The 55,140-nt window shown below is 73.4% G+C and carries 52 protein-coding genes and 2 pseudogenes (1 of these 54 only partly in view); 27 read left to right on the top strand and 27 right to left on the bottom strand.

Features of this window, described 5'->3' with window-relative positions; all coding sequences use genetic code 11:
• The 4 genes from AC3EQ1_RS13225 to AC3EQ1_RS13210 form a co-directional block, all read left to right on the top strand.
• On the top strand, window positions 1–1,386 hold the 3' portion of the coding sequence (locus tag AC3EQ1_RS13225; protein ID WP_432094509.1) for an ABC transporter permease. Its footprint begins 1,185 nt before the window's first position; 1,386 of the gene's 2,571 nt are visible here — the last part of the coding sequence; its start codon lies beyond the left edge, outside the window; it ends in the stop codon at window positions 1,384–1,386.
• A 143-nt stretch (window positions 1,387–1,529) separates the two neighbouring features.
• Window positions 1,530–1,955 (top strand): GNAT family N-acetyltransferase, encoded by a 426-nt coding sequence (locus AC3EQ1_RS13220; protein ID WP_432094508.1) that lies wholly within the window; start codon window positions 1,530–1,532, stop codon window positions 1,953–1,955.
• 202 nt (window positions 1,956–2,157) lie between these two features.
• Window positions 2,158–3,501 carry a hemolysin family protein gene (locus AC3EQ1_RS13215; protein ID WP_432094507.1) on the top strand — a complete coding sequence of 448 codons (1,344 nt, stop codon included), beginning with the start codon at window positions 2,158–2,160 and terminating at the stop codon, window positions 3,499–3,501.
• Window positions 3,498–4,517: a hemolysin family protein gene (locus tag AC3EQ1_RS13210; RefSeq protein WP_432094506.1), complete on the top strand. Its 1,020-nt coding sequence runs from the start codon at window positions 3,498–3,500 to the stop codon at window positions 4,515–4,517. Before AC3EQ1_RS13215 ends, AC3EQ1_RS13210 begins: the two co-directional genes overlap by 4 nt.
• 153 nt (window positions 4,518–4,670) lie before the next feature.
• Here AC3EQ1_RS13210 and AC3EQ1_RS13205 read toward each other — a convergent pair whose 3' ends face one another.
• Window positions 4,671–5,129 (bottom strand): ATP-binding protein, encoded by a 459-nt coding sequence (locus tag AC3EQ1_RS13205; RefSeq protein ID WP_432094505.1) that lies wholly within the window; start codon window positions 5,127–5,129, stop codon window positions 4,671–4,673.
• 159 nt (window positions 5,130–5,288) lie between these two features.
• On the opposite strand from AC3EQ1_RS13205, the gene AC3EQ1_RS13200 reads away from it, so the two are divergent.
• From AC3EQ1_RS13200 to mug, 4 genes are all read left to right on the top strand, one after another.
• Window positions 5,289–5,921, top strand: coding sequence for a TetR/AcrR family transcriptional regulator (locus AC3EQ1_RS13200; protein WP_432094504.1), 633 nt, complete (start codon window positions 5,289–5,291; stop codon window positions 5,919–5,921).
• Between the two features lie 253 nt (window positions 5,922–6,174).
• Window positions 6,175–6,945, top strand: a complete 771-nt coding sequence (locus AC3EQ1_RS13195) for an SGNH/GDSL hydrolase family protein (RefSeq protein WP_432094503.1) — start codon at window positions 6,175–6,177, stop codon at window positions 6,943–6,945.
• A 238-nt stretch (window positions 6,946–7,183) separates the two neighbouring features.
• Entirely contained in the window at window positions 7,184–8,617 is a 1,434-nt protein-coding gene (gene purB, locus AC3EQ1_RS13190; protein ID WP_432094502.1) for an adenylosuccinate lyase, read from the top strand.
• 7 nt (window positions 8,618–8,624) lie between these two features.
• Window positions 8,625–9,224, top strand: a complete 600-nt coding sequence (gene mug, locus AC3EQ1_RS13185) for a G/U mismatch-specific DNA glycosylase (RefSeq protein WP_432094501.1) — start codon at window positions 8,625–8,627, stop codon at window positions 9,222–9,224.
• Window positions 9,225–9,378: 154 nt separating this feature from the next.
• Here the strand turns inward: mug and AC3EQ1_RS13180 are convergent, their stop codons facing one another.
• The gene (locus AC3EQ1_RS13180) at window positions 9,379–9,852 is read right to left on the bottom strand and encodes a hypothetical protein (protein ID WP_432094500.1); all 474 of its coding nucleotides are present in this window, start codon (window positions 9,850–9,852) and stop codon (window positions 9,379–9,381) included.
• Window positions 9,853–10,396: 544 nt separating this feature from the next.
• Here AC3EQ1_RS13180 and AC3EQ1_RS13175 point away from each other — a divergent pair.
• From AC3EQ1_RS13175 to AC3EQ1_RS13165, 3 genes are all read left to right on the top strand, one after another.
• Window positions 10,397–11,650 (top strand): sensor histidine kinase, encoded by a 1,254-nt coding sequence (locus AC3EQ1_RS13175; RefSeq protein WP_432094499.1) that lies wholly within the window; start codon window positions 10,397–10,399, stop codon window positions 11,648–11,650.
• A gap of 4 nt (window positions 11,651–11,654) precedes the next feature.
• Window positions 11,655–12,305, top strand: a complete 651-nt coding sequence (locus tag AC3EQ1_RS13170; RefSeq protein WP_432094498.1) for a response regulator — start codon at window positions 11,655–11,657, stop codon at window positions 12,303–12,305.
• A gap of 194 nt (window positions 12,306–12,499) precedes the next feature.
• The gene (locus tag AC3EQ1_RS13165) at window positions 12,500–13,657 is read left to right on the top strand and encodes an ROK family transcriptional regulator (protein ID WP_432094497.1); all 1,158 of its coding nucleotides are present in this window, start codon (window positions 12,500–12,502) and stop codon (window positions 13,655–13,657) included.
• A gap of 35 nt (window positions 13,658–13,692) precedes the next feature.
• Here AC3EQ1_RS13165 and AC3EQ1_RS13160 read toward each other — a convergent pair whose 3' ends face one another.
• Together AC3EQ1_RS13160 and AC3EQ1_RS13155 are read right to left on the bottom strand one after the other, a co-directional pair.
• Window positions 13,693–14,460 carry a GntR family transcriptional regulator gene (locus tag AC3EQ1_RS13160; protein ID WP_432094496.1) on the bottom strand — a complete coding sequence of 256 codons (768 nt, stop codon included), beginning with the start codon at window positions 14,458–14,460 and terminating at the stop codon, window positions 13,693–13,695.
• Between the two features lie 226 nt (window positions 14,461–14,686).
• A complete protein-coding gene (locus AC3EQ1_RS13155; RefSeq protein WP_432094495.1) occupies window positions 14,687–15,571 on the bottom strand; it encodes an RNA polymerase sigma-70 factor in 885 nt (294 codons plus the stop codon).
• Between the two features lie 109 nt (window positions 15,572–15,680).
• Between AC3EQ1_RS13155 and AC3EQ1_RS13150 the strand changes: the two genes are divergently transcribed.
• Together AC3EQ1_RS13150 and AC3EQ1_RS13145 are read left to right on the top strand one after the other, a co-directional pair.
• Entirely contained in the window at window positions 15,681–16,340 is a 660-nt protein-coding gene (locus tag AC3EQ1_RS13150) for an NADPH-dependent F420 reductase (protein ID WP_432094494.1), read from the top strand.
• A gap of 77 nt (window positions 16,341–16,417) precedes the next feature.
• Entirely contained in the window at window positions 16,418–17,320 is a 903-nt protein-coding gene (locus tag AC3EQ1_RS13145) for an alpha/beta fold hydrolase (RefSeq protein WP_432094493.1), read from the top strand.
• A 135-nt stretch (window positions 17,321–17,455) separates the two neighbouring features.
• Here the strand turns inward: AC3EQ1_RS13145 and AC3EQ1_RS13140 are convergent, their stop codons facing one another.
• Window positions 17,456–17,866: a VOC family protein gene (locus AC3EQ1_RS13140; RefSeq protein ID WP_432094492.1), complete on the bottom strand. Its 411-nt coding sequence runs from the start codon at window positions 17,864–17,866 to the stop codon at window positions 17,456–17,458.
• Window positions 17,867–18,284: 418 nt separating this feature from the next.
• On the opposite strand from AC3EQ1_RS13140, the gene AC3EQ1_RS13135 reads away from it, so the two are divergent.
• Window positions 18,285–19,883: an alkaline phosphatase D family protein gene (locus AC3EQ1_RS13135; RefSeq protein ID WP_432094491.1), complete on the top strand. Its 1,599-nt coding sequence runs from the start codon at window positions 18,285–18,287 to the stop codon at window positions 19,881–19,883.
• 59 nt (window positions 19,884–19,942) lie between these two features.
• Here AC3EQ1_RS13135 and AC3EQ1_RS13130 read toward each other — a convergent pair.
• A pseudogene (locus AC3EQ1_RS13130) lies at window positions 19,943–21,159 on the bottom strand (RNA-guided endonuclease InsQ/TnpB family protein).
• Window positions 21,160–21,572: 413 nt separating this feature from the next.
• Here AC3EQ1_RS13130 and AC3EQ1_RS13125 point away from each other — a divergent pair.
• The gene (locus AC3EQ1_RS13125; RefSeq protein ID WP_432094490.1) at window positions 21,573–22,964 is read left to right on the top strand and encodes a GNAT family N-acetyltransferase; all 1,392 of its coding nucleotides are present in this window, start codon (window positions 21,573–21,575) and stop codon (window positions 22,962–22,964) included.
• On the opposite strand, the gene AC3EQ1_RS13120 is transcribed toward AC3EQ1_RS13125, so the two are convergent.
• Entirely contained in the window at window positions 22,900–24,105 is a 1,206-nt protein-coding gene (locus AC3EQ1_RS13120; protein ID WP_432094489.1) for a trans-sulfuration enzyme family protein, read from the bottom strand. The genes AC3EQ1_RS13125 and AC3EQ1_RS13120 overlap by 65 nt on opposite strands.
• Window positions 24,106–24,164: 59 nt before the next feature.
• On the opposite strand from AC3EQ1_RS13120, the gene AC3EQ1_RS13115 reads away from it, so the two are divergent.
• Both AC3EQ1_RS13115 and AC3EQ1_RS13110 read left to right on the top strand, forming a co-directional pair.
• Entirely contained in the window at window positions 24,165–24,647 is a 483-nt protein-coding gene (locus AC3EQ1_RS13115) for an Lrp/AsnC family transcriptional regulator (RefSeq protein ID WP_432094488.1), read from the top strand.
• 188 nt (window positions 24,648–24,835) lie between these two features.
• On the top strand, window positions 24,836–26,521 hold the full coding sequence (locus tag AC3EQ1_RS13110) for a DUF885 domain-containing protein (RefSeq protein WP_432094487.1): 1,686 nt from the start codon (window positions 24,836–24,838) through the stop codon (window positions 26,519–26,521).
• A 200-nt stretch (window positions 26,522–26,721) separates the two neighbouring features.
• On the opposite strand, the gene AC3EQ1_RS13105 is transcribed toward AC3EQ1_RS13110, so the two are convergent.
• The gene (locus AC3EQ1_RS13105) at window positions 26,722–27,897 is read right to left on the bottom strand and encodes a serine hydrolase domain-containing protein (RefSeq protein ID WP_432094486.1); all 1,176 of its coding nucleotides are present in this window, start codon (window positions 27,895–27,897) and stop codon (window positions 26,722–26,724) included.
• A 436-nt stretch (window positions 27,898–28,333) separates the two neighbouring features.
• Here AC3EQ1_RS13105 and AC3EQ1_RS13100 point away from each other — a divergent pair, with 436 nt between their 5' ends.
• Window positions 28,334–28,582 (top strand): hypothetical protein, encoded by a 249-nt coding sequence (locus AC3EQ1_RS13100; protein ID WP_351510841.1) that lies wholly within the window; start codon window positions 28,334–28,336, stop codon window positions 28,580–28,582.
• Window positions 28,583–28,585: 3 nt separating this feature from the next.
• Window positions 28,586–28,957 (top strand): toxin Doc, encoded by a 372-nt coding sequence (locus AC3EQ1_RS13095; protein ID WP_388852150.1) that lies wholly within the window; start codon window positions 28,586–28,588, stop codon window positions 28,955–28,957.
• A gap of 216 nt (window positions 28,958–29,173) precedes the next feature.
• Here the strand turns inward: AC3EQ1_RS13095 and AC3EQ1_RS13090 are convergent, their stop codons facing one another.
• The 3 genes from AC3EQ1_RS13090 to AC3EQ1_RS13080 form a co-directional block, all read right to left on the bottom strand.
• The gene (locus AC3EQ1_RS13090; RefSeq protein ID WP_432094485.1) at window positions 29,174–32,257 is read right to left on the bottom strand and encodes an AAA family ATPase; all 3,084 of its coding nucleotides are present in this window, start codon (window positions 32,255–32,257) and stop codon (window positions 29,174–29,176) included.
• Window positions 32,254–33,432, bottom strand: coding sequence for an exonuclease SbcCD subunit D (locus tag AC3EQ1_RS13085; protein WP_432094484.1), 1,179 nt, complete (start codon window positions 33,430–33,432; stop codon window positions 32,254–32,256). Before AC3EQ1_RS13085 ends, AC3EQ1_RS13090 begins: the two co-directional genes overlap by 4 nt.
• 62 nt (window positions 33,433–33,494) lie before the next feature.
• Window positions 33,495–34,121 (bottom strand): YigZ family protein, encoded by a 627-nt coding sequence (locus tag AC3EQ1_RS13080; RefSeq protein ID WP_432094483.1) that lies wholly within the window; start codon window positions 34,119–34,121, stop codon window positions 33,495–33,497.
• A 59-nt stretch (window positions 34,122–34,180) separates the two neighbouring features.
• Between AC3EQ1_RS13080 and AC3EQ1_RS13075 the strand changes: the two genes are divergently transcribed.
• Window positions 34,181–34,588, top strand: a complete 408-nt coding sequence (locus AC3EQ1_RS13075; RefSeq protein ID WP_432094482.1) for a CoA-binding protein — start codon at window positions 34,181–34,183, stop codon at window positions 34,586–34,588.
• 67 nt (window positions 34,589–34,655) lie between these two features.
• Here the strand turns inward: AC3EQ1_RS13075 and AC3EQ1_RS13070 are convergent, their stop codons facing one another.
• Window positions 34,656–35,210: a YbaK/EbsC family protein gene (locus AC3EQ1_RS13070; RefSeq protein WP_432094481.1), complete on the bottom strand. Its 555-nt coding sequence runs from the start codon at window positions 35,208–35,210 to the stop codon at window positions 34,656–34,658.
• A gap of 53 nt (window positions 35,211–35,263) precedes the next feature.
• Window positions 35,264–35,836, bottom strand: coding sequence for a helix-turn-helix domain-containing protein (locus AC3EQ1_RS13065; RefSeq protein ID WP_432094480.1), 573 nt, complete (start codon window positions 35,834–35,836; stop codon window positions 35,264–35,266).
• Window positions 35,837–35,928: 92 nt separating this feature from the next.
• Between AC3EQ1_RS13065 and AC3EQ1_RS13060 the strand changes: the two genes are divergently transcribed.
• The gene (locus AC3EQ1_RS13060; protein ID WP_432094479.1) at window positions 35,929–36,387 is read left to right on the top strand and encodes an EamA family transporter; all 459 of its coding nucleotides are present in this window, start codon (window positions 35,929–35,931) and stop codon (window positions 36,385–36,387) included.
• Window positions 36,388–36,737: 350 nt separating this feature from the next.
• On the opposite strand, the gene AC3EQ1_RS13055 is transcribed toward AC3EQ1_RS13060, so the two are convergent.
• The 6 genes from AC3EQ1_RS13055 to AC3EQ1_RS13030 all read right to left on the bottom strand — a co-directional run bounded on the left by AC3EQ1_RS13055 (window position 36,738) and on the right by AC3EQ1_RS13030 (window position 41,879).
• Window positions 36,738–37,508 (bottom strand): acyltransferase, encoded by a 771-nt coding sequence (locus tag AC3EQ1_RS13055; protein WP_432094478.1) that lies wholly within the window; start codon window positions 37,506–37,508, stop codon window positions 36,738–36,740.
• A 105-nt stretch (window positions 37,509–37,613) separates the two neighbouring features.
• The gene (locus AC3EQ1_RS13050; RefSeq protein ID WP_432094477.1) at window positions 37,614–38,504 is read right to left on the bottom strand and encodes a hypothetical protein; all 891 of its coding nucleotides are present in this window, start codon (window positions 38,502–38,504) and stop codon (window positions 37,614–37,616) included.
• A gap of 185 nt (window positions 38,505–38,689) precedes the next feature.
• Window positions 38,690–39,775 (bottom strand): RNA polymerase subunit sigma-70, encoded by a 1,086-nt coding sequence (locus AC3EQ1_RS13045; protein ID WP_432094476.1) that lies wholly within the window; start codon window positions 39,773–39,775, stop codon window positions 38,690–38,692.
• A gap of 259 nt (window positions 39,776–40,034) precedes the next feature.
• A complete protein-coding gene (locus AC3EQ1_RS13040; RefSeq protein WP_432094475.1) occupies window positions 40,035–40,589 on the bottom strand; it encodes a gamma carbonic anhydrase family protein in 555 nt (184 codons plus the stop codon).
• A gap of 91 nt (window positions 40,590–40,680) precedes the next feature.
• The gene (locus AC3EQ1_RS13035) at window positions 40,681–41,337 is read right to left on the bottom strand and encodes a DedA family protein (protein WP_432094474.1); all 657 of its coding nucleotides are present in this window, start codon (window positions 41,335–41,337) and stop codon (window positions 40,681–40,683) included.
• Window positions 41,338–41,426: 89 nt separating this feature from the next.
• The gene (locus tag AC3EQ1_RS13030; protein WP_388852114.1) at window positions 41,427–41,879 is read right to left on the bottom strand and encodes a DUF4442 domain-containing protein; all 453 of its coding nucleotides are present in this window, start codon (window positions 41,877–41,879) and stop codon (window positions 41,427–41,429) included.
• A gap of 81 nt (window positions 41,880–41,960) precedes the next feature.
• On the opposite strand from AC3EQ1_RS13030, the gene AC3EQ1_RS13025 reads away from it, so the two are divergent.
• On the top strand, window positions 41,961–42,986 hold the full coding sequence (locus AC3EQ1_RS13025; protein ID WP_432094473.1) for a DUF8017 domain-containing protein: 1,026 nt from the start codon (window positions 41,961–41,963) through the stop codon (window positions 42,984–42,986).
• Between the two features lie 96 nt (window positions 42,987–43,082).
• Here the strand turns inward: AC3EQ1_RS13025 and AC3EQ1_RS13020 are convergent, their stop codons facing one another.
• The 3 genes from AC3EQ1_RS13020 to AC3EQ1_RS13010 all read right to left on the bottom strand — a co-directional run bounded on the left by AC3EQ1_RS13020 (window position 43,083) and on the right by AC3EQ1_RS13010 (window position 45,827).
• Entirely contained in the window at window positions 43,083–43,874 is a 792-nt protein-coding gene (locus AC3EQ1_RS13020; protein WP_432094586.1) for a spermidine synthase, read from the bottom strand.
• Window positions 43,875–44,278: 404 nt separating this feature from the next.
• The gene (locus AC3EQ1_RS13015; RefSeq protein ID WP_432094472.1) at window positions 44,279–45,541 is read right to left on the bottom strand and encodes an elongation factor Tu; all 1,263 of its coding nucleotides are present in this window, start codon (window positions 45,539–45,541) and stop codon (window positions 44,279–44,281) included.
• A 112-nt stretch (window positions 45,542–45,653) separates the two neighbouring features.
• The gene (locus AC3EQ1_RS13010) at window positions 45,654–45,827 is read right to left on the bottom strand and encodes a hypothetical protein (RefSeq protein ID WP_432094471.1); all 174 of its coding nucleotides are present in this window, start codon (window positions 45,825–45,827) and stop codon (window positions 45,654–45,656) included.
• A gap of 230 nt (window positions 45,828–46,057) precedes the next feature.
• Here AC3EQ1_RS13010 and AC3EQ1_RS13005 point away from each other — a divergent pair, with 230 nt between their 5' ends.
• Complete coding sequence (locus AC3EQ1_RS13005) at window positions 46,058–46,771, top strand: TVP38/TMEM64 family protein (RefSeq protein ID WP_432094470.1); 714 nt, start codon at window positions 46,058–46,060, stop codon at window positions 46,769–46,771.
• Between the two features lie 127 nt (window positions 46,772–46,898).
• On the top strand, window positions 46,899–47,774 hold the full coding sequence (locus AC3EQ1_RS13000) for an undecaprenyl-diphosphate phosphatase (protein ID WP_432094469.1): 876 nt from the start codon (window positions 46,899–46,901) through the stop codon (window positions 47,772–47,774).
• A gap of 80 nt (window positions 47,775–47,854) precedes the next feature.
• Here AC3EQ1_RS13000 and AC3EQ1_RS12995 read toward each other — a convergent pair whose 3' ends face one another.
• Window positions 47,855–49,000, bottom strand: coding sequence for a CapA family protein (locus tag AC3EQ1_RS12995; RefSeq protein ID WP_432094468.1), 1,146 nt, complete (start codon window positions 48,998–49,000; stop codon window positions 47,855–47,857).
• A 92-nt stretch (window positions 49,001–49,092) separates the two neighbouring features.
• Window positions 49,093–49,728 carry a flavin reductase family protein gene (locus AC3EQ1_RS12990; protein ID WP_432094467.1) on the bottom strand — a complete coding sequence of 212 codons (636 nt, stop codon included), beginning with the start codon at window positions 49,726–49,728 and terminating at the stop codon, window positions 49,093–49,095.
• Window positions 49,729–50,049: 321 nt separating this feature from the next.
• Here AC3EQ1_RS12990 and AC3EQ1_RS12985 point away from each other — a divergent pair, with 321 nt between their 5' ends.
• Window positions 50,050–50,298: a hypothetical protein gene (locus AC3EQ1_RS12985; protein ID WP_432094466.1), complete on the top strand. Its 249-nt coding sequence runs from the start codon at window positions 50,050–50,052 to the stop codon at window positions 50,296–50,298.
• 79 nt (window positions 50,299–50,377) lie between these two features.
• On the opposite strand, the pseudogene AC3EQ1_RS12980 reads toward AC3EQ1_RS12985, so the two are convergent.
• A pseudogene (locus tag AC3EQ1_RS12980) lies at window positions 50,378–50,476 on the bottom strand (IS5/IS1182 family transposase); the annotation flags it as partial.
• Between the two features lie 81 nt (window positions 50,477–50,557).
• Here AC3EQ1_RS12980 and AC3EQ1_RS12975 point away from each other — a divergent pair.
• Window positions 50,558–50,929, top strand: a complete 372-nt coding sequence (locus tag AC3EQ1_RS12975) for a 3'-5' exonuclease family protein (RefSeq protein WP_432094591.1) — start codon at window positions 50,558–50,560, stop codon at window positions 50,927–50,929.
• Between the two features lie 661 nt (window positions 50,930–51,590).
• Here the strand turns inward: AC3EQ1_RS12975 and add are convergent.
• The gene (gene add / locus AC3EQ1_RS12970; RefSeq protein WP_432094465.1) at window positions 51,591–52,550 is read right to left on the bottom strand and encodes an adenosine deaminase; all 960 of its coding nucleotides are present in this window, start codon (window positions 52,548–52,550) and stop codon (window positions 51,591–51,593) included.
• Window positions 52,547–53,551: a nucleoside hydrolase gene (locus AC3EQ1_RS12965; protein ID WP_432094464.1), complete on the bottom strand. Its 1,005-nt coding sequence runs from the start codon at window positions 53,549–53,551 to the stop codon at window positions 52,547–52,549. The genes add and AC3EQ1_RS12965 overlap by 4 nt, the downstream gene beginning before the upstream one ends.
• A 203-nt stretch (window positions 53,552–53,754) precedes the next feature.
• Between AC3EQ1_RS12965 and AC3EQ1_RS12960 the strand changes: the two genes are divergently transcribed.
• Window positions 53,755–54,759: a LacI family DNA-binding transcriptional regulator gene (locus tag AC3EQ1_RS12960; protein WP_432094463.1), complete on the top strand. Its 1,005-nt coding sequence runs from the start codon at window positions 53,755–53,757 to the stop codon at window positions 54,757–54,759.
• The last annotated feature ends 381 nt before the right edge of the window (window positions 54,760–55,140 follow it).

Genomic DNA, 55,140 nt, shown 5'->3' with positions numbered 1-55,140 from the left:
GCCGATGCCGAAGTGGCGGGCGTGGGGCGGCCGTTGCGGATCCGGGCGGTCGCGGGGGCGCTGCTCGGCGCGGCCGGCGCGGCGGCACTGGCGGGCTGCGCGACGGTGACGGAGACGTCGGGGGCGGCGTTCCTGCTGCTGCTCGGGGTCGGGCTGACGCTGGTGGCGATGGTCGTGGCGGGCCCGCTGCTGGTCCGTCCGGTCATCCGGGTGCTGGGGGCGGCGTTCCCCCGGTTCTTCGGGCCGGTGGGGCTGCTGAGCCGGCGCAACGCGCTGCGCAATCCGCGCCGCACCGGGGCGACCGCGGCGGCACTGATGGTGGGGCTCGCCCTGGTCACCGGGCTGTCGGTGGCCGGTGCGTCGATGACCCGGTCCTTCGACCAGCAGATCGACAAGACCCTCGGCTCCGACTTCGTGGTGCAGAACCGCACCTTCCAGCCGTTCCCGGAGGAGATCGCCGAACGGACGCGGGCCGTGCGGGGCGTGGGGCTCGTGGTGCGCCAGCGGTTCGCGCCGATGCGGGTCGAGCTGCCCGGCGGCGGCCGGATCCGGACCTCGGCGGGAGCGTTCGATCCCGGGCTCGACCGGGTCGCGAACGTGGAGTACGCGAGCGGGAACACCGCCGCCGCGCTGGCGCCGGACCGGATCGCGGTCGAGCGCCGGTTCGCCGAGCGGCACGGCATCCACCGGGGCGACGTGCTGGACGTCTCCTTCCGGACGCACCGCACCGCCCGGCTGACGGTGGCCGCGCTCACCGAGCAGGAGACGGCCGAAGGGCTGGGCACCCGGGGCGGCTTCTTCCTGGGCATGGGCACCCTGGAGAAGTACCTGCCCGGCGGCCAGGACTCCGCGCTGTACGTCAATGCCGCGCCGGGCACCGATCCGCCCGTCCTGCGGGAGCGGCTGGCGCGGGCGCTGGAGCCGTTCCCTCAGGTGCAGGCGCGGGACCGGGCCGACTACAAGGACCTGGTCCGCGACCAGATCGCCGTCCTGCTGTACCTGGTGTACGCGCTGCTGGGGCTGGCCATCGTGATCGCGGTGCTCGGGGTGGTGAACACGCTGGCGCTGTCGGTCGTCGAACGCACCCGGGAGATCGGTCTGCTGCGGGCCATCGGACTGTCCCGGCGGCAGCTGCGCCGGATGATCCGCCTGGAGTCGGTGGTGATCGCGGTGTTCGGTGCGGTGCTGGGCCTGGGGCTGGGGCTGGTGTGGGGGCTGGCGATCCAGCAGGTGCTGGCGCTCCAGGGAATGAAGGCGCTCGCCATTCCCTGGACGACGGTCGTGGCGGTGGTGGTCGGTTCCGTGGTGGTCGGGCTCGCCGCGGCACTGCTGCCCGCGCTGCGGGCGTCGAGGATGAACGTCCTGGCGGCCATTGCCCACGAGTGATCGTGCCCACGAGTGATCCGGGCCGGGTTCTGCGCCCGCGGTGCCGACGGTGGCTCCCGGCGGTTGCCGACGGTTGCCGGAAGCCCCGGCGGATCACCGGAATCCGCTTGCCGCCCCGGTCCGCGGGCTGTTGGGATGAAGCGGTGAGTGATCTTCGCATCCGGCCCGCGGCCCTCCCCGACCTCGGCCCCGTCCTGGCCTTCTGGAAGGAGGCCGCGGAGGGCACCAGCATCAGCGACGACCCCGGCGGCCTCGCCCGGCTCATCGACCGCGACCCCGCGTCCCTGCTGCTCGCCGAGCGTGCGGGGGAACTCGTCGGAACGGTGATCGCGGGCTTCGACGGATGGCGCTGCCACCTCTACCGGCTCGCCGTGCACCCGGACCACCGGCGGCGAGGCGTGGCGACGGCGCTGCTCCGGGCGGCCGAGGAGCGCTTCGTCTCCCTGGGCGGCCGACGGGGGGACGCGATGGTGCTCGACGACAATGCGGCCGCCCACCCTGCGTGGCGGGCGGCCGGCTACGGGCCGGAGCCGCAGTGGAGCCGCTGGGTCAAACACCTGGAGAAGTGACCGCAGGCCGGTGCCCGGTGAACGCCCCCACGGACTTTGCCGATCCTTTACCATGGGTGTTCCGCCGCAGCTTCCGGAAAGGTCGTGAGCGTCCGCCCATGGGCGAGCCTCCCTGTCATCACCGTCGCGCATACCGTCATCACCGTCGCGTACATCGCGCCGTCCGCACCTCCCTGCCGGATCATGGGACGGAGGTGACCCGATGACCGAAGTGCTGCTGCTCGCACTGGCTCTGCTCCTGACGCTCGCCTGCGGCGTCTTCGTCGCGGCCGAGTTCTCCCTGACCACCATCGAGCGCAGTGTGCTGGAGCGGGCCGTCGCCGACGGGGAACGCGGGGCGGACAGCGCGCTGCAGGCGGTGCGGACGCTGACGTTCCAGCTCTCCGGCGCCCAGCTCGGGATCACGGTCACCGGTCTGGTCATCGGCATGCTCGCCGAACCGTCCCTCGGCCGGCTGCTCACCGGCCCGCTGGAGGCCATGGGGCTGCCCGCCTCCGCCTCCGCCTCGACCGCGCTGGTCCTGGGCACCGCGATCTCCACCGTGCTGCTGATGGTCGTCGGTGAGCTGGTTCCCAAGAACTGGGCCATCTCCCGCCCGCTGCCCGTCGCCAAGCGGGTCGCCGGCCCGCAGCGCGCCTTCAGCACACTCTTCCGCCCGCTGATCGGCCATCTCAACAACAGTGCGAACCGCCTGGTGCACCGGATGGGGCTGGAGCCCACCGAGGAACTGGTCTCCGCCCGCGGCCCCCAGGAGCTCGTCGCCCTCGCCCGGCACTCCGCGGAGGAGGGGGCGCTGGAGGCGGACACCGCGGAACTCTTCGTCCGGACGCTCACGCTCGCCGATCTGACGGCGGAGAACGTCATGACCCCGCGAGTCCAGGTCGTCGCCCTGGAGGTGCAGGCGACGGCGGAGGACGTCGCGAACGCCACCCGGGCGACCGGCCTGTCCCGCTTCCCGGTCTACCGGGGCAGCCTGGACACGGTCGTCGGCATCGCGCACCTCAAGGACGTGCTGGCCGTTCCCGCCGGCCGGCGCCCGCGGCACCCGGTCTCCGAGGTCCTGCGCGAGCCCCTGCTCGTACCGGAGTCGCTGCCGGTGGACCGGCTGCTGGACCAGCTCTCCGGCAAGCAGGGCATGGCCGTCGTCATCGACGAGTACGGCGGCACGGCCGGCGTGGTCACCCTGGAGGACATCGTCGAGGAGGTCGTCGGCGAGGTCCGCGACGAGCACGACCCGCTGGAGACCCCGGATCTGGCGCCGGCCGGCACCGACGAGGAGGGCCGCGCGGTGTACGACGCCGACGGCGCGGCCCGCGTCGACCAGGTGCGGGCCATCGGACTGCGCGCCCCGGAGGGGCCGTACGAGACGCTGGCCGGGCTGGTGGCGACCGAGCTGGGCCGGATCCCGGTGGCCGGTGACGCCGTGGAGGTCGTCGGGTGGCGGATCGGCGTGGTGGACGCCACCGGCCGCCGGGCGGCCCGGGTCCGGCTGCACGCCCCCCTCCCCGACAGCGACGGCGACAGCCCCGAGGAGGCCGGCCGATGACCGCGCTCCAGATCTTCATCGGCCTGCTGACGCTGGTCGCCAACGCCTTCTTCGTGGGGGCCGAGTTCGCGATGATCTCGGTCCGGCGCAGCCAGGTGGAGCCGCTCGCCGACGAGGGCGACCGGCGGGCGCGCAGTGTGCTGTGGGGCCTGCAGCACGTCTCGGCGCTGCTGGCGGCGGCCCAGCTCGGCATCACGCTGTGCACCCTGGTGCTGGGTGTGGTCGCCGAGCCCGCGATCGCCCATCTGCTGGCCCCGCTGTTCGACGCCGTCGGCGTGGCGCACGGGCTGGTCCACCCCGTCTCGTTCGTCATCGCGCTCACCGCCGCGACGTATCTGCACATGCTCTTCGGCGAGATGGTCCCGAAGAACGTGGCGCTGGCCGAGCCGGTCCGCTCGGCGCTGCTGCTCGGCCCGCCCATGGTGGCGCTGGCCCGGGCCCTGCGGCCGGTGATCTTCACGATCAACAGCTTCGCCAACACCTTGCTGAAGCTGCTGCGGGTGCAGCCGAAGGACGAGGTGCCCGCCTCGTTCTCGGACGACGAGCTGGCGCGGATGGTGGCCGACTCCAGCGCGGCGGGCCTGCTGGACGACCGCTCCACCGAGCGCCTCCGGGACGTTCTGGAACTGGGGCGCCGCCCGGTGGGCGAGGTCGTGCTGCCGGTGGAGCGGGTGGTCTCGGCGTCACTGGGTGTCACGCCCGAGGAGCTGGAGCGGCTCTGCTCCGAGTCCGGCTTCTCCCGCTTCCCCGTCACCGACGAGGACGGCCGGATTCTCGGCTACCTGCACGTCAAGGACGCGCTGGACGCGCGGCAGCGGGATGTGCCGTTCGCACCGCCGGCCATGCGCCCGATCGCCCGGGTGAAGGCGTCGACCCCGCTGGACGACGTGCTGGCCGCGATGCGGGGCAGCGGGACCCATCTGGCGGCGGTGATCGGTGAGCACGGGCGCCCCGTCGGCCTGGTCACCATGGAGGACGTGCTGCGGGAACTGGTGGGCCGGGCGCCGTCCGCCTGAGCGGCGGGCGTCATCGGGAGCGTGGAGCGACGGCCTGGACCGGCGGAACACCGACGCTGCATCGAGGTGGGCCGGCGGGGCTGTTGCCGGGGTGGGGCGAGCCCTGCGGCCTGGCCGGTGGGGACGGGGGTGGCCGTCCGGGAGCGGGCGGGGTCAGCCCAGCTCGAACCAGACGGACTTGCCGCGCGCGGTCTGCTCCACGCCCCAGTTGTGGGAGAGCAGATGGACGAGCTCCAGCCCGCGGCCGTTCTCGTCCTCCGGTGCGGCGGAGCGCAGCAGCGGCGGACGGGTGCTGCCGTCCGTCACATGGCAGCGCAGGATGTTCCGGTGTTCGACGCGGAGGTGCAGCGGCCCGCCGGCGTGCAGCAGTGCGTTGCCCACCAATTCGCTGACCAGGAGCTCCGCGGTGTGGGTGTGGTGTTCGAGGTCCCAGTCGGCGAGGATCTCGCGGACCGCGACGCGGGCCCGGCGGCAGGCGGCCGGGCTGGAGGGAAGCTGCCAGGGGCCCGCGGTGCGGCTGTCCGGGCTCGGATTGCCGACCAGCCAGGGCGGACCCTCGGGTATGTGCGGGAGGGCATCCTCCGGGTGCCCGGGGTGTTGCGCGTGGTGCATGAGCTCTCTCCACTACGGCAAGGGGCGGCCGGCTCCCTGAGGGGCCGGCCCGGCGGTGACCGCCTGGGCAATCCTCCGTCTCCGGGGAAAACGATCATTTGGCGCTCGACTGCCGCGCAAAACCCTAATTCGGCTTTACCGCGAAGTAAAGTGGCATTCATGATCGTTCGCCCGACCGACGAGAGCATGCTCGCCGCGGCCTCCGCGGTATTCGCCGACATCGGTTTCCACACGGCCACGATGGAGGACATCGCCACCCGCGCGGGGACGACCAAGCCCACCCTGTATTCCCATTTCGGCAGCAAGGACGATCTCTACCGGCACTGCGGCGAGCGCGCCGCCGAAACACTCGGCCGGCGGCTCTCCCAGGCCTATGCGTCGGCCGAGCCGACGCTGGAGCAGCAGGTCCGCGCGGGCACCCTGACCCTCTTCGGGTACGCCACCGAGCACGCGGCCGACTTCCGGCTGCTCTTCGGCGCCGACCCGGTGGGGACGATCACGGTGTCCCGGAAGCGCCTGATGGACACGGCCGCACAGGAGATCGCCGGGCGCATCCGGGATTTCACCGACCGTCACGGCAGCCGGAGATGGGGACCAAGCGCGGAATTGTGCGCGACTCTGATCGTCGGTCTGACGGTCGAGGGCGCCCGGTACGCATTGCTGACCGATTCCCTGGATGTGGCGTCCGGCGCGGAATTCGCGAGCGCTTTCACCGTGGCAGCCCTCCGGAACATCGATTCCGGCCCGGCCGAGAAAATCGACGATCAGCAGCCGGGACCGGAATCCTCATGAGGCCGCGCCGCCGGACACGGGCCGTCGGCCGCGTCATTCTCCGGCGCGTTTCCGCGAGTTGACACGATTGCGCCCCGCGCGGGTTGGGGTCCTCCCTCGCCGGGTGTTGCCCTGCGCGGCGCGTCCTCGGCCCTGCACAGGACCCGCCGACCCCGCGCAGGGCCCCTCGGTCTCACGCAGGGCCCGCGGCCTCCGGCCGGGAGCCGGTCCCGGTGCCATACGGCGTACATGACGGGAGTAGGATCCTTCCGCCATGCAGATCAATGCCCCATACACCAGTCTTGTCGCCCTGGGCGACTCCTTCACCGAAGGCATGTCGGACGCGCTGCCGGACGGCACGTACCGCGGCTGGGCCGACCTCCTCGCCGCGCGGCTGGCCGCGCGTACGCCCGGCTTCCGGTACGCCAACCTCGCGGTCCGCGGCAAGCTCATCGGGCAGATCGCCGACGAGCAGGTGGAGCCGGCGGCACTGATGGGAGCCGACGTGATCACCCTCGTGGGCGGACTCAACGACACGCTGCGCCCGAAGTGCGACATCGGCCTGGTCTGCGCCCGGCTGGAGGAGGCCGTGACCCGGCTCGCGCCGAGCTGCCGTCAGCTCGTCCTGATGCGCAGCCCCGCCCGGCGCGGCCCGGTGGCCACCCGGTTCCGGCCGCGGATGGAGCAGCTGTTCGCGTTCATCGACGACGTGGCGACGCGCCACGGCGCACGGGTGGTGGACCTGTACGGCTCGGCCGCACTGGGCGACCCACGGCTGTGGGCCGACGACCGGCTGCATCTGAACGCCGAGGGACACCGGCGGGTGGCCGAGGCCGTCTGGCAGACCCTGGGGCACCCGGCGGAGGAGGACTGGACGGTGCCGCCGCCGGCCGCTCCCCCGGCCGGCTGGTTCGTCCGGCGGGCGGGCGACGCCCGGTTCGCCCGCGAGCACCTCGTGCCCTGGATCGGACGGCGCCTGACCGGCCGGTCGTCCGGGGACGGGCTGCCGCCCAAGCGCGCGGAGCTGCTGCCCTACGAGGCATGACCCGGGACGGCAGCCCGCGGGCCGGACGCCGAAGAGGAGCGGCGGACGGCGGACGGCGGACGGCGGACGGCGGACGGCGGACGGCGGACGGCGGACGGCGGGACCGTGTCACCCGGCGTGACCTGGGGGAACCCGGTCAGCTTCGTAGGTACGCACAAGACCCGGGACGGCGACGGGTCGGAGCTGTCGCCCAGGCCGGGGCTCTGGCCTGGGCCGACGCCCAGTAGACTCAGGCCACGTGACCTCCAAGCCCCGCATTCCGAACGTCCTGGCCGGCCGCTACGCCTCGGCGGAGCTGGCCCTCCTGTGGTCCCCCGAGTACAAGGTGACGCTGGAGCGGCGGCTCTGGCTCGCCGTCCTCCGCGCGCAGCGGGACCTCGGCATCGAGGTGCCGGAGCAGGCCCTCGCCGACTACGAGCGGGTGCTCGACCAGGTGGACCTGGCCTCGATCGCCGAGCGCGAGAAGGTCACCCGGCACGATGTGAAGGCGCGCATCGAGGAGTTCAACGCGCTCGCCGGACATGAGCACGTCCACAAGGGCATGACCTCCCGCGACCTCACCGAGAACGTGGAGCAGCTGCAGATCCGGCTCTCCCTGGAGCTGGTGCGGGACCGTACGGTGGCGACGCTGGCCCGGCTGGGGAAGCTGGCCGCGGACCACGCCGAGCTGGTGATGGCGGGCCGTTCGCACAACGTCGCCGCCCAGGCCACCACGCTGGGCAAGCGCTTCGCGACCGCCGCGGACGAGCTGCTGGTGGCGTACAGCCGGCTGGAGGACCTGCTCGGCCGGTACCCGCTGCGGGGCGTCAAGGGCCCGGTCGGCACGGCGCAGGACATGCTGGACCTGCTCGGCGGCGACGAGGCGAAGCTGGCGGAGCTGGAGCAGCGGGTCGCCTCCCACCTGGGCTTCGCGCAGGCCTTCACCTCGGTCGGCCAGGTCTACCCGCGGTCCCTGGACTACGACGTGGTGAGCGCGCTGGTGCAGCTCGCCGCCGCGCCCTCCTCGCTGGCGAAGACGGTGCGGCTGATGGCCGGGCACGAGCTGGTGACCGAGGGCTTCAAGCCGGGCCAGGTCGGCTCGTCCGCGATGCCGCACAAGATGAACACCCGGTCCTGCGAGCGCGTCAACGGCCTCGCGGTGATCCTGCGCGGCTACGCCTCGATGACCGGTGAGCTGGCCGGTGACCAGTGGAACGAGGGCGACGTGTCCTGCTCCGTGGTCCGCCGCGTCGCCCTGCCGGACGCCTTCTTCGCCCTCGACGGGCTGCTGGAGACCTTCCTGACGGTGCTCGACGAGTTCGGCGCCTTCCCCGCCGTCGTCGCCCGGGAGCTGGACCGGTACCTGCCGTTCCTGGCGACCACCAAGGTGCTGATGGGGGCCGTGCGGGCGGGCGTCGGCCGGGAGGCCGCGCACGAGGTCATCAAGGAGCACGCGGTCGCCTCCGCGCTCGCCATGCGGGAGAAGGGCGCGGAGCGCAACGAGCTGCTGGACCGGCTCGCCGAGGACGAGCGGATGCCGCTCGACCGGGCACAGCTGGACGCGCTGATGGCCGACCGGCTGTCGTTCACCGGTGCCGCTTCGGCGCAGGTCGCTGCGGTGGTCCGGCGGATCGAGGAGATCGTGAGCACGCACCCGGAGGCCGCGGCGTACGCGCCCGGGGCGATCCTCTGACCCGTCGATGACACCCGAAGAGCTGGAGGCCGCCCGGGACCGCACCATCGAGGATGTGGTCGCGGGCGGTCTGCGGGTGCTGTTCTGCGGGATCAATCCGGGGCTGATGTCGGGGGCGACCGGTCACCACTTCGCCCGCCCGGGCAACCGCTTCTGGCCGGTGCTGCACGCCTCCGGGTTCACGCCGCGGCAGCTGAAGCCCTCCGAGCAGCGGGAACTCCTCACCTACGGGCTGGGGATCACCAATGTCGCGGCGCGGACCACGGCCCGGGCCGACGAGTTGTCGCAGGAGGAGCTGCGCGAGGGCGGCCGGATCCTTCGGGAGAAGGTCCGGCACCACGCGCCGCGCTGGCTCGCCGTGGTCGGCGTGACCGCCTACCGGGTCGCCTTCGACGACCGCACGGCGAAGGTCGGCCCGCAGGAGCGGACGATCGGCGCCACCCGGATCTGGGTGCTGCCCAACCCCAGTGGCCTGAACGCCCATTGGTCGGCGGCGGCGATGGCCGAGGAGTTCGGCAGGCTGCGGGCCGCCGCCTCCCGGGACGATGACGTCACCCCGGATCCCGGCACCGGCACCGGCACCGGCACCGGCACCGGCAGCAGCTGACAGGCCGGTACAGCCGCCCTGACGGCGGGTCGGATCCGGACGAAGCGCTCCGCCGGCCCGGCAGGTATGGACGCCCGAGTTCGGCCTCGGCATGGACCTCCGAGGCCGAACTCGGTAGTGCCTCTGAGGTCGGCCTCGGAACCGGTCGGGCGTCTCAGCCGCCCGGCTCACCACTCGGGGGCACGACCCCGATGTTCCCCTCCCCTATGGCGACGACCAGTTGGAACGGCAGCTCACGGGACTGCTGTCCCACCCCGATGCCGATCCACCGGCCCCCGGTCCGCCAGGCGTGCACCGACGTGACGCACCCGCAGAGCGTCAGCAGCGGCTCCGTCACCGGCTCGCCCGCCACGGAACGCTCCAGGTACACGCCGAGGTCGACATACTCGGGGCTCCCCCAGCGCCGCGAGAGCAGCAGGACCAGGGCCTCGCGCTCCGCCGCGAATTGCTCCCGCGTCTCGATCCACCCCGTGCCGTCGTCCTCCCAGAAGTCGTGACTGCGGCGGAGTTCGGCCAGGTGGAAGCCGGGGCCGCCGACGGTTCCACCGTGCCGGCCGGGCGTCCGATGCCCGGGGAAGGGCTCTCGTCGCAGGCGGTCGATCGTGGCGAGCTGCTCCGCGGTGGTCATACCGTCAGTGAACCCCGGGGGTCTGACAATTGGGGCGGCGTCGGGCGCCGCGGGGCCGGCATCCGCTGTCCCGCCCGGGCCGCGACCGGGGGCGGGTGCGCGACCGGGGGCGGGTGCGCGACCGGGGGCGGGTGCGAGTGGGCGTCCTGGGTCGGGTCACTGGGTGCGGGGACCGGTACGTCCGGGGCCGGGGCCTCCGGGGTGGGGGTTCCGGGAACGTATATTTACGGGCCCTGGGGGCCCACAAATACACGGCAGCTTCCCGGAACCCCCACCCCTGCGGCCCCGTCCCCTCCCGCCGGTGGCCATCCTCAGAGGCATCGGCCGCTGGGGGCGGGGTCCTGCGGCCCGGCGGGTCAGTGGGCCGGTGCGTCAGTGGCAAGGTGGCCCGGTGGGTTGCCGAGAGGCTGCGGACGACCGGCGGGATGCAGGAGAGGGCCGGGGGGCGCTCGCTGCCGTCCGGACGCCGGTTCCCCTGCCGGAGCGTTCCGGCTCCCCCTGGCGGGGGAAGTGCGGGCGGCCCGCGCTTGGCACGATGTGGCGCATGCCCGCCTTTCTGCTGCCCCTCACCCGCACGGTCACCTACACCCGTTGGCTGCACCTGCTGGTGGGCGCGCTGTTCGCAGTGGTGGTCGGCTTCGTCTACCCGGGGCTGAACGGCGCCCATCCGCACCAGTGGCTGCTGCTCCCGCTGGTGCCGGTGCCGCTGCTGGCCCTGGCGGCCCTGGTGCCGGCGACCCGGCTGGCCGAGGGGGTGCAGGCACAGGTGATGCTGCTGCCGGGGCGGCACGCGCGGCACCGGGAGGCCGATGCGGGGCCGGCCGTCGCCGCCGCGCCCTCCGCGTCCTGGGGCGACCGGGGGCGGACCGCTCTCTGGCTGGTGCTGCGGCTCGAAGTGGGCCTTCTGCTGGCCTTCGGCTCCGTGCAGTTGCCGGGGCTGACGATCGCTCTGCTCACCTCGGCCGCAGGCGGGGACGGGGGCGGCAGTGGTCCCGTCCCGGCAGTGGACGGGCACCACTGGTGGTACGCACTGCTGGCGCCGCTGCCGCTCGCCGTCCTCGCGGTGTGCGTCGTGGCGCTGGGCGGACTGATGACCGCTGCCGCCCGGCGGCTGCTCGGCCCCTCGCCCGCCGAACGGCTGGCCGCGCTGGAGGAACGCACGGAACGGCTGCTGGAGCACAACCGTCTCGCCCGCGAACTGCACGACTCCATCGGGCACGCGCTGACCGTGGCCGTGGTGCAGGCAGGTGCCGCCCGGGCCGCGGGCTCCCCGGAGTTCACCGACCGCGCGCTGGCCGCCGTCGAGGAGACCGGGCGGCACGCGCTGGAGGACCTGGAGCGGGTACTGCGGCTGCTGCGGGAGGACTCCGGGCGGCGTGCGGCGGACCGGCCCACGCTGGGCGACGCGGGACGGCTCCTGGAGTCGGCGCGGGCCTCGGGTGCCGCGGTGACCTGCGAGGTGACGGGTGCGGCGGCGGACGTTCCGGGCCCGGTCTCCCGGGAGGGCTACCGGATCGTGCAGGAGGCGCTGACCAACGCGCTGCGGCACGGCGGTCCTACGGTGCGGATAACGGTGCGGATCGCCGTGTCCGAGCGGCAGGTGGAACTGGAGGTGCGCAATCCGGTGGACTCGGGAGCGTCCGGCCGGGAAGCGGCCACAGGGCAGGGTGGTACCGCGGGGCGGGGCCTGCGCGGAATCCGCGAACGGGCCGCGCTGCTGGGCGGTTCGGCTCGGACCGGGCCCTGCGCGGACGGCTGGCGGGTGCGCGCCCGGCTGCCCTTTGACCACATAGGGTGACCCCATGCCCATCACTGTCCTGCTCGTCGACGACGAGCCGCTCGTACGGGCCGGGTTGCGCGCGATCCTCGATGCCCAGCCCGACATCGCGGTGGTGGGCGAGGCCGCGGACGGAGCGGCGGTGCTGCCGCTGGTGCGCAGCCTGCGGCCCGATGTGGTCGCGATGGACGTGCGGATGCCGCTGCTCGACGGGATCGAGGCGACCCGCTCCGTGCTGCGCGGCGTGCCCGCGCCCCCGAAGATCCTGGTCGTCACGACCTTCGAGAACGACGAGTACGTCTACGACGCCCTGCGCGCCGGCGCCGACGGCTTCCTGCTCAAGCGGGCGCACCCGTCGGAAATCGTGCACGCGGTACGGCTGGTGGCGCAGGGCGAGTCGCTGCTCTTCCCGACCGCGCTGCGCGCCATGGCGGCGTCCCGCGGCAACCCGCGGGCCCGGGAGGCGATGGAGCGGGCCGCGCTGACCGGGCGGGAGGGCGAGGTGCTGCGGCTGATGGCCCGGGGGCTGTCGAACGCCGAGATCGCGGCGGAGTTGGTGCTGGGCACCGAGACGGTCAAGTCCCATGTCAGCGCCGTTCTGGCCAAGTTGGGGGCCCGGGACCGCACCCAGGCGGTGATCGCCGCGTACGAATCGGGCTTCGTGCACCCCGGATGACCTCCGGCCTCGCTCCCGGCCGCGGCGACGCCGGGGGCGGAACGCGCGCAGGAGCTCCCGTCGGTCCCGTGCGTGTCAGGGCGCTCGCCGCGCCGACTCGGCAGCGGCTACGATCCCGGCACATCTCAAAGGTCCGGTACACAGGCCCTGCGCCTCGTACAGGCTTGGCACAACCCACAGGAGGGAGGCCCGCGTTGGGGCGTCTCACCGGCGGTGATCCTTCCCTGCTGCGCCGTATCAACTCCGCGGTGGTGCTGCACGCGCTGCGGGACGGCGAGCCGGCCACCCTGGCCGACCTGGCCCGGCTCACGGGTCTGTCCCGGCCGACCGTCGAAGGGGTGGTCGACGGGCTCACCGGCACCGGCCTGGTGACGGAGGCGGCTCCCCCGGAGCAGCCGGTGCGCCGTCAGGGGCGGCCCGCCCGGCGCTTCCGCTTCCACGCGGAGGCCGGCCACCTGCTGGGCATCGAGATCGGCCCGCGCCGGGTCGCGGCGCTGCTGGCGGATCTGAGCGGCCGGGTGACCGGCTCGGCGGTGCGCGAGGTTCCGGTCTCCGCACCGGCCGAGGAGCGCCTCGCGCAGGTCCGGGCGACCGTGTCCGGTCTGCTGCGCCGCGCCGGAGTGCCCCGGGGCTCGCTGCGGGCGGTGGGCGTGGGCTCGCCCGGAATCGTGGAGTCCGGCGGCGGCGTGCGGCTGTGCACCGCGCTCCCCGGCTGGACGGGGCTGCCGCTCGGGCGGCGGCTGCGGCGGTCCTTCCGCTGCCCGGTGCTGGTGGAGAACGACGCCAACGCGGCCGCGGTCGCCGAGCACTGGCAGGGTGCCGGTACCGGCACCGACGATCTGGTGTTCGTGCTCGCCGGGCTCAGCCCGGGCGCGGGGTCGCTCATCGGCGGTCGGCTGCACCGCGGCCACGGAGGTGCGGCGGGAGAGATCGGGGCGCTGCACCTGCTCGGCCGGGAGGCCGCTCCGGAAGAGGTGCTGTCGACCACCGGGAGGCCGCTCCCCCCGCTCGACGAGAGCGCGGTGGCGCGGGTGTTCGAGCGTGCGGCGGCGGGGGACGCGCGCGCCCGGGAGGCCGTGGAACGGTTCCTCCGGCGGCTGGTCCACGATGTGGCGGCGCTGGTCCTGGCGCTCGACCCGGAACGGGTGGTGGTCGGCGGCTGGGCGGCCGGCCTCGACGGTGTGCTGGAGCCGCTCCGCCGCGAACTGGGCCGCTACTGCCTTCGGCCCCCGCAGGTCGCACTGTCGCGACTGGGAGAGGCGGCGGTGGCGACAGGCGCGCTGCGGCTGGCCCTGGACCATGTCGAGGAAGAGCTCTTCGCGGTGCAGGCACCGGTGGCCGCGGAGTCCTGACCCTGCGGGGGCGCCCGCCCCGTCGAGGACGGCCGTCAGGACGCGCAGCGGTCCTCGTCCGTGTCGGCGATCTCCACCGATCCGGTCCGGCCGAAGGTGAGCCGGCAGGTGTCGGCCCGGTACGTCGCCACGGCCACCGCCACGGTCCGGCCGGCCGCGAAGCAGCGGGTGGTGAGGACGAGCACGGGCGCGCCCGGCAGCCGGTCCAGCACCTTCGCCTCCTCGGCCCCGGCCGAGCCCAGCTCCACCGCCCGTTCCTGGCCCTCCAGGGCGTGGCTGCGCAGGTCCCGCAGAACCGCGCGGGCCCGTGCCGCTCCGGTGAGGCCGCCGGTGGCGGTGTGCTGCTGCACCGGCCCGGGCGGGACGTAGAGGAGTTCGGCCGCGACCGGCTGCCCCTGCGTCACCCGGTTGCGCCGCACGATGTGCACCTGCTCCCCGGGACCGGTGCCGAGCATCCGGGCCACGGCGGACGGCGGTGCGGCGTCCGTGCAGTCGACGGGCTGCCAGGCGTCATCGGTGTCCGCACCCGGCCAGGTGTGCTCCTCGGGGCCGACCGCCACCCCCACCCGGGGCGGCGCCACAGTGGTGCCGACACCGCGCCGCCGCTGCAGCCGGCCGTCGAGTTCGAGCTGTTCCAGGGCCTGGCGCAGGGTGGCCCGGGCGACTCCGAACCGGGCCGCCAGCTCCCGCTCGTTGGGCAGCACCTCGCCCACCGCGAACTCCGAGTCCAGCGCCTCGCTGAGCACCGTCCTCAGGTGCCAGTACTTCGGCTCCGGCACGGATGCGAGCTGCGTCGTCCCCACCCTGGCCCTCCGCCATCCCTGTCGCAATCCCGGTGTCCCCGGGGGAAGTTGTGCACCCTTCTTTATGAAAGGTTCCTGCACTGACCGTGCGACCATAGGGCGGGCCCCACCCTTGGTCAAGACCAATCCTCGATCCCGGACGGCCCTCCCGCCGGGGCCACCGCACAGCGTTCAAACGGTGTGCGCGCAGGCCGGGCGGGGACGCGCGCGAACCGGCCCGGGCGGCTCAAGGAGCCACGGCGGACAGCTTGTCGGGGTTGCGCACGATGTAGACACAGGAGATCCGGCCGTCCTCGGTGACGTCCAGCGAAATGACGCTGTCCGGCCGACCGGCCGAGAGGACCACCAGCGCGGGCACGCCGTTGATCTCCCTGATCCGCACCTCCGTCTCCGGGGGCGGCTGCCGGGTGATGGCGACCAGGAAGCGGCCGATCTTGTCGGCGGACTCGATGACGCGCAGCGGCGCCTTGGCCTTGCCGCCGCTGTCGCCCACCAGCCGGGCGTCGGGGGTCAGCAGCGCCAGCAGCGCCTCCAGGTCCCCTCCCCCGGCGGCGGCGATGAACCGCTCGGTGAGGTCGCGCTGCCGGGCCGGGTCCACGGGGTAGCGCGGCGGCCGTTCCGCCACGTGCCGACGGGCCCGCACGGCCATCCGGCGGACGGCCGGTTCGCCGCGTTCGAGGATCCGGGCGATCTCGGCGAAGGGGTAGCCGAAAGCCTCGCGCAGCACGAAGACGGCGCGTTCGAGCGGGGACAGGGACTCCAGGACGACGAGCACCGCCAGCGACACGGAATCGGTGAGCACCGCCCGTTCGGCGGCGTCCGGCACGGTGCCCGCGTAGTCGGTGGCGACCGGCTCCGGCAGCCACGGGCCCACATACGTCTCGCTCCGGGCCTTCACCTGGCGCAGCCGGTCGACGGCGAGCCGGGTGGTGATCCGGACGAGGTACGCGCGCGGTTCGCGCACCACCGCACGGTCGGTGCCGGACCAGCGCAGCCACGCCTCCTGGACCACGTCCTCGGCGTCGGCCACCCGGCCGAGCATGCGGTAGGCGACACCGGTCAGGACGGGCCGGTGCTCCTCGAAAACATCGGTCGCGCCATCGGTGCCCACCCGCTCATCCCACCCGAACGAACGCGGCCGTGTCCAGCGGGAACCGGTGTGCGGCCCAGCACAATGGGCCCGTGCCGCCGAACGGCGGCGGCCGGTGACGGGAGGTGCTGTGAAGTACGGCGTACTGGGCACGGGCGACGTGGGCCGCACCCTCGCGGGCAGGCTCGTGGAGCTCGGCCACGAGGTGGTTCTCGGCTCCCGCAGCCCGGACAACGAACGGGCCCTCGCCTGGGCCGCGGAGGCCGGTCCGCGGGCCGCCGCCGGGACCTTCGCGGACGCCGCCGCCTTCGGCGAGACGGTGCTGAACGGTGTCAACGGGCGGGCGGCGCTCTCCGCGCTCGACGCCGCGGGGGCGCGGAACCTGGACGGAAAGCTGCTGGTCGACGTGTGCAATCCGCTGGCCTTCGAGGAGGGCCGGCTGCGGCTGTCCCCGGTGGAGAACGACAGCGTCGGCGCCCAGATCCAGCGAACCTTCCCCGGCGCGCGGGTCGTCAAGGCGCTCAACACCGTCAACTGCCAGGTGATGGTGGACCCCGGCCTGGTGCCGGGCGACCACCAGCTCTTCATCTGCGGGGACGACACGGACGCGAAGGCGCGGGCCGTGGCGCTGGTGGGCGAGTTCGGCTGGCCGCCGGAGCGGGTGATCGACCTGGGCGGGATCGAGGCGGCGCGCTGCACCGAGATGCTGATGCCGTTCTGGATCACCCTGATGCAGCAGTTCGGGCATGCGCAGTTCAACTATGAGATCCGGCGGGGCGTTCCCTCTTGAACTCCCGGCTACTGGCCGGTAATCCTTGCTGACACCGCGTCTCATCGCATCGACATCCGTTGACGAGGAGCTCCCCCATGCCCACAACGGCGGCCACGGTCTCCGTCCCGCTCGCCCCCTCGCTCGGAGGGCACCGGGTGCCCGTCGTCTACGAACGGCGCGGCAGCGGCGAGCCGCTGCTCCTCCTGCACGGCATCGGCCACCACCGCCAGGCATGGGACCCGGTGCTGGACGTCCTCGCCACGGAGCGGGACGTCTTCGCGGTGGACCTGCCCGGCTTCGGGGAGTCCCCGGCACTGCCGGAGGGCGTGCCGTACGACCTGGAGACCGTGGTCCCCGTCCTCGGCGCGCTCTGCGAGGCGCTGGGCCTGGACCGGCCGCACGTGGCGGGGAACTCCCTCGGCGGACTGCTGGCCCTGTGCATGGGCCGCGAGAAGCTGGTCCGCTCGGTCACCGCGCTCTCCCCCGGCGGCTTCTGGACGGAGGCCGAGCGCCGCTATGCGTTCGGCCTGCTGCGCGGCATGCGCCTGGGGTCGCGGGCGCTCCCGGCGCCGGTCGTCGAGCGGCTCTCCCGTACGACCGCCGGACGGGCCCTGCTGGTCAGCTCCATCTACGCCCGGCCGGGACGGCGTTCCCCGCAGGGCGCTGCCGCGGAGACCCTGGCGCTGGCGGGGTCGACCGGCTTCCGCCCCACCCTCGCCGCCGGCCGCCATGTGCTGTTCGGCGACGACCTCCCCGGCCTGCCCGTCACCGTTGCCTGGGGCACCCGCGACCTGATGCTGCTGCGCCGGCAGGGCATCCGGGCCAAGCACGCCATCCCCGGCGCGCGCCTGATCCGCCTCCCGGGCTGCGGCCATGTCCCGATGAGCGACGATCCGGCGCTGGTCGCCCGGGTCGTGCTGGACGGCAGCCGCCCCGTCGCCGGTGCCGGGCCGGTTCCCGCGGAGCGTCCGGAGCCCGTGGAGCGGGTGGCCGACTGAGGCGCGTGGTCCGTGGCCCGCCGTGCCGTCAGGGGCCACCGGCGGCCGCGCGACCCCGCGGCGTCCCGGCCGCGCGCCCCCTCAGCGGAGCAGGCGCGGCGGCCCGGGGCCTGAGCGGGGCGCCCGGATGCGGCGTCAGGCGTTCGACCAGGTCCGGGTGGAGAGCACCAGGCGGTAGCCGTCGGGGTCCTCGACGGTGACGCCCCACTCCTCCCAGTACGGATTGTGGGCCAGCACCCGGCGGCCGCCGTGGGCCTCCAGCCGTTCGACGAGCTCGCCCGGGACCTCCGTGCCCAGGTAGATCACCAGCAGGTCCTCGGGCGTCGGACGGGGCACCACCGGGTCGTGGGCGTCGTGCACCAGCTCCAGGTGCCAGGCGGCCTCCGGCCGGCCGACCATCAGCAGGGCGTGCTCCCCGGGCGGCGCACCGGGGCCCGGCTCGTGGCGGAAGAGGACCGTCAGGCCCAGTCCGCCGCACCAGAAGCGCTCCGCGGCGGCGAGGTCCAGCGTCGGCCGGGCGATGCGGATGTGTGCGTCCTGGGTCATCGGTGCTCCTCTGGTACAGGTCCGCGGGTGATACGGATGCGCGGGTCGTTCGGATACGAAGGTGGTTCGGATACGCGGGTCGTTCGGATACGCAGGTGGTTCGACGCGGGTGGTTCGGGTCCGCGGGCGCCGCGGACTCCCCTGGTGACGGTAGCCCCGGTGATCACCGGGCGCGATCGGCCGTCGGACCGGCGTCCGGGGCCGGGAGACGGAGACCGGGAGACCGAGGCCGGGCTCCGTCCGCGGACCTGCGACCGCCGGGCGCGCGGCCCTTCCGGTGAACGGGCGGTGCGTCATGGCCCTTCCGGTGAACGGGTGGTGCGTAATTCACTGAACGTTCTGTTCGGCGGCACCTCGCACCGGTGGCAAGGGACGACACTGCGGTCAGTCGGGCAACGTGAGCAACGGGAGGGTCTCCATGGCACAGGAATCCGGGCACGGAGTCGGGCGGCGGTCGCTGCTGAGGGGCGGAGCCGCGGCTCTCGCTCTGCCGTCCCTGGCGGCGGCCGGGACGGGGACGGCGCGGGCCGTGCCCCGGGCGGCGCCCGCCCAGTCCCTCGGTGGCCGGCCGGCCGCCCGGTGGGGCGTGCAGACCGGGGATGTCACCTCCTCCTCGGGCCTGGTCTGGGTGCGCTCCGACCGCCCCGCCCGGATGGTCGTGGAGACCTCGGCCACCGAAACGTTCCGCTCGGTGCGGCGGTACCCCGGGCCGCTGGTCGGTCCGGACACGGACTGCACCGGAACCACGGCGCTGCACGGGCTGCCGCCGGGCGAGCAGGTGCACTACCGGGTCGTGCTGGCCGATCCGGAGGACCCGCGGCGCACCGGTGAGCCGGTGTACGGCACCTTCCGTACGGCGCCCGCGCTGCGGCGGGACGGGGTGCGGTTCCTGTGGTCCGGCGATCTCGCCGGGCAGGGCTGGGGGATCAACCCGGACCGCGGCGGCTTCCCGATCTTCGAGGAGATGCGCCGCCGGAACCCGGACTTCTTCCTGTGCAGCGGCGACTCCGTCTACGCCGACGGCCCGATCGCGCCGAGCGTCACCCTGCCGGACGGCCGGACCTGGCGGAATGTCACCACCGAGGAGAAGGCGAAGGTCGCCGAGACGCTGGCGGAGTTCCGCGGGAACTTCCGCTACAACCTGCTCGACGAGCAGCTGCGCCGCTTCCACGCCCAGGTGCCGGGCATCGTGCAGTGGGACGACCACGAGGTGCTCAACAACTGGTACCCGGGCGAGATCCTGGACGACGCCCGCTACACCGAAAAGCGGGTCAATGTGCTGGCGGCCCGCGCGCTGCGGGCGTTCGGCGAGTACACCCCGGTCCGGACGCTGCGGGCGAACGGCGAGGGCCGGGTCCACCGGGTGGTGCGGCACGGTCCGCTGCTGGATGTGTTCGTGCTGGACATGCGGACGTACCGGAACGCCAATTCGCCCGGCCGGCAGCCGGCGGACGACCGGGGGATCCTCGGCGCGGAGCAACTGGCCTGGCTGAAGCGGGAGCTCTCCCGCTCCCGGGCGGTGTGGAAGGTGATCGCCGCCGACATGCCGCTGGGCCTGGTGGTCCCGGACGGCCGGACGGACTACGAGGCGGTCGCGCAGTCCGACCCCGGCGCACCGCTGGGGCGGGAGCTGCAGATCGCGGAGCTGCTGCGGTACGTCAAGTCCCGCCGGATCACCGGCACGGTCTGGCTGACGGCGGATGTGCACTACACCTCGGCGCAGCACTACGACCCGTCCCGGGCGGCGTTCCAGGACTTCGCGCCGTTCTGGGAGTTCGTGTCGGGCCCGCTCAACGCGGGCGGTTTTCCGGCGCTGAAGCTGGACGGCACGTTCGGTCCGGAGCAGGCCTTCGTGAAGGCGCCGTCGCGGGCGAACGTCTCGCCGCTGGACGGCGGGCAGTACTACGGCGAGGCCGAGATCGACGGAGACAGCGGGGAGCTGACGGTGCGGCTGTGCGAGGAGGGCGGCACGGTGCTGTTCACCAAGGTGCTCCGGCCGGGGCTCGTGGGCCATTGACTGCTCCTCCGCCTGAAGGCGGGGGATTCCCTCCTTCAGGGCTTGCGAGGATTCCTGGCTCAGGCTGCCTCCGGGAGCAGCGCTCCCGGAGGTCTTATGCCTTCGGCACCAGCCGGGTTCAGACCAGCCCGGACCAGCATCACGCGGGCGGAGTTCTTGTCCCTGGGGGACACCGCTGCGCACGCGGTGCAGGTGTAGGTACGTTCCGAAAGAGGTAGTGCGTGCTTGGTTCTCGCTCCGCACGACGCGCAGTCCATGGTGGTGTGCGCGGGATGCACCAGACGCACGTCGCGCCCGTGCTTGCGGCCCATCTCGATGAGGGCCGCCCGGGTGGCGCCGATCGCCGCGTCAGCGGCTTTACGGGCCATGGTGGTCTTCGCAAGGAACTTCGGCCTGAAGTCCTCAACGGCGATCGCGTCGTGGTCGCGGACGGCCTTCTTCGCCCACTTGCGGGCGGTGTCCTGCCGCTGCCGGGCGATCTTCGCGTACGCCTTGGCACGCCATTTCTTCGCCTCGCGATAGCCCTTCGACCCGGCCTGCCCCTTCTTCGGCTTGCGGCGGGCCATCATCCGGTCGTACCGGGTCAGCTTCGCCTGAGCCCTGCGGCCGTGCTGCGGGTGGGCCAGGCGTGGGCGTCGGATGTGGTGGTGGCGGTCTCCTTGACGCCCCAGTCCACGCCGAGCACCGCGCCCGTGGCCGGGAGCGGCTGCACCTCGGCCGCGACGACGAACGACGCGTACCAGTGCCCGACGCAGTCCTGGTGGACGCGCACCGAGGAAGGTACGGCCGGCAGGTCGCGGGACCACACCACCGTCACGATGATTCCGCCGGCGAGGTGCAGACGGCCGTCCCTGAGGCGGAAGCCGCGGCGCGTGTAGTTGAGGGTGGGGCGTGCCTCGCGCTTCTTCTTGTACTTCGGCATCCCGGCCCGCTGCCGCACGGGAAGCCGGTCGTTGATGTCCTTCAAAGCTTTGGCGCGGGACTTCCCGAAATCCCGGATGAGCTGCTGCTGAGGCACCGAGCTGCCCTCACGCAGCCAGGGGATACGGGCGCGGGCCTCGGTCAGCATCCTGTCGAGCTGCGCCGGACCGCAAGTCCCCTTTTCGCCGGTGGCCCTGGCATGGGCGTGGACGGCCTTGGACTTGGCCACCGACTCGTTCCACACCCACCGGCAGCGGTCCCATTCGGCTTCCAGCTTCCGCCGGGCGGTGGACGACAGACGCAGGCGAAAGGTGTACCGGGCGTGCCCGGCGTCCTTCGTGGCCACGCCTGTCATCATGCCCAACAACCTATCCGGGAGGACTGACAGTTGCCCCCCCTAGACCACAATGCGACTGATCAACCCATCCCATGGTGGACGGCCTTTCGCCCCGAAGACGAAACCCCTTTCCCTGCCCTGCTCCGCAGGAGTCCGATCCCTCCCCGGCCTGAAGGCCGGCGCATCCTCGGAGGTACCCGGTGATCCGGCGGTCCGCGCGGGCGGTCGGCCGGGGCCGTCCGTCGCGGGACCGGCGCCGGGTCGCCGCGTCCCGGCCGAAGGGGCCACGGCCCCGTCCCGAACCACCTCGCCACGCTCGGTGAACCATCAAGAAATGGCTAAAATCCGGCGGTAGTCGATCAATTATGCCCTTAACCCGTCGGTCACAAAGCGTTCGTGATCACGCAACACCGGTCCGGCAGGGTGGCTGCATGACTGACGTGAATCCTGCGAAGCACACCCGCCGCCCCCACCACTGGCGGCGGGACCTCGTCGAACTGGCCGCCCTCTTCACGGCCGTCGCGGTCGCCGACGCGATCGCCAACACGGTCGCCCACGCCCCCAGGGGCCCGGTGCTGCTGGTCGCCTCGGCCGTGGCCCTGGCCGCCACGGCGGGCTTCCACACCTGGTGGGCGCGCCGGCACAGCCATGCCCCGCCCGGCACCGGGACCCGGAGCGATACCGGTGCCGCGACGCCCCCCGGCGCCGCGGCACCGGAGCGGGGGCACGGCGGCACGTCGCTGTGGCGCGTGCGCACGACCGTACGGGACGAGCCGGGCAGCCTCGCCGAACTGTGCACCGCTCTGGCCCGGCACCGGGTGGACATCCTGACGCTCCAGACCCACCCGCTGTCCGACGGCACGGTCGACGAGTTCCTGCTGCGCGCCCCGGCGGAGCTGCCGCCCGCGGAGCTCACCCGGGGAATCGCCACGGCCGGGGGCAGCGGCACCTGGGTCGAGCGGGCGGACGCCCACGACCTGGTCGACACACCGACCCGGGTGCTCAACCTCGCCACCCGGACCGCACTGGACGCGGCGGAGCTCCCGCTCGCGCTGCGGCAGTTGCTGGGCCGCTGCACCATCCACTCGCTGCCCGCCCGGACGCTGACCGGGCAGCCGCTCGCCGACCCGGTGCCCGAGGAAGGCGTCCTGGAGGAGACGGTGCTGCGGCTCCGTGACCCCTCCGGCGGGTCCATCACCGTCGAGCGGCCGTACCTGCCGTTCACGCCCACCGAGTTCGCCCGCGCCCGGGCCCTGGTGGAGCTGGACGCCCGGCTCGGCCCGCGGGTGCCCGGCAGCCGGGACGTGCTGACGCTGCCGGAGGGCAACGAGATCACCGTGCGGCGGGCCGGGAGCACCGATCTGGCCGCCGCCCGCGAGATGCACGACCGCTGCTCGCAGCGGACCCTGAGCCTGCGCTACCACGGTCCGGTCGGCGACGCGGACCGGTATCTCGACCACCTGCTCAGCCCCCGTTACGGCCGCACCCTGGCGGCCCGGACCGCGTCCGGCCGGCTGGTCGCCCTCGGGCACCTGCTCTGGGACGGCGACGAGACCGAGGTGGCGCTGCTGGTCGAGGACGACTGGCAGCGCCGCGGCATCGGCGCGGAGCTGCTGCGCCGGCTGGTCGCGCTCGCCGGAGAGGCGGGCTGCGACAGCGTCTACGCCGTCACGCAGGCGGCGAACACCGGAATGGTCGCCGCCATGCGCGGTCTCGGCCTCCCCCTCGACTACCAGATCGAGGAGGGCACGCTGGTGATCACCGCACGGCTGGATCCGGCACCGGTGCGTCCGCGCCCCGCGCAGGAGCCGGCCGAGCGCTGAGCGGCGCGCCCAGAGCGGCGTCGAGGTCCTGCCACAGGTCCTCGACGTCCTCCAGGCCGACCGACATCCGCAGCAGCCGGTCCGAGACTCCGGAGGACCTGCGGTCGTCCGCGTCCACGATCCGGTGGCTGATGGACGCCGGGTGCTGGATCAGGCTGTCGACGCTGCCGAGGCTGACCGCGGGGGTGATCAGCCGCACCCCGGCGATCACCTCGTGCGGGTCCCCCTCGATCTCGAAGGCCACCATCGCGCCGCCCAGCTTCGGGTAGTGGACCCGGGTCACCCGCGGGTCACCGGCCAGCCGCTCGGCGAGCAGGGCCGCGGTCGCCGAGGCGGCCCGCACCCGTACCGGCAGGGTGGCGAGCCCGCGCAGCAGGAGATAGCCGGCGAGCGGGTGGAGCACCCCGCCGGTGGCGAAGCGGACCTGCCGCAGCTTCCGGGCGAACTCCTCGTCGCACGCCACGACACCGCCGAGCACGTCCCCGTGCCCGCCGAGGTACTTCGTCGCGCTGTGCAGCACGATCCGCGCCCCGTGCTCGGCCGGCCGCTGGAGCACCGGGGTGGCGAAGGTGTTGTCGGCCAGCAGCGGCACCTCGCCGCAGGCACGGGCGACGGCCCCGAGGTCGACCTCGGCGAGGGTGGGGTTGGCCGGGGACTCCACCATCACCAGACCGGTGTCGGGGCGTATGGCCTCCGCGATGCCGTCCGGGTCCACCCAGCTGACCTCGCTGCCGAGCAGGCCCGCGGTCAACAGGTGGTCGCTGCACCCGTAGAGCGGGCGGACGGCGACGACGTGCCGGAGCCCCATGCTGCTCCGGACCAGCAGACAGGCGGTGAGCGCGGCCATGCCACTGGCGAAGGCGACCGCGCTCTCGGTGCCCTCCAGGCGGGCGAGGGCCGTCTCGAAGCGCGCGGTGGTGGGGTTGTCGAGCCGGGAGTAGACGGGCGGGCCGTCCGGCTGCGCGCCGGTGGCGGCGAACGCGTCGATCCGCGCGGCCTCCGCCCGGCTGTCCCGGGACGGGTACGTCGTGGACAGGTCCAGCGGCGGCGCGTGCAGGCCGAGGTCCGCGAGGTCCTCACGGCCGGCGTGCACGGCCTCGGTGCTGAGCGAACGGGGTGGTGTCGCGGCAGTCGTCTCCATGACCCGAGGCTGAACGCTCACCGGGATCTGGCGGAAAATCGCCATGCTATGTTCGGCAGATGGCCGATTCCATCCCTTTGGATCCGGTGGATCTGCAGATTCTGCGGCTCCTGCAGAACGACGCCCGGACCACGTACCGGGATCTCGCCGCCGAGGTGGGCGTGGCGCCGTCGACCTGCCTGGACCGGGTGGCCCGGCTGCGGCGCTCCGGGGTGATCCTCCGGCACGAGCTGCGGCTCGACCCCGCGAAGCTGGGCCGGGGGCTGGAGGCCCTGCTGCTGGTGCAGGTCCGGCCGCACCGCCGGGAACTGATCGGCCCCTTCGTCGAACGGGTGCGGGCGCTGCCCGAGTCCCGGGCGCTCTTCCACCTCACCGGACCGGACGACTACCTCGTCCATGTGGCGGTCACCGGCACCGCCGACCTCCAGCGGCTGGTCCTGGACGAGTTCACCTCCCGTCGGGAGGTCGCCCGGGTCGAGACACGGCTGATCTTCCAGCAGTGGGAGTGCGGGCCGCTGCTGCCTCCGGCACCGCAGGGGTAGCCCACCGCCGGCGTCGGCTCCACCCGCCGGGCCCGGGTGCGCGGCCGGGCGCGCCTCTCCGCACGGGCGAGCCGAGACGCCGGACCGGGGCGCCCGGAGTGTCCGCGAGGCCGCCGCGGGAAGGTGGTTTGGATCATGACCGCGACCGGTAGTGACGCGGTGCCCGACCGCGTACGAGGATGGAGCCCATGTCCGACATCAACAGCAGCCCGTTGCCGCGTCAGGTCGCCGACGCCTACGTCGACGCCCTCATCGAACTCGACCCGATCACCGGCACCTACCTGGGCGTGGCCGCATCGTCCGGCAGGCTCCCCGACTTCTCCCCCGCCGGGCAGCAGGCACTCGCCGACCTGGCCCGCGACACCCTGGAGCGGCTGACCGAGGCGGAGGCCCGGCCGGGCGCCGGCACCGACGCCGAGCGCCGCTGCGCCCGGCTGCTGCGGGAGCGGCTGACCGCCGAACTCGCGGTGCACGACGCCCAGGAGGGGCTGCGCGCCGTCAGCAACATCCACTCCCCCGTGCACGCCCTGCGCACGGTGCTGACCGTGACGCCGACCGGGACCACCGAGGAGTGGGCCGCCGTCGTCCAGCGGCTGCAGGCGGTGCCCGCCGCCCTGGACGGCTACCGCGCCTCGCTCGCCGCGGGACTGGACCGCGGGCTGCCCGCCGGGCCGCGCCAGGTGGCGACCTTCGTCGAGCAGCTGGACGACTGGGTCGGCAAGGACCGCAGCTGGTTCGCGGAGTTCACCGCCGACGGCCCGAAGGAGCTGCGCACCGAGCTCGACATGGCGGCCGCCACGGCGACCGCGGCCTTCGCGGACCTGCGGGACTGGCTGCGGGAGAGCTACGCCCCGGCGGTCGAGGGCAGCCCGGACACCGTGGGCCGGGAGCGCTACGCCCGCTGGTCGCGGTACTGGAACGGCACCGACCTCGACCTCGACGAGGCCTACGCGTACGGCTGGTCGGAGTACCACCGGCTGCTCGCCGAGATGCGCACCGAGGCGGAGAAGGTCCTGCCGGGCGCGGCCACGCCGTGGGAGGCCATCACCCACCTCGACGAGCACGGCACGCACATCGAGGGTGTCGAGGAGGTCCGGGTCTGGCTCCAGGGGCTGATGGACGAGGCCATCGACCAGCTGGACGGCACCCACTTCGAACTCGCCGAGCGGGTCCGGAAGGTGGAGTCGCGGATCGCCCCGCCCGGCAGCGCCGCCGCCCCCTATTACACCCAGCCGTCGGTCGACTTCTCCCGGCCGGGCATCACCTGGCTGCCCACCCTGGGCGAGACCCGGTTCCCGGTCTACGACCTGGTGTCCACCTGGTACCACGAGGGCGTCCCGGGGCATCACCTCCAGCTCGCCCAGTGGGCCCATGTCGCCGACCGGCTCTCCCGGTACCAGGCGACGGTCGGCATGGTGAGCGCGAACGCCGAGGGCTGGGCGCTCTACGCGGAACGGCTCATGGACGAGCTGGGCTTCCTCCGCGACGCCGAGCAGCGGCTGGGCTATCTGGACGCCCAGATGATGCGGGCCCTGCGGGTGATCGTCGACATCGGCATGCACCTGGAGCTGGAGATCCCCGCGGACTCCCCGTTCCACGCCGGTGAGCGCTGGACGCCCGAGCTGGCGCGGGAGTTCTTCGGCCTGCACAACGGCCGTCCGGCGGACTTCCTGGACAGCGAGCTCATCCGCTACCTGGGTATGCCGGGCCAGGCCATCGGCTACAAGCTCGGCGAGCGCGCCTGGCTCACCGGCCGCGATGCCGCCCGGGCGGCACACGGCGACGCCTTCGACGCCAAGCAGTGGCACATGGCGGCGCTGTCGCTGGGCTCGCTGGGCCTGGACGACCTGGTGGACGAGCTGTCCCGGCTCTGACCGCCGGAGCGTGGCCCTGTCGGCGGCCGGTGCCGGGCGTGTGTGCCGGGACCGGCCGCCGACGGTTGCGGGCGGGCCGCTCCGGCCCGGAGTCTCCGCGCCTCGGATCGGGCCGGATCGGATCGGGGCCGGATCGGACAACGTTGTACAGCCTTGCCGGGGCGTACCGCCGGACCGGCGGTACCGTGCGCCCCGCGCCGTCAGCGGCCCTGCTGCGCCCCGCAGGTGGCGCCCAGGGCGACCGTCAGGAATTCCTGAACGGCCTTCTCCACTCCGGCCGGCCCGACGACGCCGGGGACCGTCACCGTCCAGCCGAACGTGACCTGGCGACGGCCGTCCGGTGAGCTCCAGGACTGCGAGCGATAGCCGAAGCCGTTGCCCATGTTGCCCCACACGCGGTCGCCGGGCGTGGCCGGGCAGAGGTCCCCGCCGCCCATCACCCCCAGTCCGTACCCGGCGTCGTTGAGCGTCCGCATGTCCCTCAGACGTGCCGGGGAGAGCAGGGTGCCGTTCGAGAGGGCACGGAAGAACCGGTTGACGTCATGGCTGGTGGAGACCACGCCCGCCGCCGCTCCCCAGACCGAGGGGGTGTACACCGTGGTGTCCACCAGCCGACCGTTTCCGGCCTGCCGGTAGCCGCGGACATGGGGGCCGCCGAGCAACGGGCTCACCATCGGGTACGAGGTGTCCTTCATCCCGGCCGGACGGAAGACCCGGCGTGTCAGTTCCCGTCCGAAGGGATGGCCGGTCACCTGCTCCGCCACCAGGCCGAGCAGCACGTAGTTGGTGTTCGAGTAGCGGAACGAGCCCCGTCCCTCCAGGGGCTTCCCGGTGACCGAGCGGACCAGTTCCCGGGGGGTGACGTGCCGGTGGCGGTTCTTCTCCAGTTCGGCGTCCGACCCGGTCGGGTACAGCCGGTCGAAGTAGTCCGGGATACCGCTGGTGTGGTTGAGCAGCTGCCTGAGCGTGATCGGCTCGGAGTACGGCAGCAGGCCGGGCAGATGCCGGGCCACCGGGTCGTCGAGCGTCAGCCGCCCCTCGTCGGCGAGTTGGAGGATCACGGTCGCCGTCATCGCCTTGGTGATGCTGGCGACGCGGTAGCGGTCCCCGGGCCGGGCCGGCTGCCGGGTACGGACGTCCCGGACACCACCGGCGCCGGACCAGACCCGGTCACCGACGCGTACTTCGGCCAGCGCCGCGGGGGCGCCCGCGGCGGTCAGCTTGTCGAGCGCGGTCCGCAGCGCCTCGGCGTCCAGCACCTGTTCGGGTGCCGACGCCGGTGCGGCGGCATGGGGCTGCCGGTCGGATGGGGCCGCGGAGGCCATACCGGGCGAGATGGTCAGTCCCGCCGAGAGCACCGTCGCAACAGCGAGCACGCGCAGGTCACATCGCACAGATTCCCCCTGGAATTCGGACAGTTCACCGATTCTACGTTCGCGTGATCTTGACAGTGGGCGCCGGCCGCACCCGGGTGGGCGGCGAGTTCCGGCGCTGCTCCTTCCTGTGGCCGGCGGATGGGGGCGGGCGGTGTCTGGCGGGTGGTGCCGGGCCTCGTCGGAGCTCCGGGAGCGGGGCGTCATGGCCTTGCCGAAGGTCACGGAGGCGGTGGGCCCCCGTCTGGCGGCGGGGCGCGGTCCGCGAGTCGCCGGGGCGCGGGGCGGGGTGGCGGTGCGCCGGATCACTGCGACGCACCCGGCACCACGGCGTTCACCCGTCTCCCCGGGGCGGCTCGCGCACCGCCGCCGGTACCCGGGGAAACCTTTCCCACCTGCACCGCTGCGCGATCCGGTACCGGAGCAGTACCGTAGCGCCATGCCCGCTCTGAACATTGATTTCAGCGACGAAGAGCTGAGCGAGCTCCGTGAGGCGGCGAAGGAGCGAGGGGTCACGCTCAAGGCCCTGGTGCGCGAGGCCGTCACCGACGACCTCGCACAGCGACGTGCCATGGCCGAGGCGTCCCAGGTGTTCCGGTCCTTCGTCCGGGAGAACGCCGACGCGTTCGACGCGGCGTTCCCGGACGACGCCCCGGCGGAGCGGCGGAACCGGAGCGGGAGCGTCTGACAGGTGGATCTGCATATCGACATCCGCTGGCTGCTGGCCCGCCAGACGGAGATCCTGCCCGGTGACCCGGGAGTCGACGACTACTCCTCCCTGGTGGCGGCCGTGGCCCGGCACCGGGTCAACACTCCCCGGTTAGGGGAGGAGGCCGACGCCGCCTGGCGGGCGGCGTCGCTGCTGCACACGCTGGTGCAGCTGCGCCCGCTGCCCTCCCGCAACGCTCTGTTCGCCTGCGGTGTCGCCGTGGCCTACATGCACGCCTCGCACGAGGGCATCGACCCGCCGTACGGCGCGCTCATCGAGCTGGTCAAGGACCTGCAGTCCGGTGAGTCGACGGTCTACGACGCGGCGGGGCGGATCCGGTCCTGGCGGATATGAACCGCCCGGGCGGACGGCGGAAAGCCGGCGCGGCACCGGGCGCAGACGCAGACATAGCCGCAGACAGCGTCGGCCGTCTGCGCGCGGCGGCGTCCCGGTGACAGGCAGAGCCCAGCCGCCGACGGGTACCGGTCCGGCCGCGGGTGGGCCGTGGCGGCCCCGGGCGGGCGGTGCTCGGCCCCGGGTGGCCGGTGGCCGGCTCGTGGCGGGCGGCGGTCAGCCGGTGACCTCCGACGCCCGGTGGCGCACCGCCGAGCCGGAGCGGGCCTTGACCACTTCCAGCCGGGCCGGGATCCGCTGCCGCAGGTCCGCGACATGGCTGACGATGCCGACCGTGCGGTCGCGCTCGCGCAGGGAGTCCAGCACCTCCAGCACCTCGTCGAGGGTCTGCTCGTCCAGGCTGCCGAAGCCCTCGTCGATGAAGAGCGTGTCGAGCCGGGTGCCGCCGGCCTCCTCGCTCACCACGTCGGCCAGGCCGAGGGCGAGGGCGAGTGAGGCGAAGAAGGTCTCGCCGCCGGAGAGGGTGGCGGTGTCCCGCTCGTTGCCCGTCCAGGAGTCGATGACGTGGAGTCCGAGGCCGGACCGGCCGCGGCCCCCGCTCCGGGCGTCGGAGTGCACCAGGGTGTAGCGCCCGGCGGACATCCGGTGCAGCCGGCTGCTGGCGGCGGCCGCCACCTGTTCCAGCCGGGCGGCCAGGACATAGGACTCCAGGCGCATCTTCCGTTCGTTCTGCGCGGAGGTGCCCGCGGTGAGGGCAGCCATCCGGGCCACCCGCTCGTACTCGGCGCGCTGTGGGGCCAGTCGGCGGGCGTCCAGGGTGGCCTGCGTTCCCAGCCGGTCCAGTTCGGCGCAGCGGGTGCGGGCGGCCTCGTCCGCGGCGGAGGCGTCCCGGAGCCGCCGGGTGGCGGCGTCGAGCGCCGTCTGTGCCACGGCGGGGTCGGCCGGGGACCGCTGTCCGGCCGCGACGAGCTGCGGGGCGGAGAGTTCGGCCGTCAGGGCGGCGTCCTCCGCCTCCCAGGCCGCGAGCCGGTGTTCCAGCGCGCGCCGGGCTTCGGGGGCCAGGACGGCGGTGGCGGCGTCCTCGGCCGTGGGGAACCCGGCCGCGCCGGCGGCGTCCGCCAGACCGGTCCCGGCCTCGTCGAGGCGGGACTCCGCGCGCTCCAGCGCGTGGGCCGCCTCCTCCGCCGTCTCCAGCAGTGCGGCGCGCCGCTCCAGTTCGGTGACGCGTTCGGCGACGCTCCGGGCGCTGCCGCGGACGCGATCCAGCTCCCGTTCCACTGCGGCCTGTTCGCTCAGCAGGGTCTCCCGCCGCGAGGTGCGCGCGGCCACCCGACGCTCGGCGGCCTGGTGTTCGTCGCGGCGTTCGGCGTGTTCGCGCTCGATGCGGTCGAACGCCTCCCGGGCGGCGTGCGCGTCGGCGGCCTCGGCCCGAGCGGCGGACAGGGCCTGTTGGTGTTCGGCGACCTCCCCGGCGAGCCGGTCGGTCGCGGCGCCGTCCGCCTCGGCGTCCGCGGCCTCCAGCGCCTCCCGTACGGAGCGCAGCCGCTGCTCGGCCTCCTCCCGCCGGGTGCCGGCCCGCTGGTACGTGGCGAGGGCCGCCTCCTCGTCCGTCCGCCCGACGTGATCCGCCTCCAGAGGGGCCGGGGCAGGATGGTCGCGCCCGCCGCAGACGGCGCACGGCTCCCCCTCCCGCAGGGACGCGGCGAGTTCGGCGGCGATGCCGAGCAGCCGGCGCTCCTTGAGGTCGAGCCAGGTCTCCTGCGCCGCGGCGGCGGCCCCACGGGCCTCCAGCAGCCGCTCCTCCCCGGCGCGCACCTGACCGGTGAGGGTGTCGCGCCGACGGGCCGCGTCCAGCCTGCGCCGGGCCGGTTCGAGCCGGCCGGCGAGGTGTTCGGCGCGGGTGGCGGCCTCCGCCGCCCGGTCGACCCGCTGCTGGTGGTCGCGGCGGACGGTCTCCCACCGGTCGAGCCAGTGCGCCGCCTCGGTCAGCACCTCGTCGTCCGCACGGGACTGCCGCTCCAGCTCGGCGAGTTCGGCTGCCAGCGCGGTGCCGCGCTCCTCGGTCCGGCGGGCGGCGGCCAGCGAACCGAGCTCCTGGCGGGCCTCGCGCTCCAGCTCGGCGAGGGTCCCGCGGGGCGCCTCCCGGAGGCCGTCGGGCAGCGCGGCACGGGCCCGCCCGGCGGCTGCCGCGGCCTCCCGGTGCCCGGCCGCCGCCGTGTCGCGCAGCCGCAGCGCGGGGACCACGGTGTCGGCGCTGCGGGCCCGGTCCAGCCGGGTGCGTGCGCTCTCCCGCTCCTCGCGCAGGGCGTCCTGGGCGGTGCGGCGGCGCACGGCCGCGTCGTACCGCTGCCGGAGCCGGTCCTGTTCCCGTACGGTCTCCAGCTCCGCGACGGCCGCGGCGTGGGCCGCTTCGGCGGCGCGCACGGCCGCGGCGCAGATCGTGCGCCACTCCCGGGCGCCGGCCCGGGCCACCGCCGCGCCGCTCAGCACCAGGTCGGCGAGTCCCGGCTCACCGGGAACCGGAGGCGCCTCTTCCGTACGCTGACGGGCGCGGGTGGCGGAGCGCTGCGCCGGAACGGCGGGCGCCGCCCCGTCCGGCCCGCCGAGCGCGGGGAAGGACGGCTCCGGGCCCCGGAGGGCCGCCTGCTGCATCCGGTGCGCCAGTGCCAGCAGCCGCTCGTCCCCGCTGCGCACCTGCTGCTGGGCGGCGGAGCGCAGTTCGGCGAGCCGCTCCTCGACGGCGGCGAACCGCCGGGTGTCGAAGAGCCGGCCGAGCAGCTTGCCGCGGGCCTCGGCGTCGGCGCGGAGGAAGCGGGCGAAGTCGCCCTGCGGGAGCAGGACCACCTGGCAGAACTGTTCCTTGCTCATGCCGAGGAGCTGCCCGACCTCCTCGCCGGCCTCCTGGTGGGAGCGGCTGAGCGGCCGCCACTCCCCCTCGGCACGTTCGCGCAGCCAGGTCTGCGGCTTGTCCCGGGTGAAGCCGCTGCCGCGCTTCTTCGGCCGCGGCTGCTCGGGGCGGCGGGTGACCTCCAGGCGGCGTCCGCCGACGGTGAGGTCGAGGAGGACCTCGGTCGGGGTGAGCGCGTCGGCGTGGTCGCTGCGCAGGGACTGCCCGCTCTGCCGGGCGCCGGGCACACCGCCGTACAGGGCGTAGCAGACGGCGTCGAGGACGGAGGTCTTGCCCGCCCCGGTCGGGCCGTGGAGCAGGAACAGTCCGGCGGCGGAGAGGTCGTCGAAGTCGACCTCGGCGGTGCCGCCGAACGGACCGAACGCGGTGATCCGCAGTCGGTGCAGCCTCACCGGACCCCCTCGCTCCGGCTCTCCGCTGCCGCCGTGCGGGCGCGGACGTCGTCGAGGGCGCCGCCGAGGACGGCCCGTTCGCCGGCGTCGGGTCCGGTGCCGCCGCGCACATGGGCCACGAAGTCCTCGGCGATCTGCCGGTCGGTGCGGCCCTTGAGCCGCTCGGCGTAGGAGGCGAGCGGGTCCTCGGCGTCCCGTTCGGGGTCGAAGGCGAGGTTGAGGACGTGCGGGAAGCGCTCGGCGAGCCGGGCCATCGGGTCGTCCGGACGCACGGCGTCGGTGAGGGTGGCCTCCACCCAGGCGTCCTCGTGCCGGGTGAGCTCCGGGTCCTTCAGCAGGTCCTCCAGCGGACCGCGGATGCGGGCGAGCGGGCGGGGCACCGGGCAGTCGATCCGCTCGGCGTCGAACGCGCCGTCCGGGCCCAGGTCGACCAGCCACATGCTCTTGCGGTGGTGGACCTCGGAGAAGGAGTAGGCGAGCGGCGATCCGGAGTAGCGGATGCGTTCGCTGACGGTCTGACAGCCGTGCAGATGGCCGAGGGCCGCGTAATCGACCCCGTCGAAGACCGTGGCGGGCACCGCGGCGACGCCGCCGACCGTGATGTCCCGTTCGCTGTCGGAGGTGGCGGCTCCGGAGACGAAGGCGTGGGCCAGCACCACCGAGCGGGTGCCGGACGGGCGGTCGGCGAGGTCGGCGCGGACCCGGTCCATGGCGGCCTCCAGCACCGCGGTGTGACTGGTCCGCTCGGCAGCCAGCTCCTCCCGGACCAGGGCCGGTTCGAGATACGGCAGCCCGTACAGGGCGACCTCGCCGTGGGCGTCGGTGAGGACCACCGGGTCGGCGCAGCCGGCGGGATCGGTGCGCAGATGGATGCCCGCCCGGTCCATCAGCCGGGAGCCGACGCCGAGCCGGCGGGCGGAGTCGTGGTTGCCGGAGATCATGACGGTGGGCACCCCGGCATCGGCGAGCCGGTGGAGCGCGGTGTCGAAGAGTTCGACGGCGGCGAGCGGGGGCACGGCCCGGTCGTACACGTCGCCCGCGACGAGGACGGCGTCCACCCGCTGCTCCCGCACCGTCTCCACGAGGTGGTCGAGGAACGCCGCTTGGGCGGGCAGCAGGCTCACCCGGTGGAAGGACCGGCCGAGATGCCAGTCGGACGTGTGCAGGAGTCGCATGATCCTCGACTGTAACGGTGGGGTACGACACCCCGGGCGGAGACGGGCGGTTCGGTCCGGTGTCAGACGGTTCCGTATGCTTCGCCGCCGAGTTCGACCCGGGCGGTGCCCGCTGTGGTGTCGGCGATCCAGGCGCGGAAGGCGTCGACGTCCACCTCGGGGAGCCCGATCTCCAGGGTCACCTCGGCCGCGTAGCGCACGTCCCGGACCTCGCGGCCGGTCGCCCGCAGGTCGTTCTCCAGCTTCCCGGCCCGCTGGTGGTCGACGGTGACGGTGGCCAGCCGGAAGCGCTGCCGGGTGAGGGTGCCGAGGGCGTCGAGGGCTTCGCCGACCGCGCCGCCGTAGGCGCGGATGAGCCCGCCCGCGCCGAGCTTGACCCCGCCGTAGTACCGGGTGACGACGGCGACGACGAAGCGGACCTCGCGGCGCAGCAGCATCTGGAGCATCGGGACGCCGGCGGTGCCGCCGGGCTCACCGTCGTCGCTCGCCTTCTGCACACCGCCGTCGGCGCCGATGACGTACGCGAAGCAGTTGTGGGAGGCGGTGGGGTGCTCCCTGCGGACGCGCCGGACGAACTCCTGCGCCTCCTCCTCGGTCGCCGCGGGTGCGAGGGCGCAGCGGAAGCGCGACTTGTTGATCTCGATCTCGTGCACGCCCTCGCGCGCGACCGTCCGGTACTGGTCCTGCATCACGCCAGCCTATGCGGGGCTCCGGGAATGGTCCCGGCGGGTCCTTCGTTGTGCGGGGCATGTACGGAGACGCAGAGACGGTCCGCAGGATCCTCACCGGCACCGGTGACACCTGGGCGGTGGTCGGTCTGTCGACCAACGAGAGCCGGGCGGCGCACGGGGTGGCCGAAGTGCTCCAGCGGTACGGCAAGCGGGTCGTGCCGGTGCACCCGAAGGCGCAGACCGTGCACGGCGAGCCGGGGTACGCCTCGCTGGCGGAGATCCCGTTCCCGGTGGACGTGGTCGATGTGTTCGTCAACAGCCATCTCGCGGGGCAGGTCGCCGACGAGGCGGTGGCGATCGGCGCGAAGGCGGTCTGGTTCCAGCTGGGCGTGGTGGACGAGTCGGCCTGGGAGCGGACGCGGGCCGCCGGTCTGGACATGGTCATGGACCGCTGTCCGGCGATCGAGCTCCCCCGGCTGGGCTGATCCGGCTGGGCTGAAACGGCGCGGCTGAAACGGCGGGGCCGAACCGGCGGGGCGGTGGGGGCGGGGCTCAGCCGCCGAGGCCGTCCAGCACCACGGCTCCGGGGAGCGCGGCGAGCGCCGCGCCGGGGACGAGGAGCTTCCCGCGGCGGCTGCCGCTGCCGATGACCAGGCAGGGCTCCGGGACGAGCGCGGCGTCCACCAGCAGCGGCCAGTCCCCCGGCAGCCCGAGCGGGGTGATGCCGCCGTACTCCATGCCGGTCTCCGCCACGGCCCGGTCCAGCGGGGCGAAGGACGCCTTGCGGGCGCCGAGGTGGCGCCGGACGGCGCCGTTGACGTCCAGCCGGGCGGTCGCCGGCACCATGCAGGCGGCCAGGGTGGTCTCCCCGCCCCGGCGTCCGGCGACGACGACGCAGTTGGCGGAGGCCTCCAGGAGCCCGGGGCCGTAGGTCTCGGCGAAGACGGCGGTGTCCGCCTTCCCCGGGTCGGAGTCGACGTAGAGCAGCTGCTCCACGGGCACCGGGCCGCTCCACGCCCGGAGGGCGTCCGCGACGGGCGGCACCAGGTCGTCCAGGCACTCGGCGGCGGGGTGGACCTCGTCGAAGTGACCGATGGGGGCGCGCATGCGGGCACGCTAACAAATGGGCACGCGGCCGGAGTCCGCCGTCCCGGAGCCGTTCAGCGCACCGGCGGTACGGAGACGACCATCATCATCTCGACCGGCTCGGTGCCGTCGTTGCGGTAGGCGTGGGTGCCGCTGGCCTCGAAGCTGGCCGAGGTCCCGGGGGCGAGCAGGTGCTCCTCGCCCTCGACGACGAGGGTCAGCTCGCCGGACCGGACATGGACGAGTTCGAAAGTGCCCGACGGGTGCGGGTCGGAGGAGCTGCCGTCGCCGGGCTCGAGGTGCCAGGACCACAGCTCCAGCGGTCCGGGGGTCTGGGTGCCGGCGAGGAGGGTGCTGGAGCTGCCCTCCTCGGTGGACCACATCCGTACCGCCCGGTCGGCGGGGACGATCTGGACGCGGGGCTCCTGGTCGAAGTCGAGCAGGGTGGTGAGGCTGACTCCGAGGGCGTCGGCGAGCTTCACCGTGGTGCCGACACTGGGGTTCGTCCGCGCCTGTTCGATCTGGATGATCATGCCTCGGCTGACGCCCGCCCGGGCCGCGAGCCCGTCCAGGGTGAAGCCCCGCTCATTGCGCCAGCGCTTGAGGTTGCGGGCGAGTGACTGGGTGAGGTGGTCGAGGTCCGTCACGTACCGTCCAATATTTTTGATGCAGCAGTTTAGTTTCTTCAACTATGCTGTGCTGGACTCCAGCGTTCACCACACTGTACTGCGAGGTTCGTATGACGGCCGTCTTCGCTCTGGCCACCAGTCTCCTGTGGGGGCTGGCCGACTTCGGCGGCGGACTGCTGACGCGGCGCATCCCGGCCCTCACCGTGGTCGTCGTCTCGCAGACGATCGCCGCCGTCGTGCGGGTGACCAATGTCGTGGTCGGCGGCGCGGCCCTCTGGGTCTCGGTGCGGCGCGGCGCGCCCGCGCTGCCCGAGGAGGGCGGCATGGGGGTCATCCGGGCGTCGCTGCCGGCCCTGGCGTTCGTGGGTCTGGCCGATGTGGCGGCCAACGGCAGCTACGCGCTCGCCGCGCAGCAGGGTCCGGTGACGGTCGCCGCCGTCCTGGCCTCGCTCTACCCGGTGATCACCGCGCTGGCGGCGCGCGGCTTCCTCGACGAACGGCTGCGGGCGGTGCAGGCGGCGGGCGCGGGACTGGCCCTGTTCGGCACCGTGCTGCTGGCGGCGGGCTGAGGCTCCCCGCGCCGTTCACCGGCCGGACCGCGGGGCCTTCGGGCTCACGGTCCGGCCGGAGTCGTTTCCGCCACACCTCAGGAGTGCCACACCTCAGGAGTGCCGCAGCTCAGTAGCGCCGCAGCGCGTAGACCGCGAGCGCGATGCCCTGCAGGACCACCGCCGCGGCGAGCAGGATGCGCAGGGTACGAGGATTCATCACCGGCACCTCCTCACCCGCGTCCTCTCATCCCGCGCCGCGAGCGCGACCTGCGGCGCCATGCGCGCGGGGCGCCGCCCTGCACCGGGGCGGCTTCCGCCGTGCATGCGGGTCCGGCTCCGCCCGTCGGCGCGGGACCGTTCCGTCCGGCTCAGGCCGGGGAGTCCAGTGTGCCGGTTCCGGTTCCGTCCGGGTCCAGTTCCGCCAGGGCCCGCAGCTGTTCCGGGGTGACGTCCTCCGGGATCGGCACCGGCGGCGGGGTGCGCAGCGGGGGCTGCCACCCGGTCTCGGGATCCCAGCGGCGCACGACCCGGGCGGGCGCGCCCGCGACCACCGCGTGGTCGGGCACCTCGCCCCGCACCACCGCTCCGGCCGCGACCACCACGTTCCGGCCCAGGCGCGCGCCGGGGAGTATCACCGCTCCGGCGCCCAGCCAGCTGCCCGGCCCGATCTCGACGGGCGCGGTGCGCGGCCACTGCCGGCCGATCGGCTGCGCGGGGTCGTCGTAGGAGTGGTTGTCGCTGGTGACGTAGACGTACGGGCCGCAGAAGACGTCGTTGCCGAAGACCACCGGCTGGGAGGCGACGACATGGCTGCCGCGGCCGAGGACGACGCCGTCGCCCAGCCGCAGCACCGGCTCCGGCCCCAGGTCGAGGCCGGGCATCATCCCGGCCGTGAGCGTGACCTGTTCACCGATGATGCAGTGGTCGCCGAGGTGGATCCACGGCTCTCCGAAGACGGTGCCCTGGGGGAACGCCAGCCGGGTCCCCGGGCCTATCCGGCCGAACCGGTGCCGGCCCGGACGCTCGGCGGTGACGGCTCCGGCGTCCTGCATCCAGCGCCAGCCGCGGTGCACCGCGCGGGTGACGGCCCGGCGCCGCCAGGCTCCGAGCGATGAGAACGTGTTCCGGTTTTTCGGCACCCGCACACGGTACTCAGCAGTTCGACGGCCACCGCACGCCGCAGGCTGTGATCTTCACCCCACCCGGCCGGCGGGCGGTCCGCCCGCCGGCCGGGGTGACACGGGTCAGCCGCCGTACGGATTGCCCTGCTGCGGAGCACCGTACGGACCCGGCTGCTGCTGCGGGGCGCCGTACGGGCCGGGCTGTGCGCCCGGAGCGCCGTAGGGGCCGGGCTGTGCGCCCGGAGCGCCGTAGGGGCCGGGCTGCTGCTGCGGCGGCGTGTGGGTCCGGTACTCCTCGGGCACGCCCCAGGGATCCTGCGGAACCGGGGGCGCCTGCTGGCCGTAGGGGGCCTGCGGTGCGGGCGCGGCCGGGGCCGGTGCGGGCTGACCGTACGGACCGGGCTGCTGCGGGACCGGCTGGCCGGGCTGCTGCTGGGGGCTCTGCGGGTAGCCGTACTGCGGCGCGCCCTGGGGCGGCATGCCCTGAGGCGGCGTGCCCTGGGGCGGCGTGCCCTGGGGCTGCATGCCCTGCTGGGGGAAGCCCTGAGGCGGCATGGCCTGCTGCGGGTAGCCCTGAGGCGGCATGGCCTGCTGCGGAGCGCCCTGCGGGCCGCCGACGGCGGAGAGGAACTGCTCCAACTCCGCACGCCACAGACGGTGGACGTTGAGCCGGGTCGGCTTCGGCTCGCCGGGCAGCATCAGATGGAAGCAGCTCCACAGCGGATTGAGCGCCACCTCGCTGATGAGCATCGGGGCCTCGGCCCGCGGGATGGCGTACGCGACCTCCTTGGGCCGCTGGGAGAACCGGTGCATCCGGTGGAACACCACCGCCTGGTCGGTCAGGGTGATGAAGTAGTACTTCACCAGCAGTTGTCCGATCAGGCCCAGTGCTCCGGTGAGCCAGGGCGTGGGCCCGGTGAGCGACGCGACGGTCACCAGGGCCCGGTCACCGGGCGCGGCCTGGGATATGGCCGCCGAGACCTGTTCCTTCATCGTCGCCTTGCGCATGGCCATGCGGCTGTTCCTCAATTCTCTGCTGCGTTGGGACCCGCAGCGTACCGAGTGCCGCGGACATCGGCGGCACCCGCGGGTGCCGCGCGGGCGGTTGCCCTTCCGGCGTCCCGGCACAGGCCCCGCGCGGGCCCGGCCCACCGCTCGGCAGCACCGGAACTCACCGCTCCGGCCGCCCGGTCGGCGCGTCACAGGGTGCGGGGCAGGCCGAAGGCGGGGACGACGTCGGGGACGAAGACACTGACCTCCCGCACCCCGCCCTCCTCGACGCTCAGCACGGCCAGGGCGAAGGCCCGGAACTCGCTGCCGCCCGGCCGGCGGACGTAGGTCGCCGCCGCCGGCTGCCGGTTGGCCCTGGTGGGGAGGAACCGGAACTCCAGTGCGTCGGGACCGTGCAGCGCCGGCGCCCAGCCGGCCACGACGGTGTCCCGGCCCTCATACCAGGCCGGCTCCGCACCGAAGTGGCCTCCCGCACCCGCCTGGTGGCCGACCCGCACGTCCTCGCGGAGCACCGCGGCCACCGCCGCGTCGTCGGCCCGCTCGATCGCGTCCATGTAGCGCCGGAGCACGGCCCGTTCCTCCTCGCTCGGGTCCGCGGCGGCCCGCCACTCCAGCCGCCGTTCGGGCAGCTGCTCGCGGAGCGCCGGACGGGCCCGCTGGAGGGCGCTGTTGACCGCGGCCACACTCGTGTCGAGCAGTGCCGCCGCGTCCTTGGCCGGCCAGCCGAGCACATCACGCAGGATCAGTACGGCCCGCTGCCGGGGCGGAAGATGCTGGATGGCGGCCAGGAAGGCCAGTTCGATGGTCTCCTTGGACACGGCCGCGGCCTCCGGCGCGGCATCGTCCGCCGGCACCGGGCCCAGCAGCCCGTCCGGGCAGGGCTGCAGCCAGGGAACGGCCACCGGGGGCAGCGGCCTGCCGCCGGTGGCTGCCGCGGGTGCGGCCTCGCCGGACAGCGGGACGGTGCGCCGGCTACGGTCGAGGAAGTCCAGGCACGCGTGGGTGGCGATGCGGTACAGCCAGGCACGGAACGGCGCCCGGCCCGCGTAGGTCGCGCGCTTGCGCCAGGCCCGCAGCAGGGTCTCCTGCACCAGGTCCTCGGAGTCGTCGAAGGAGCCGAGCATCCGGTAGCAGTGAATCCGGAGCTCCCGCCGGTACCGCTCCGCGAGCCCGGCGAACGCGGTCTCGTCCCCCGCTCCGGCGGCTGCCGCCACCGCGCTCTCCTCGGCGCGGTCCGCCGCGGATTCCGTCCGCGCCGACGATGTCCTGGTCATGGCGTGCCCCTGTCCGTGTGCGGCGGCCGCTGCCGGTCGCCATCGATCATCCGTCGCTTCCTATGACGGCTGCCACACGGAGAACTCATCGCCGGCCGGGCCGGGGCCGCATCGCGAGCGGCTGTTCGTGGTGAGCGGCGATCCGTGCACACACGAGTGCGGTGAGCGGAACGGGCCGGGCACCGGCCGGGCAGGCACCCGGCCGATGCCCCCTGTGGGGCGGACGCCCCGAGGGCCGGAGCACGGTCCCCGCGCCGCCTCAGTCCACGACGCCTCGGTCCGCCGCCCCGCCGACGGCCTCCCGGTGCTGCTGGGCCAGCTCGCCGTACATCACGGCGTTCACGGTGACGAGCTCGCGCTCCTCCGCGGTGAGCTCCCGCCGCACCCGCGCGGGGACGCCCGCGACCAGCGAACCGGGCGGGACCCGCATGCCCTGGGGCACCAGCGCCTGGGCCGCGACGAGGGAGCCGGCCCCGATGTGCGCGCCGTTGAGGACGGTGGCGCCCATGCCGACCAGGACGTCGTCCTCAACGGTGCAGCCGTGCAGCACGGCGTTGTGGCCCACCGAGACGCGCTCCCCGACGGTGAGCGGGAAGCCGACGTCGACATGGAGGGTGCAGTTATCTTGGATATTGCTGCTGCGGCCGATGGCTATCGGCCCCGCGTCGGCCCGGAGGACGGCGTGGTACCAGACGCTCGATCCGGGGGCCAGGGTGACGTCCCCGAGCACCACCGCTGTGGGTGCGGTGAATGCGTCCGGGTCGATCTTCGGCTCCCGGCCGCCCACGCCCGCGATCAGTGCCCGCTCCGTCATCGCCGTCTCCTCGCCGCTCCGCCCCGCCGCCGGGGCACCGTCGGCGACGATCTTGCCGCCGCGGGGACGGCGGAGGCAAGGGATCCGCCGCTCAGTCGGCGGCCGGGACCCTCTCGGGGGCCAGCTCGCTCTGCTCCAGCGCCGCGGCGGCCTTCCTGGTCCGGTTCCTGACCACCAGGAACGAGGCCAGGCCGATGGCGACGGCGATGAGCAGGCCGAAGTAGGAGAACCGCTTCAGCCACTCCTCGGCCACGATGCCGACGGAGTAGATCACCGCGGTGGTACCGCCCGCCCAGACGATGCCGCCGAGCACATTGGCGATGAGGAACTTCCAGTACGGCATGTGGAGTACACCGGCGAGGGGCCCGGCGAAGATCCGCAGCAGGGCGACGAAGCGGCCGAAGAAGACGGCCCACATGCCCCACTTCTCGAAGGAGCGCTCGGCGGCCGCGATGTGCTGCGGCCCGAAGTGCTTGGGGAACTTCCCGCCGAGCCAGGTCAGCAGCGGCTTGCCGCCCCGGCGGCCGATCAGATAGCCGATGGAGTCACCGATGATCGCGCCCGCGGTGGCACAGGTGCCGAGGATCACAGGGTCGATCTCGCCGTGCTGCGAGGCGAGCAGGGCCGAACTGATGAGAACGATCTCGCCCGGCAGGGGGATGCCCAGGCTCTCCAGCCCGATGACCACCCCCACGAGGATGTAGACACTGAGCGCCGGCACCGTCTCGAGCCACTCCTGGACGTGCAATGCCGGTTCCTCCCGTGATCTGACCTGCTGCCCGGCGCGCCGTGGGACGCACGCCGGGCAGCCTACTGGATCCCGGGCAAAGAGGGCGGTCAGCTGTTCGGGCGCAGCGTCCAGAGAATGGACATCTCGCCGGTGACGGCGCCGTCCTCACGGGTGATCGAGACCTCGACCGGGAACTCCGGGCGCCCTCCGGCGTCGAGTTCGGCGACGACGTCGGCGATCGGGCGGCCGAGCTGTGCGGTGGCCGTGACGGGACCCATGGCCAGCTTCTTGTAACCGATCTCGGCGCGTACGGCGAGGGGGACGGCCCGGGAGAGCTGGTCGCCGAAGGCGGCGATCACGATGGCACCGCTGGCGGACTCGGCGAGCGTGAACATCGCGCCGGCGTGCGGCCCACCGACGTGATTGTGGTAGTCGGGCTGGTCGGGCAGCCGGAGCACCGCGCGCTCCGCGGTGGTCTCGAGGAATTCGAGGTTCAGGGTGCGGGCCATCGGAACGGTGGCCGTGAGCATTTCGCCGATCGACGGCAGGGTCTCGGACATGGCGGGGATGTTACCAACGAGTAGCCACCGGCGACAGGGCGGAGCCCCGCCTTCCACGGGACACCTCTATCGTTAGCGGCCATGTGGCCAGGACAACAGCCGCCCGGGGGCGAGCAGAACCCGCAGAACGCGAATCCGTACCAGCAGCCGGGGTACCAACAGCCGGGGCATCAACCGCCCCCTCCCTACCAGCAGCAGGGATATCAACAGCCGGGCTACCAGCAGCCGAACCCGTATCAGCAGCCGGCGCCGCAGTGGAACACGGCGGTGCCCGGCGGCCCGCAGCCGCCGCGGAACAACCGCAGCAAGGCCACGATCGCCGTCGTGACGGCCGCCGCCGTGGTGGTCGCCGCCGCCGTCACCGGCGTGATCGTCCTGGGCGGCGAGGACGAGAGCCCCCGGGCCGGGCAGGGCGGCAGCAAGCAGTCCGCCTCGGCCGCGCCCTCGTCGTCCGGCGCGGGCGACTCCGGCGGGGGCGAGCTCGCCAATCCGCGTGCCGACAGCGAGGTGAAGCCGGTCGTCCCCGGCTGGAAGACCGTGGTCAACGGCAAGCGGCACAGCGCGTTCGACGTCCCGCCGGACTGGGCCGTCGAGCGGCCGGGCACCGCCATCGGGTTCACCGACCAGAAGGACACCTCCGACTTCCCGAAGTCGCTGGTGACGATGACGTCCCCGGCGTACGCCCAGGAGAAGTGGTGCACCTCGAAGACCGAGAGCGGCCGGGAGGACACCACGTCCCTGGGGGCCGCCGGCACCAAGGGCGCGCAGGGAGCGAAGAGCACCGCGGAGGCGGCCCAGAACGAAGCCCTCAGCTGGGTCTTCGCCGCCTATGACCAGAAGAAGACGGGCACCTTCCGGGGCACCCGGGCCAAGCCGTTCAAGAGCGACCACGGCATCAGCGGCTCCACGTCGTCCGCGACGGTGACGGGGGTGAAGAAGACCGGCAAGTGCACCACCGACGGCAAGGCGTTCGCCGTCACCTACCGCGCGGACACCGGCGACCTGGCGACCTGGGTGCTGTACACGGCCAAGGGTGTCGAGGACGAGATCCCGGACGCCACCATCAGGAAGATCATGAGCACCCTGCGGCCGCTCCCGTCCTCCTGAACCTCCGCTCCCCCGCCTGGCCCTTCCGGCCTGGCTCCTCCGCCTGCCGCCCGGCCTCGACCCGGCTCACCGGATCCGCAGTACCGGTGAACCGGGTCAGCCGACGCTGAAGGCCCCGTCCGGCGGCTCCGGCGAGTCCTCGGCCGCACCGTCGTGCACGGGCCGCGCACCGGCCGCCAGCCGACCGAGGGACGCCCCGTGCTCCACCCGCGCCGGGAAGGTGTCGGCCGCGGTCCGGCGGGCCAGTGCGGCGACCGGCAGCTCGGCGTCGGACGCCACGAGCACCGTGTTGCCGAAGCGGCGGCCACGCAGCACGGAGGGCTCGGCGATGAGGCACAGGTGCCGGAACACCTCGGACGCGGCGGCCAGCTGGGAGCGGAGGAACGGGAAGGGGGCGGTGTCCGCGAGGTTCGCCGCGTAGACGCCGCCGGGGCGCAGGGCCCGGGCGGCGGCGCGCGCGTACTCCACGGAGGTGAGCTGGGCGGGCACCCGGGAACCGGTGAAGACGTCCGCGATCAGGAGGTCCACCGACGCGGGTTCCGTCCGCTCCAGCCAGTGGCGCGCGTCCGCGGCGTGCACACGGATGTCCGCGCCGGAGGGCAGCGGCAGACACTCCTCGACCAGCGCGATCAGGCCGGAGTCGGCCTCGATCACCGTCTGCCGGGACGCCGGCCGGGTGACGGCGGCATAGCGCGGCAGGGTGAAGGCACCACCGCCGAGGTGCAGGATGTCGACCGGTGCGCCCGGGTCGGCCGCGACGTCCACGACATGGGCCAGCCGCCGTAGGTACTCGAATTCCAGGTCGGTCGGATCGTCGAGGTCCACATAGGACTGCGGAGCGCCGTCCACGGTGAGCAGCCAGGCCCGCGGCCGGTCCACATCGGGCATCAGCTTGGCGGTCCCGAAGTCCACGGCCCGGGTCACGGGAATCGGCTCGTTCTCCACGCCTCCATTGTCGCCGGGGCGCGAGGGGCAGGGAGGCCAGGGGGTGCCGGGCGTACCGTGCCGAGCGCACCACTCCCCCCTCCGCGGCCCCGGCAGGCGGGGACGGCCGAGGTGGCCGGCCACGTCCCGGGGCTTCCGACCCGGGCTTCCGTGGCCGGGCTTCCAACCCCGGGCTTCCAACCCCGGGCTCCCGTAGCCGGGCGTGCGGCGGGCCGGGCGTGCGGCGGCCGGGCGCCCCTCGCCGAGGCCGCATCCGGGTTCGCCGAGGTCGCATCTGCCCGGCTCGGCCACGGAGTCGGGGCACGCGGGCCCCAACCGCCCCCTCCCGGTGGCCCTTTCCCGGGCGGTCAGTCGGCGAGGGACCGGTCGGAGACCTCGACGACGGTGCCGGCTCCCAACGTGCGGCCGCCTTCCCGAACGGTGAAACGGAGCCCCGCTTCAAGCGGCACCTCCCTGTCGAGTTCGACGGTCACCGTGACGGTCTCCCCCGGCCGGGCGACCGCGGCGGCACCCATGTCGATACCGCCCGCCACCTCCGCGGTGCGGAAGTGGAACCGCGGCCGACAGCCGGTGACCCCCGTGGCACCGTGCCCGCCCTCGGCCGCCGACAGCAGATGCATCCGCGCCGTGAAGCACCGTCGTAGCGTCACGCTGCCGGGCTCCGCCAGCACCTGTCCGCGCCGCACGGCCTCGCGCGGCACCCCCCGCAGCAGCACGGTGACGCTGTCGCCAGGCTCCGCGGACTCCATCGGTACGCCGGAGATCTCCAGCCCGGTGACCAGGGTCCGTACGCCCGTACCGGGCACCTCCACCGGGTCGCCGACCCGTACCGTTCCGCGTTCCACGGCTCCGGTGACGACGGTTCCGCTTCCGGCGACGGTGCGGACCTGCTCCACCGGCAGCAGGAACCGTGCGTCGGCCCGGCGCTCCGGCAGCGGCACATAGGTGTCGACGGCGTCGAGCAACGCCTCGACGGCACCGACCCAGCGGGGGTCGCCCTCCAGGGCCCGCAGCCCCGAGACCCGTACCACCGGCAGGGTGTCCCCGGCGTAGCCGTGCCTGGACAGCAGCTCCCGCACCTGGAGTTCGACCAGTTCGGTCAGGTCGGGGTCGCCCGCGTCGGCCTTGGTGAGGGCGACGACGAGGTGCTCGACACCGACCTGACGGGCCAGCAGGACGTAGTCGGCGGTCTGCGGCATGACGCCGTCCGGTGCGGACACCACGAGGACGGCTCCGTCGAGCCGCGCCGCCCCGGTCACCATGTTCTTCACGAAGTCGGCGTGGCCGGGCGGGTCCACATGGGCGTAGTGCCGGGTGTCGGTCTCGTACTCGACGGGCGCGATGCCGCCGGTGGCGCGGTGCCCCGCGGCATCGGGCGCGCGGTCGGTCCGGTCGGTCCGGTCGGTCCGGTCGGTCCGGTCGCCCTGGCCTACCCGGTCGAGTGGCCCGGGGGTTCCGGACGCGCTCGTGTTCCGTACGTGCGTGCCCCGTACGTGCGGGCTCAGCACCCGGGCGATGGCGGCGGTCAGCGTGGTCTTGCCGTGGCCGGCGTGGCCCATGGTGCCGATGGTGAGGTGCGGCTTGGTCCGCACAAATGCCTGCTCGGACATGGTTTTCTTCCTCGGGAGAGCGCCGGGGGTCGCACCGCGGCGGAAGGTGACGGGGACCCCGGGGGCCGGCCGACTCTCCCCCTGCGGGGTCCGCCGGATGATCCGGGAAGAGTCAGATTCGGGCGCCGTCGACGGGCGTTGTCACCGCGACGGCGGGCGTGACCGGCGTGCCGCCGGGCGTCGCGGGCGCGGCGCTGCCGGCTGCGGCCGGTACCGAGGAAACGAGGGCAGCCTCCGTCGCGTCCGCGCCTGCGGACCCGAGCGCGAGGAAGGCGTACCGGAGCATGCACTCATCGTGAGGGGTGGCACGATGGTTCGTCCAACGATTAATCAGGGAACAGCTGTTCACTGCCCACCTCCGGGCCGTCGTTCGCTGCCGTGGTCCGTGGGCGGCCCTGCGGGTGTCCGGCACATGGCCACCGCGGGGAGGGACACCCGCGGACGCCTTCCGTGCGATGCGTCGCAGTCGCCCGCGAAGTGCGGCGATCACGTGCCCCGCTCGGTTACTCTCCCCGGATGTCCGCCTCCGCCGCACAGCCGACGCCCCGGTCGCAGGGGCTCGCCCGGCGCTGCGTCCGGGTCCTGGTGTCCCCCCGGTCCCGGCTGGCGTTGCTCGTCGCGCTGCTCGCCGGTGCCGCCACGGCCGTGGCGCTGCTGGAGCCGCAGCGGCTGCTCGTCGACGGCTGGCACCCGCGGCTCTCCGGTGGGGCGGCCGTGGTGCTGTTCGCCGTGGCGTACGGGGTGTGCACGGCCGCGCTGGTGCCGCGCCCGCTGCTGAATCTGGGGGCGGGTGCGCTCTTCGGCGCCCCGTTCGGTCTGGTCGCGGCGGTGTCGGGCACGGTGCTGGGCGCGGGCATCGCGTTCGGCCTGGGGCGCGCCCTCGGCCGGGACGGCTTGCGCCCATTGGTGCGCGGGCGGTGGCTGACGGCCGCCGACCGGCAGCTCTCCCGGCACGGCTTCCGGTCGACGCTCGCGGTGCGGCTGTTCCCGGGGGTGCCGTTCGCCGCGGCCAACTACCTTGCGGCGGTGTCCCGGATGGGCTGGCTGCCGTTCCTGCTGGGCACCGGACTGGGGTGTGTGCCGAACACCGCGGCGTACGTCATCGCCGGAAGCCGGGCGGCGACGCCGACTTCACCGGCCTTCCTCATCGCGATGGGCTTCATCGCCGTAACGGGCGTCGCCGGGCTGGTCGTCGCCTGGCGCAGGCGCGGGCGGCCTGCCGGTTCATGACCGTGCGGGCACCGGGGAAGCGGCCCCGTGCGGCCGGGACCGACCCCGAGCGCACCCCGTGCACCCGGGAGGCCATAGCATCTGACGCGAACTCCCCCGACGATCACAAGGACGAGCTGACCCCGTCATGACCTGGTTCGAATCATTCATCCTCGGGCTCGTCCAGGGACTCACCGAGTTCCTCCCGATTTCCTCCAGTGCGCATCTGCGGCTGACCGCGGCGTTCGCGGACTGGCACGACCCCGGTGCGGCCTTCACGGCGATCACCCAGATCGGCACCGAGGCCGCCGTGCTGATCTACTTCCGCAAGGACATCGCCCGGATCATCACCGCCTGGTCCCGCTCGCTGGTGAACAAGGAACTGCGCGGCGACCACGACGCCCAGATGGGCTGGCTGGTGATCGTCGGCTCGATCCCGATCGGGGTGCTCGGTGTCACGCTCAAGGACCAGATCGAGGGCCCGTTCCGGGATCTGCGGCTGACCGCCACCACCCTGATCGTGATGGGCATCGTGCTCGGTGTGGCCGACCGGCTGGCCGCCCGGGACGAGACCGGCGGCAAGCACCGTTCGATCCGGGAGCGCAAGACACTCTCCGAGCTGGGCGTGCGGGACGGCCTGATCTTCGGCGTCTGCCAGGCCATGGCGCTCGTCCCGGGTGTCTCCCGGTCGGGTGCGACGATCAGCGGCGGCCTGCTCATGGGCTACACCCGCGAGGCCGCCGCGCGGTACTCGTTCCTGCTGGCCATCCCGGCGGTACTGGCCTCCGGGGTCTTCGAGCTCAAGGACGCGGGCTCCAGCGGGCACATCTCCTGGGGACCCACCGTCTTCGCGACCGTTATCGCCTTTGTGGTGGGCTATGCCGTCATCGCGTGGTTCATGAAGTTCATCACCACCAAGAGCTTCATGCCGTTCGTGATCTACCGGGTCCTGCTGGGCATCGTGCTGTTCGTGCTCATCGCCGCGGGTGTGCTGAGCCCGCACGCCGCCGAGTCGGCGGGCTGATCCCGGCCCCCCTGAGGCGCACCGGGGCGGTCCCGTCCGGTGCGGGTCGGACCGCCCTACGGCGCGTCTCCCGGCCCCGGTCACTTCCCCTCCGTCAGGCCGTCCTGCGCCGCGCCCCGGCTCAGGACGGCCTCGCGCACCCGGTCCCGTACCTCGGGGAACCGCCGCTCGGTGGCCCGGACCACGCGGAAGGGCGGCCCGGTGTCCGAGTGGGCGACCAGGAACTCGGCCCTGGACACCGTCCAGCGGTCCCCCCGGGGTTCGGGGGCGAAGGTGAAGCGCGCCATCGAGCCGTCGTTGCCGCGGTAGAGCCCGGGCACGAAGCTCGCGACCTGGTCGCCGAGTCCGTACACCACCCAGACGCCGTTGACCTTCTCGTAGGGCTGCGGCACATGGTTGTGGGTGCCGATCAGCAGGTCGATGTCGGGTTTCCCACCGGTGCGGGCGGCGGTCAGCCTTCGAGCCGCCTCCTGCTGCTGCCGGTCGGGGGCCTGCTGCCACTCGGTGCCCCAGTGCAGGCTGACCAGCACCACATCGGCGCCGGCCCGGCGGGCGGCCCGCGCGTCGGCGATGATCCGGTCGGGGTCGAGCAGGTTCACCGCCCACGGGCGGCCGTCGGGCAGCGGCACCCCGTTGGTGCCGTAGGTGTACGCGAGGTGGGCGACCTCGGCGCCCCCGGCACGCAGCCGGGCCGGTCCCGTCTCCCGGGCCGTGCGGGCCGAGCCCGCGTGCCGCACCCCCGCCGCGTCCAGCGCGTCGAGGGTGCGCCCGAGCCCCGCCGCTCCGGCGTCGAGGGTGTGGTTGGAGGCGGTCGAGCAACTGTCGTAGCCGGTGGCCCGCAGACCCCGGGCGACATCCGGCGGCGACTGGAACATCGGATAGCCGGTGAACGGGCCCTCCGGCGGCCCGTACGGCGTCTCCATATGGCAGATCGCCAGGTCGGCGGAGGCGACGACCGGCTCGATCCCGGCGAGGATACGGCGGAAGTCGTACCCGCTGCCGCCCGCGTCGTCCCGGGCCTGCCGGATGATCGACGGGTACGGGATCACATCACCGGTGGCCACGACGGTGAACGCCGCACGCCCGGAGCCGGCTCGGGCAGTGGGCCCGGACCCGGACGGCGGGGGCGACGAACCCGCGGGGGGCACCCCCTGGACCGAGCAGGCCGCGACCGCGCCCAGCGCCGCACCCCAGACCGCGAGCTTCGTCCGCCGCGCGAAGCGCATGTCCGTCTCCCTCGCCTCGGTACACCTCTTCGCAGCGTGTACCGAGCCCCGGAGGGCCGCAGCCGGAGGGCCGTCCGGATGGGCCGACAGGGTTAGCCGGAGTGTCGGCTTGACCCGGCGGCGCCGCCCTCCCAGTCCGCGTAGCGGACCCGGGAGATCTCCCGGATCCCGCCGAGCGTGCCCCACTCGTCCTTGCCGAGCCGGGTGAGCGGGCGCAGCTTCGTCACCTCGGGGTGACCATCGACGATCACGTCCTCGGCGACCGCCGCGTGCACGACCCGGCCGAAGACGACGGTGGAGTCGCCGAGGCGCAGGGTGCTGTGCAGCTCGCACTCGAGGGCGACGGGCGAGTCGGCGACGCGCGGCGGCTTGACCCGCAGCCCGGGCTCCGGCTCGACACCGACGGCGTCGAACTCGCTGACACCGCGTGGGAAGTCCGTGGCGGTCGCGTTGATCTGCTCGAAGAGGTGCTCGGGGGCGAAGTTGACCACGAACTCGCCGGTGTCCTCGATGTTGCGGAGCGAGTCCTTCCGGCCGACCGAGGTGAACTGCACGACGGGCGGCTCCACGCTGGAGATCGTGAAGAAGGAGTGCGGGGCCAGGTTCGCAGAAACACCATCAGGGCTGATCGTCGAGACCCAGGCGATGGGCCGCGGCACCACCACCGCGGTCAGGAGCTTGTAGAACTCGTTGCGGGACATGGCAGCGGGGTCAAAGTCGGTACGCATGGCGATCAGTATCCAGGAGGCGGCCGCGGATCTTAAGGCGGATCCACGGCACCACCAAACCCCTGAGTTCGGCGGAAAGTGCCCGGTATCGGAGCCGACGAGCACCAGGAGCCGACGCCATGACGACAGCCGTGACTGTCTGGGAGAACTTCGACGTACCCGCGCACGCCCGTGGGGGCCAGGTCACCCTCAACCTCTACGACCACCTGGCTGCCTGCGCCCCCAAACGGCCGGGAGCCTATCTGCGCATCTCCTCCGACCGCTTCGGCCTCGAAGCCGGCGTTTCAGTGGATTCCCCTGCAGATATTCTTCGTCAGTCTGGTGGTTCTCGATCCGCTGGTCGGCGTGTTGGTGGGACTCGTACGAAGGGAAGGCATCTGGCTGGCAGGCTCTGTGATGGGGATGGACGTGTGCGCGAACCGGATGGGCAACTGGCAGTGGCTGCGGGATGACCCTGCAGGGCTGTTGCGTCCTGACGGGCTGTTGTTCATCAACCTATTCGGCCTGTTCGTCGTCACGTTCTCCCTTCCCTTGCATCGCGCAATTTCCGGGACCGGGGCAAGGCGCTAGAGGAATTCTCGCCAGCGTGTTATCAGCATCCCGGGGCAGCAGATCTGGAACGTCCCCTGCAAGACCCTTAGACATCGTTTCATTTGGTGAGGCGGCGGCGACGGATGAGAGCTGCGGCTATGCCGACGAAGGCGAGGAAGTGGCCAGCCTTGCGCTCGTAGCGGCGGTGGAGCCGGCGGTATGGCTGGGACTGCTCTGGCGTGGTTTGCGCATCCCCCCCCCGAGACTTAGCAGCACTGTTGTCCCAGGAGGAGGCTTCATGAGGTTCCGACGCGCATCTGCTGGTGCGGCGGTGGCGGCAGCTCTGATCACTGGCTTTACCGGTGCACCGGCCTCTGCTGATACCGACAGCGCATCCGCTGTTACCTGCGGAAATGCCTACTGGCCGCATACGGACAGGAACGGCGGGGACGGCAAGCTGGTCGTGTTCCAGGCGCCGGCGCGGACTGGCCCTTATGGTGCTTGCAGCGAAGTTGCCATCATCGGAGACGGCGCGGAACTCCACTACGACTGCTACGTAGTCAACGACTATGGCAGCCGCTGGACCTGGGTGCGCGAAAGGGGCGGCGCGAGCTTCGGGTGGGTCTACGGTGCTCACCTGTCGGGTGGCGGAGCAACCCGACACTGCTGAGGATCAGCAATAGCAATACACGCGGCCCCCGGGGTGGCCGCACAGACACTCTGGTTGAGTCCGGGGACGTCGGACTTCTGGTGACACAAGAACACCGCGCGCCCGCTTCAGGGCGCGCGGTGTTCTGCGTGGTCAGATAGCGATGGGTCACTCTCCGAGAGGTACGGGTGACTGGTGATGGGCCTCGCGGACGGCTTCGTCGGTGCCACACGGGGTGCAGATGAAGACCTCTCGATCAACGGTCAGCCGGGAACCCGGGGGCCGTTCACCGAGCGGGCCCCTGCACGGCGGACAGCGAGTGCTCGGGCACGGGTCACTCCTCGGGGTGCTCGCGGGCGACTTGAGGCTCAGGTTCCAGGTCGGGCTGGAGCAGGGCTTCTCCGTCTGCTCCTGGAGCTGGTCTTCCCACCCTGTCAATCCAGGCTCTGACACAGCTGTATCGCCAGTCCCGGCCGTTGGGGCTCTTCCGGGGCGGCAAGCTCCCGGCCGATAGCGGCATAGCGTTCGCGGAACCACGTGGCGTCATCGGGTGCGTCGTAGAGGCCGGCTTCCCTGTGGACACGCAGCCGCTCCCGGTTGAGCCGGCAGCACCACGCGGCGCTCCCTTGGCAACGCATCAGTCTGCAGAGCGCGTCAGCAGCCGTCGCGCCCGCCCCCTGTACTACTCGCTTCGGGTGCTGAAGGACGCCTGGGCGGCGTTCTCCTGCGCGAGGGCTTCGTGCCGGCCGGTCCACCCGGTGGCCTGCCGCAACGACGCGAACTCGCGCTGCAGGGTGGTGGCGGAGGTGGTGCGGGTGTCGGTGCTGATGGTGACCGGCAGTCCGTCGGCCAGCAGCGCGGTTGCGGGATGGCCGGAGAGGCTGGGGACGGCGCCGGTCTGCACGTTGCTGGTGGGGCACATCTCCAGGGCGATGGTGTCCGTGCGGAGCCGGTCCAGCAGTGCCGTGTCGGAGGTGCAGCGCACACCGTGGCCGATCCGGCGGGCACCGAGGACGTCGATCGCCTCCCACATGCTCTCCGGACCTGCCGCTTCGCCGGCGTGGACGGTGCAGGGCAGGCCGGCACGGTGGGCGAGGTCGAAGGCGGACCGGTGCGGCCCGGCGCCGTACAGGGTCTCGTCACCGGCGAGGTCGAGACCGGCGACGACGTCCCGGTGCCGCAGGGCGGTCTCGGCGACGGCGAGGCTTTCGTCCGGGCTCTGGTGGCGCAGGCAGCACAGCAGCAGCGCGGTACTCACGCCGGTGGCGGCCCGGCCCTGGGCCAGTCCGTCGGCCACCGCTCGGACGGCCTCGTCGCGGGTCATGCCGTGGCGGACGTGCAGTTGCGGGGCGAAGCGCACTTCGCCGTGGACGACGCCGTCGGTCTCCCAGTCCTCGACCAGCTCCCGGGCGGTGCGGGTGAGGGCGTCGGGTGTCTGCAGGACCTGCAAAGGGAGGTCGATGTGGGTCAGGAAGGTGGTCAGGCTGCCGCAGTGGGCCGGGGCCACGACGAGTTCCTCGACCGGCCGGTCGAGGGCGATGCCCTGATGGCGAGCGAGGTCGGCGACGGTGCCCGGGCGGACGGAGCCGTCGAGGTGGCAGTGCAGTTCGTAGCGCGGGATCCGCGCGGCGTGGCCGCTCATGAGCCGGCCCCCGTTCCGGGGGCGTACTCAGCCGCGTCGGCGAGCGGCGCGCCGGTGGGAACGGGGGTGGAGAGGGTGTCGAAGAGGAGTTCCTTGAAGCCCTTTTCGTCGACGCGGCGGACCAGGGTGATGTTGGGGGCGGGAGCGGACACCCGCCGGTCGATGATCATTTGGCCGCGCGTGTCGTCGGCGACGGAGATGGCGACGTGGGCCTGTTCCTGTTCGGTGATCAGGCCGGGCTTGAGTGCCACGGCCATGGCGACGGGGTCGGGCAGGTCGTAGCCGGGCAGTCCGGTGACCTCGCGGGCCCAGTCGGTCACGGTGCGGTTGATGCGGTGGGCGAACGTGGCCATCGGGGTGCCGAGCCGTTCCAGGCGTTGCTGGTCGGCCGGGGTCATGACGGCGTCCTTGCGGGAGACGTCCCAGCCGATCCAGGTCACCGTGTCCGGGGTGGCGGCCTGAGCGACGATGCGGGCGGCCTCGGGGTCGGCCCAGAGGTTGAACTCGGCGGTGGGGGCGATGTTGCCGCGCAGGTCGGCGGCGCCGGCCATGCAGTACACGTGCCGGTAGCGGGTGAACAGCTCGGGATCGCGCAGCAGGGCGGCGGCGATGTTGGTGAGAGGGGCGAGCGTGACCAGGGTCAGCTCTCCCGGGTGTTCACGGGGGCAGGACAGCAGGGCATCGACGGCGTGGGTGCTCCGGCAGGCGGTGGACGGGTCGGGCAGGCCGATGTCGCCCATGCCGTCCTCGCCGTGGATGTGCTGGGCGCTGGAATGGGTGCGCGTGATCGGCCGGGCGCAGCCGGGGTGGACGGGGATGTCGGTGCGGCCCGCGGTCTCGAGGGAGATCAGCGCGTTGCGGGTGCCGGTCCCGACGGGCACGTTGCCCGCCACGGTGGTCACCGCCCGGATGTCACCCAGCCCGCTCGCTGCGGCGAGCAGCAGCGCGACCGCGTCGTCGGATCCGGTGTCGGTGTCAACGACCAAGGGAAGGGCAGGCACGGCCGTGCTCCATTCGTACGAGTCGTGCGGAATGCGCGGGGGGCAGTGGGCTCACCTGGGGACGAGGTCACTTGCGGGGCAGGGCGCCGAGCGCGGTGGTGGCGGTGACCGCCGCCCGGTGGTGAACCCACGGCCACCACCCGGCATGCCAAGAATCCGTTCACACCCATGTCTAATCGTTTAGATGCGAGGATGCAAGGGTTATGGCGAAGCAAACAGGCAAGGCCCCGACGCTGACGGACGTGGCCCGCGCGGCCGGGACCTCGACAGCGGTAGTCAGTTACGTGATGAACAACGGACCCCGGCCGGTCGCGGCCGAGACCCGCGAGCGGGTCCTGGCCGCCGCGGCCGAGCTGGACTACCGGCCCAACCGCATCGCCCGGGCTCTGCGCTCGCGGACCACCGGCGTGGTCGGCCTGATCCTGGCCGACGCCTCCAACCCCTATTTCGGCGCGCTGGCCCGGCATGTCGAGCAGGCACTGGACGGGCGCGGAAAGCTCACCCTGACCGGGAACGCCGGATACTCCCCGGACCGGCAGGAGCATCTCGCGGACAAGTTCCTCGCCGCCCAGGTCGACGGGCTCATCATCGTCTCCGCCGAGGGTGGCGCCGATGTCGCCGCCCAGGTCAAGCGAGCCGGCGTCCCCGCTGTATACGTCCACAACCAGCCCGAGGACGGGCAGGCCCCGGCAGTGGCCGCCGACAACGAAGCCGCCGTCCAGCAGGCCGTCGCCCACCTGCGCAGCCACGGACACACCCGCATCGCGTTCCTCGCAGGACCACGCGACGCCGGACCGGTCGGCCGACGCCACGCCGTCTGGGAGACGGCCCTCGCCGGCACCGGCGCCCCCCTGCTGCGCTGCGAGTACTCCCGTGCCGCGGCAGCGGCCCTGACCGGGCAGCTCGTCAGCGAGGGCACCATGCCCCCCGCGCTCATCACCGCCACCGACGAACAAGCCATCGGCGTCCTCGCCGGAGTCCGGGCTCACGGACTGGCCGTCCCCGACCGTCTGGCCGTCATCAGCCTCGACGGCACCCCCGACAGCGCCTACACCGCTCCCGCCCTCACCGTCACCCAGCAACCCCTGGAGGCGATGGCGGATCACGCCGTCGACCTGCTCCTCAGCGGCGAGGCCGCAGCGCTGCCCACCTTGTCGGCTCCCCTCGTGATCCGGGGCAGCTGCGGGTGCGCAGCCACCGAATCCTGAGTGCCCGAATCTTGAACCGGTAGGTAGGCGCGACTGCATCTGGCAAGATCAGCTTGTGGCTCGACACTCGGTGACCTTGAGCAGAATCGAGCTCGCAGACTGGCGAGCTGTCCGCTTCTGAACTTCCCTCGTCTCTGTCTGCCGCTTCCAGACCTGGGGACCGAACACCGAAGAGCAGACGCGCGCCTTCGTGATGACCGCGGTCGAACTGGTCGCGGGCGGTGATGGACGGCTCGCACGGCCAGGCAGATCGGGGCGGCCCAAAACCGGTCCGAGCCCGGTCGAATGTGGCGGGCGTCCTGCTCGCCGCGCCCGGCAGGCGCGGCGACAACCCTGTCGTCCCAGGCCGAGTTGACACGTCGGGGGCCGACTGTCCCACTA

It is taken from the genome of Streptomyces sp. bgisy100 (genome assembly GCF_057709105.1).
The sequence above is the reverse complement of the archived record's forward strand: the minus strand, read 5'-3'. Positions and strand labels throughout refer to the sequence as shown.

Coding starts and splice junctions, on each gene's coding strand:
- AC3EQ1_RS13215 (WP_432094507.1), top strand. CDS start 2,158: ATGACCGAAGTGCTGCTGCTCGCACTGGCTCTGCTCCTGACGCTCGCC.
- AC3EQ1_RS13210 (WP_432094506.1), top strand. CDS start 3,498: ATGACCGCGCTCCAGATCTTCATCGGCCTGCTGACGCTGGTCGCCAAC.
- AC3EQ1_RS13205 (WP_432094505.1), bottom strand. CDS start 5,129: ATGCACCACGCGCAACACCCCGGGCACCCGGAGGATGCCCTCCCGCAC.
- AC3EQ1_RS13200 (WP_432094504.1), top strand. CDS start 5,289: ATGATCGTTCGCCCGACCGACGAGAGCATGCTCGCCGCGGCCTCCGCG.
- AC3EQ1_RS13195 (WP_432094503.1), top strand. CDS start 6,175: ATGCAGATCAATGCCCCATACACCAGTCTTGTCGCCCTGGGCGACTCC.
- mug (WP_432094501.1), top strand. CDS start 8,625: ATGACACCCGAAGAGCTGGAGGCCGCCCGGGACCGCACCATCGAGGAT.
- AC3EQ1_RS13180 (WP_432094500.1), bottom strand. CDS start 9,852: ATGACCACCGCGGAGCAGCTCGCCACGATCGACCGCCTGCGACGAGAG.
- AC3EQ1_RS13175 (WP_432094499.1), top strand. CDS start 10,397: ATGCCCGCCTTTCTGCTGCCCCTCACCCGCACGGTCACCTACACCCGT.
- AC3EQ1_RS13170 (WP_432094498.1), top strand. CDS start 11,655: ATGCCCATCACTGTCCTGCTCGTCGACGACGAGCCGCTCGTACGGGCC.
- AC3EQ1_RS13145 (WP_432094493.1), top strand. CDS start 16,418: ATGCCCACAACGGCGGCCACGGTCTCCGTCCCGCTCGCCCCCTCGCTC.
- AC3EQ1_RS13140 (WP_432094492.1), bottom strand. CDS start 17,866: ATGACCCAGGACGCACACATCCGCATCGCCCGGCCGACGCTGGACCTC.
- AC3EQ1_RS13135 (WP_432094491.1), top strand. CDS start 18,285: ATGGCACAGGAATCCGGGCACGGAGTCGGGCGGCGGTCGCTGCTGAGG.
- AC3EQ1_RS13125 (WP_432094490.1), top strand. CDS start 21,573: ATGACTGACGTGAATCCTGCGAAGCACACCCGCCGCCCCCACCACTGG.
- AC3EQ1_RS13120 (WP_432094489.1), bottom strand. CDS start 24,105: ATGGAGACGACTGCCGCGACACCACCCCGTTCGCTCAGCACCGAGGCC.
- AC3EQ1_RS13115 (WP_432094488.1), top strand. CDS start 24,165: ATGGCCGATTCCATCCCTTTGGATCCGGTGGATCTGCAGATTCTGCGG.
- AC3EQ1_RS13110 (WP_432094487.1), top strand. CDS start 24,836: ATGTCCGACATCAACAGCAGCCCGTTGCCGCGTCAGGTCGCCGACGCC.
- AC3EQ1_RS13100 (WP_351510841.1), top strand. CDS start 28,334: ATGCCCGCTCTGAACATTGATTTCAGCGACGAAGAGCTGAGCGAGCTC.
- AC3EQ1_RS13085 (WP_432094484.1), bottom strand. CDS start 33,432: ATGCGACTCCTGCACACGTCCGACTGGCATCTCGGCCGGTCCTTCCAC.
- AC3EQ1_RS13080 (WP_432094483.1), bottom strand. CDS start 34,121: ATGCAGGACCAGTACCGGACGGTCGCGCGCGAGGGCGTGCACGAGATC.
- AC3EQ1_RS13075 (WP_432094482.1), top strand. CDS start 34,181: ATGTACGGAGACGCAGAGACGGTCCGCAGGATCCTCACCGGCACCGGT.
- AC3EQ1_RS13070 (WP_432094481.1), bottom strand. CDS start 35,210: ATGCGCGCCCCCATCGGTCACTTCGACGAGGTCCACCCCGCCGCCGAG.
- AC3EQ1_RS13060 (WP_432094479.1), top strand. CDS start 35,929: ATGACGGCCGTCTTCGCTCTGGCCACCAGTCTCCTGTGGGGGCTGGCC.
- AC3EQ1_RS13050 (WP_432094477.1), bottom strand. CDS start 38,504: ATGGCCATGCGCAAGGCGACGATGAAGGAACAGGTCTCGGCGGCCATA.
- AC3EQ1_RS13045 (WP_432094476.1), bottom strand. CDS start 39,775: ATGACCAGGACATCGTCGGCGCGGACGGAATCCGCGGCGGACCGCGCC.
- AC3EQ1_RS13040 (WP_432094475.1), bottom strand. CDS start 40,589: ATGACGGAGCGGGCACTGATCGCGGGCGTGGGCGGCCGGGAGCCGAAG.
- AC3EQ1_RS13030 (WP_388852114.1), bottom strand. CDS start 41,879: ATGTCCGAGACCCTGCCGTCGATCGGCGAAATGCTCACGGCCACCGTT.
- AC3EQ1_RS13025 (WP_432094473.1), top strand. CDS start 41,961: ATGTGGCCAGGACAACAGCCGCCCGGGGGCGAGCAGAACCCGCAGAAC.
- AC3EQ1_RS13020 (WP_432094586.1), bottom strand. CDS start 43,874: ATGCCCGATGTGGACCGGCCGCGGGCCTGGCTGCTCACCGTGGACGGC.
- AC3EQ1_RS13015 (WP_432094472.1), bottom strand. CDS start 45,541: ATGTCCGAGCAGGCATTTGTGCGGACCAAGCCGCACCTCACCATCGGC.
- AC3EQ1_RS13010 (WP_432094471.1), bottom strand. CDS start 45,827: ATGCTCCGGTACGCCTTCCTCGCGCTCGGGTCCGCAGGCGCGGACGCG.
- AC3EQ1_RS13005 (WP_432094470.1), top strand. CDS start 46,058: ATGTCCGCCTCCGCCGCACAGCCGACGCCCCGGTCGCAGGGGCTCGCC.
- AC3EQ1_RS13000 (WP_432094469.1), top strand. CDS start 46,899: ATGACCTGGTTCGAATCATTCATCCTCGGGCTCGTCCAGGGACTCACC.
- AC3EQ1_RS12995 (WP_432094468.1), bottom strand. CDS start 49,000: ATGCGCTTCGCGCGGCGGACGAAGCTCGCGGTCTGGGGTGCGGCGCTG.
- AC3EQ1_RS12990 (WP_432094467.1), bottom strand. CDS start 49,728: ATGCGTACCGACTTTGACCCCGCTGCCATGTCCCGCAACGAGTTCTAC.
- AC3EQ1_RS12975 (WP_432094591.1), top strand. CDS start 50,558: ATGAGGTTCCGACGCGCATCTGCTGGTGCGGCGGTGGCGGCAGCTCTG.
- add (WP_432094465.1), bottom strand. CDS start 52,550: ATGAGCGGCCACGCCGCGCGGATCCCGCGCTACGAACTGCACTGCCAC.
- AC3EQ1_RS12960 (WP_432094463.1), top strand. CDS start 53,755: ATGGCGAAGCAAACAGGCAAGGCCCCGACGCTGACGGACGTGGCCCGC.